Source organism: Pseudomonas sp. MF5691 (assembly GCF_016405645.1).
Classification (GTDB): domain Bacteria; phylum Pseudomonadota; class Gammaproteobacteria; order Pseudomonadales; family Pseudomonadaceae; genus Aquipseudomonas; species Aquipseudomonas shahriarae.
Genome location: NZ_JAEKDC010000001.1, coordinates 56251 through 112837 on the forward strand (window position 1 = coordinate 56251; position 56587 = coordinate 112837).

The following is a 56587-nucleotide window of genomic DNA, read 5'->3' on the forward strand; positions in this document are numbered from 1 at the left end:
TTGCACGCACGTTGCCTACCCTCGATGTGCTCGCCCTGGGCCGCGACCAAGCCATGTCGCTGGGGGTGGATTACCCGCGTGTGGTGCGCCTGCAACTGGCATTGGTCGCGGCGTTGGTGGCGATCTCCACTGGGCTGCTGGGGCCCACGGCGTTCATGGGGGTGCTCGTGGCCAACACCACCTATGCGTTGGCGCGCACGTTCCGCCATCGGGTTACGTTGCCCATGGGCAGCACGATTGCCATCGCGATTTTTATCACGGCGCAACTGCTGGTCGAACACGTCTTCAACTACAAGACCACCGTCAGCATTCTTGTGAACCTGCTGTGCGGCACGTATTTCCTGGCGCTGATGCTGCGCACCCGAGGCACCCGATGATCACTGTGCACAACCTCCACAAAACCTACGGCACCCAGACCGTGCTGGCTGGCGTCAACGCGAACTTTGCCGCTGGGCGCCTGACCTCGCTGATTGGCCCCAATGGCGCCGGCAAGACCACGCTGTTGATGATGATCGCGAGGCTGATGGCACCGAACGGCGGCGACATTCGCCTGGATGGCCGCCAGGTCAGCGATATCCCGCTGCGCGACTACGCCAAGCGCGTGGCCACCTTGCGCCAGGCGCCGGATTTCAACCTGCGCCTGACCGTCGAGGAACTGGTGGCCTTCGGGCGCTTCCCTTACAGCCGTGGCGCGCTGACCGGCGAAGATCACCGCGTGATCGATGACGCGCTGAGCTTTCTCGCGCTGCAACCCCTGCGCCGCGCCTACCTCGACGAGCTCAGCGGCGGCCAGCGGCAAATGGCGTTCCTGGCCATGACCATCGCCCAGCAAACCGACTGCCTGCTGCTAGACGAGCCGTTGAACAACCTCGATATCAAACACGCCGTGCACATCATGCGTGCGCTGCGCCGGCTGTGTGACGAGCAGGGCCGTACGGTGATCCTGGTGGTGCACGACATCAACTTCGCCGCCCATTACTCCGACCACATCCTCGCGATGAAAGGCGGTGCCGTGCATTGCGCCGGCAGCGTGCCCGAGGTGGTCAACGAAACCCGCCTGGGCGAACTGTACGAACTCGACTTCGAGATCACCCACGGCGCCCGTGGCTGCCTGTGTAACTACTTCAACCCCGCATGAGAACTCCCATGAACCGGACACATACAGCCTGGGCCTACGCCCTGTTACTGGCCGCGCTTGGCGCAGGGCCGGCTTCGGCCGCCGCCCCGATCAGCGTGCCCCACGCGTTGGGCTGCACACTGATCCAGCCGCCCGTACAGCGCGTGGTGGCCCTGGACATGAACGAAGTGGATTTTCTCGACCAACTGGGCGTACCGGTGGCCGGTATGCCCAAGGACTTCGTGCCGCAGTTCCTGCAACGCTACAAGAACGACGCGGCGGTGGTGGACACCGGCGCCATCGTCCAGCCGAACCTGGAGCGGGTGCACGCGGCCAAGCCGGACCTGATCCTGATCACCTCGCTGCAGGCCCCGCACTACGGCGAACTCAGCGAGATCGCGCCCACCGTGCATTTCGACGTGGATTACCGCGACAGCCAGAAGCGCCATATCGAAGTAATCAAGCAGCACCTGCTGACCCTCGGGCAGATCTTCGCCAAGCCGGCCCTGGCACAACAACAGGTTGCCGCCCTCGACGCCAAGGTTGCAGAAGCGAAACGCATCACCGCCGACCGCCCCGAACGCGCCCTGGTGGTGCTGCATAACAACGGCGCGTTCAGCTCGTTTGGCGTGCAATCGCGCTACGGCTTTGTGTTCACCGAGCTGGGCGTGAAACCGGCCAGCCCGACCGCCGAGGCCGGCTTGCATGGCCAGCCGATTTCCAGTGAATTCATCCAGCAGGCCAACCCGGACATTCTCTACGTAGTTGATCGCACGGCCGTCATGGAGCATCGCCCGTTGCTGAATGCGCAAACCCTGGGCAACCCGTTGTTGCGCCAGACCAATGCCTGGAAAACCGGGCGCGTGGTGTTTGTCGATGCCGATGCCTGGTACGTCATGGCGGCCAGCCCTAGCTCGATCAAGCAAGTGATCGCCGATGTGATCCAGGGCTATCAACCCTGATTCCAGGCGTTAACCCCGCTTCAAGCTGCCAATACTAAAAAACATCCCACCTTACGGAGCCTTCCATGACTCACCGTACACGTACCCCTGTGCCCGCTCGTCCGGGCTTTACCTCCATGGCCTTGCTCGGCCTGGCAATCAGCAGCGCCCCCGCGTTCGCCGAAGAACTCGCGCAAGCCGAAGAAAACCGCGTGTCTACCTTGCCGGCGATTCGCGTCGAGGGTGAAATGCCGGCCGCCGACCTGCCGCTGAGCTACGCCGGTGACCAGGTGGCGTATGGCAGCCGGCTCGGCCTGCTGGGCAACAAGGACTTTATGGAAACGCCGTTCAGCACCATCAGCTACACGGAAAAGTTCATTGCCGACCGCCAGGCCCAGACCGTCACCGATGTGATCGCCGCGACCGACCCAGCGGTGTTCAGCAATGGCCTGAAGGGCACCTACAGCGAGAACTATTCGATCCGTGGTTTTGCCACCAGCATCAGCGACGTGACCATCGACGGCCTGTTTGGCGTGGCGCCGTACTACCGCATTTCGCCGGAGATGTACGAGCGCATCGAAGTGTTGAAAGGCCCGTCGGCGCTGCTCAACGGCATGCCGCCAGGCGGTTCGGTGGGAGGCATGGTCAACCTGGTGCCCAAGCGTGCCGGTGCTGAGCCGCTGACGCGCTTTACCACCACCTACATGTCCGAGGCGCAGTTTGGCGGCCACCTCGACGTAGGCCGTCGCTTTGGCGATGAGCAGCAATTTGGCGTGCGCTTCAACGGTGTGTACCGCGATGGCGACACAGCGACCGAGCAGCAACAGCAGAAAGCGCAGTTGAATTCGTTGGGCCTGGATTGGCGCGGTGAGCGGGCGCGGCTGTCGGCCGACCTCTACAACAGCGAAGACCGCGTGCGCGGGCAAAACCGTGGGATCAGCCTGGCGGCGAATGTGGCCGTGCCCAAGCCGCCGAAGTCGGACACTTTACTCAACCCGGACTGGGCGTTTGTCGATACCAAGGATCAGGGCGCGATTGTGCGCGGCGAATTCGACCTGACTGAGCAACTGTTGGCCTATGCGGCGTTCGGCGCCAGCGAGACCCACTACCGCTACAGCGGCGCGATGTCGGCCCAGGTGATCAACAATGCGGGGGATTTGAAGACCAGCATGGGCCAACTGAAGATGGACATCGAGAAAACCTCGGGCGAGGCGGGGCTCAAGGGCAAATGGCAGACCGGGCCGATCGGGCACCAGTGGGTGGTCAATGCCACGCGGTATGCCGACAAGCAAAAGGACTATGGCCGGCGTTGGGTGCCCGGTGCGGATTGGCTGACCAATATCTATCACCCGACCTGGGGGCCGGAGGCGCCGCGCAGCTTTGCGCCGGTGGCACACACCGAATCCACGCTGACCAGCTACGGCGTGGCGGACACCTTGTCGGTCCTTGACGACAAGGTGCAACTGACCCTTGGCGTGCGCCGCCAGAACGTGGTCACGGACACCTTCAATACCACCACCGGCGCGCGTAACAAGCCCGGCTATGACGAAAGCGCAACAACACCCGCCGCAGCCGTGGTGGTCAAGCTCACGGAACAGGTTTCGGTGTATGCCAACTACATCGAGGGCCTGAGCAAAGGCGCGATGGCGCCGATGACGGCAGCTAACTACGGCGACGTTTTTGCCCCGTACAAATCCAAGCAGAAGGAAATCGGCCTCAAGCTCGACCTGGGCACGTTCACCCACACCCTCAGCCTGTATCAGATCGAGCGCCCGGGCAGCTCGACCGATCCGGTGACCAACGTGTTCTCCTTTGGTGGCGAACAGCGCAACCGAGGCATCGAGTGGGGCTTCTTCGGCTCGCCCATCGACGACGTCCGCCTGATGGGCGGCGTTGCCCATGTTGATCCGAAGATCACCAAATCGCCAGGCGGCGATGACGAAGGCAAGACGGCCACCGGGTTGCCCAAGCTGCAAGGCAAGCTCGGCGCGGAATGGGACACGCCACTGGTGCCGGGCCTGACCCTGACCGCCAACGCGACGGCGGTTTCCCAGCAATACATCAGTGATGACAACTCGCAGTCGATCCCCGGCTACACCATTTTCGACCTGGGCTCGCGGTATGCAATGCAGGTCGCCGGGCGACCGGTGACCCTGCGTGGCACGGTGACCAACGTCACTGACAAGGCGTACTGGGGCATGCCGCTGACGTCCAGCCTGGGCCTGGGCGCGCCGCGCACGTACGAGTTGTCGGCGACCGTGGATTTTTGATGCTTTAGCAAGAGTAAAACTTCAACCTGTGGCGAGGGAGCAAACTCCCTCGCCACACAGCTATTCAGAATGCGACTCTTTTTCCCCCCATTTGTCCCCCCCGCTTCATCGTCGGATGAGGTCAAATGGCGTTGAACGCCATTGGACAGGGACGAACCTGAAACGCCCGTTATAGCTAAGTTATCGGCAGGACTCTCGGATGGAATAGGTTTATTTCGGACAATTAAAAAGCCGGCTTGTGGCCGGCTTCTCGGGGACTGGTTAAGTCTATTTTTGGTAAACCTCACCAGCCTTCAATCGTTCACTCAAGCGCTCGCCCAAGTGATAGAGGGGGGCATCAGCGGGAACTCCTCCGCATCGCCGGGCAGGGTGTGCTGGCTTCACGCCAACCCCTGCCAAATGTGCCGCGCATGATACTCACATTCCCCGCAGTTTCCCAGCGTCTAGTCTGATTTAGAGCCGTCGTAGCCTATCAAGTGTTCGTCCAGCGGGACCGGTGGGCGGCGGTTGTTGAGGGTGGACCACCAGAATACCCAGCCCAGGATGTGTACGTTTTGCTCGAAGCGCTGGTCGTAGGTCAGGAATTCGTCGGGGTGTTCGCTGTTGTTGTGGCTGCGCATGCGCAGGCCGCCGCCGGGGCGGTTGTAGAGGTATTTGATGCGTAGCATGCCGTGGTGTTCGAGGGCGTAGATTTCGCCGTCGATGATTTGGGTGCGGCCGCGGTCGATGGCGAGGATGGCGCCATCCTGGATGATGTCGATCATGCTGTTGCCGACCATGTAGGCCCCCAGGGCGCGGTCGGCGGTGACGTTGAGTTGTTCCAGGGTGCGCAGGGAGAGGCGCAGGCTTTCCTGGGAGTTGAATGAGGCGTGGAGGGGGATCTCCACGTCGATCTTTTCCGGGCCGCTATTGGGGCCGCAGAGGTAATGGCCGCAGTCTTCACGGGCGGTAGCGCTGTTTCCGTGGTTGGGGCCTTCCAGCTGGAGGTTGGTCGGCGGGTGTTTAGGGCCTTCGCCGGTACGTAGCCAGCGGCTGGTGACACACAGCAGTTCTGCTATTTCGTCGAGCCGGGCCAAGGGCACGCCGCGCTTGAACCAGTTGTTCACATGCTGGGGCGTGACGTCGCGATTCTTGGCGAAGTCGGATGCGGAAAGATGAACTTCCCGAAGTAACATTCTTAAGCGATCACCTGATGTATTCATAAACGCAGAGTTTACTGTCCGGAAAACAAGATCAAATAAACCATACGTTGAGTTGGTGTATGTAGGTGTTTCCTTATTGCAAGTAAAATCTTGTCCGGATTCTATCTAGTTAAACGTTAGTTGTTGTTTTGTTTATTTAATTGAACTTGTTGTTTATTTTTTCCCACAAAAAAAGCCCCGAGTGATCGGGGCTTTTTTAGATTGCCGTGGCAATGAGTAGCGGTATCAGCCTTTGTAGGCAGCTACCGACTTCATGATCTCGGCACGGGCGGCGTCTGCGTTGCCCCAACCGTCGATCTTCACCCATTTGCCTTTTTCGAGGTCTTTGTAGTTCTCGAAGAAGTGCTTGATCTGCTCCAGCAACAGCGGCGGCAGGTCGGTGTACTCCTTCACATCGACGTACAGCTGGGACAGCTTGTCGTGTGGCACTGCGATGACTTTGGCATCGCCGCCGCCGTCGTCGGTCATGTTCAGGATGCCAACCGGGCGGGCGCGGATGACCGAGCCTGGGGTGACCGGGTAAGGGGTCACGACCAGCACGTCGAGGGGGTCGCCGTCGTCAGCCAGGGTGTTGGGGATAAAACCGTAGTTGGCCGGGTAGAACATCGGGGTGGCCATGAAACGGTCAACGAACAGGCAGTCGCTGTCTTTGTCGATTTCGTACTTGATCGGCGCATGGTTGGCCGGAATCTCGATGGCGACGTAGATGTCGTTCGGCAGGTCTTTGCCAGCCGGAATCTTGCTGTAGCTCATTGGGCGTTGCCCCCGTAGTTGGCCAAGTAAATTGGCCGGATTGGCCTAAAAGTGGCGGCGATTATAGGCATATTCCTGCGCCGATGCCACGCGCCAGACGTCGTACGGTACTTAGCCTTCAGTCTGATAGCGCGGGTCGCTGGCTTGCAGATGTTTCAGGCGTGCCAGTGGATCCTGGCGGTAAAACTGGCTCAGTTGCCCGTAGACCTGTGGATAACTGTCCACCAGCAAATCCGGGGCGCTGAAAAAATATTCGCTGGTGACCGCAAAAAACTCTGCCGGGTTTTCCGCGGCATACGGGTCGATGGCGGTTTCGGCGTCGGGGTTGTGGTCGAGCTGGCGGTTGAGGTCATCAAACGCGCTCTGCATCACGCTGGCCCACTCCTGGACGCGCATGTCGCTGTGCAGCGGCGGCAGGCCGTTGGCGTCGCCATTGAGCATGTCGAGCTTATGCGCCAGTTCGTGGATCACCAGGTTGTAGCCTTCCCAATTGCCGCTGGCCAGTACGCCCGGCCAGGCGAGGATCACCGGGCCTTGCTGCCAGGCTTCGCCGCTGTGCTCGCCATCCCATTCATGTTCCACGCCGCTGGCGTCGCGATGGCGCTGGGGGCTGCGAAAGTCATCGGGGTAGAGAATGATTTCATGGAAGCCCTGGTACCACTCCAACTCGCCCAGGTTCATCAGCGGCAGTTGGGCCTGGGCGGCGAGCAGCAGGCGTTGTTCCTGGTGCAGATCGACGCCGGGCAGGGCAGTCAGGTGTTTTTCGGCGAGGAACAGCGCGCTGGCCTCACGTAACCATTGGTCCTGTTCGGCGCTGATGCCGTCGAGGAAGGTCAGGTGATGGCGCACCCGTTGCCACGTTTCATCGGCAACCGGGTGCTTGGCCAGGAGGCGCCGGCGACGCCAGGCGCTGAGGGACCACATGGCCGATCAGTGCGGCTTGGCTTCGGAGGAGGTGCGGCCAAAGCGGCTGCGGGCCACGCCAATGATCATTGGCACCAGCGACAGCAGGATGATGAACACCACCAGCAGCGACAGGTTTTTCTTGATGAACGGTACGTTACCGAAGAAGTAGCCGAGGGTGACCAGGCCACCGACCCAGAGGATGGTGCCCAGCACGCTGAAGCCGAAAAAGCGCGGATACGGCATTTTGGCGACACCGGCGACGAACGGCGCGAAGGTGCGCAGGATCGGCAGGAAGCGCGCCAGGGTCACGGTTTTGCCGCCGTGCTTGTCGTAGAAGTCGTGGGTCTTTTGCAGGTAGTCGCGGCGGAAGATTTTCGAATTGGGGTTGCTGAACAAGCGTTCCCCGGCGGTGCGGCCGATCACATAGTTGGTGCTGTCACCGAGGATCGCCGCCAGCATCAGCAGGCCGCCCAGCAGGACCGGGTCCATCCCGCCACCGGCAGCGACGGCGCCGGCAATAAACAGCAGGGAATCGCCGGGCAGGAACGGCATGACCACCAGGCCGGTTTCGCAAAAAATCACCAGGAACAGGATGGCGTAGATCCACGGACCGTAATTGGTTACCAGCAAGTCGAGGTACACGTCGAGATGCAGGATAAGGTCGAGCGGGTTGAAATCCATGGATGGCACCTGTGTGAATGGCCCGACTCAGCGGGCCCGTGCGGAGGCTTCGGGCAATAAGGCTACATGTGTATGCCGTTTTTCTTACAGCCCTAAAACGTCGGCATTATACGGACTGAGTGATGAAAAGCGTGCTGGTTTTGTAGCGGGGGATGTCTCGGCTATTCTGGCTAGCACTGATCCAAATGTGGGAGCGGGCTTGCTCGCGATAACGGTGGGTCAGTTAAAAATACATCGACTGACCCACCACTATCGCGAGCAAGCCCGCACACATTTTTTGGGTGTTTGGGCGAATGGCTTCAGTCTTCGCTGATCGGCAATGTGTAGTTCTTGAACTCGGTATCTTCGCGAAAGCCCATGGACTCATAGGTCTTCTGCGCCACCGCGTTATTACTGCTGGTGGACACGCGCAAACGCACGGCATTGGTTTCCTTGGCCATTTTTTTCGCGGCGCGCATCAGGTTGTCGGCCACCAGTTGGCGGCGGGCGTCCTCGGCGACGTAGATGTCATTGAGGATCCACACCCGTTTCAACGACAGCGAAGAAAAGCTCGGATACAGCTGGCAGAAGCCCAGCAGCTTGCTGTCGTCGTCATCCGGCAGCGCCAGGTAGATCACCGACTCCTTGCGCCGCAGACGCTTCTCCAGAAACGCCCGGGAGGAGTCCGGAAAGGGCAGCGCGCCATAGAACTCGCGGTATTTGACGAATAATGGGGTCAACAGGTCCAGGTGTTCCAGAGTCGCTTGAGTAATCCGCATGCTAGGCCTCAACTTCTATAGGAATACAACGGCAAACGGTCCATTACTCGGGCGCCCGCTGCTTGATGCTGCCTAAAGCGGTGAAAAATCGCAATCGTGCCGGCATCAGTCCTTGGTTGGGCTGAGCAGGAAATTGCCTTTCATCAGGTCCGGATCATCCGATTCCAGGGTCTGAACCTGCGCCTCATCCTTGAGATTGACCCCCGACAACTGCCGCCGACAGGCCTCGCGCATCAGGTACAGCAGGCGGTGCGCGGCCATGCCGTAGCTCAGACCCTCCAGGCGCACATTGGAAATACAGTTGCGGTAGGCGTCGGTCAGGCCGACCTTGGGGTTATAGGTGAAGTACAGCCCCAGGCTGTCCGGCGAGCTGAGCCCTGGCCGCTCGCCGATCAGGATCACCACCATTTTTGCCCCGAGTAACTGGCCGATCTCATCGGCCACCGCCACCCGGCCTTGTTCCACCAGGATCACCGGCGACAAGGACCAGCCTTCAGCGTGGGTCTGTTCTTCCATGCGTGTCAGAAACGGCACGGTGTGTTTATGCACCGCCAGCGCCGATAAACCATCGGCCACTACCACCGCCAGGTCCACACCGCCCGGGTTGGCCTGGGCGTAGTCGCGCAGGGTCTGGGCCGACTCATCGCTCAGGCGCCGTCCCAGGTCCGGGCGTTGCAGGTAGCTGTGGCGGTCGGGCGCGGCGCTGTGCAGCAACAGGCTATCGCGGCCGCGCTCGGCCATCTGGCTGCTCAGGCCGGTATGGTCAAACGGTAGGTGTACCGCGTCGCGGGCCTGGGCATGGGCGAACTGGAAGTCCAGTTGCGCGCCGGTGGGAATACTGGTGCCGGTGCGGCCCAGGGCGATTCGCGCCGGGGTCAGGCGCCGCAGCTCCAGCCAGGGGTTATCGCTTTCAGGTGTGTCGATTTGCACTGGAGGTTCCTTCATCCCAATTGCGCCAAGGCGTGGCGGAAGGCTGGTGGCAGGTTGTTACCAAACCGCACCTTGCCATCGGCTTGCGTGAAGATGCCCATTTTCGCCAGCCACTGCTCAAACTCCGGCGCGGGCTTTAAACCCAGGGTTTGCCTGGCGTAGAGCGCGTCGTGGAAGGATGTGGTCTGGTAGTTGAGCATGATGTCGTCGGAACCCGGGATGCCCATGATGAAATTGATTCCGGCTACGCCCAGCAAGGTCAGCAGGGTGTCCATATCGTCCTGGTCGGCTTCGGCATGGTTGGTGTAGCAGATGTCGCAACCCATGGGCACGCCGAGCAGCTTGCCGCAGAAATGGTCTTCGAGGCCGGCGCGGATGATTTGCTTGCCGTTGTATAGGTACTCGGGGCCGATAAAACCGACCACCGTGTTGACCAAAAATGGCTTGAAGTGCCGCGCCACAGCATAGGCACGGGTTTCGCAGGTTTGTTGATCAATCCCGAAATGCGCGTTGGCCGACAGGGCGCTGCCCTGGCCCGTCTCGAAATACATCAGGTTTTGCCCCAGAGTCCCGCGATTCAGGCTCAGGCCTGCGTCGTAGCCTTCCTGCAGCACATTCAGGTTGATCCCGAAGCTGGCGTTGGCCGCCTCGGTGCCGGCGATCGACTGGAACACCAGGTCCAGCGGTACGCCGCGGTTGATCGCTTCGATGGAGGTGGTGACGTGGGTCAGCACACAGGCCTGGGTCGGGATCTCGTAGCGCTGGATGATCGCGTCGAGCATTTCCAGCATGGCGCAAATCGAGGCGATGCTGTCGGTGGCCGGGTTGATGCCGATCATGGCGTCGCCGTTGCCGTACAGCAGCCCATCGAGGATGCTCGCGGCGATGCCCGCCGGTTCATCCGTCGGATGGTTAGGTTGCAGGCGCGTGGACAAGCGCCCGCGCAGGCCCATGGTGCCGCGAAACTGGGTGACGACGCGGATCTTCTGCGCCACCAGCACCAGGTCCTGCACACGCATGATCTTCGACACGGCGGCGGCCATTTCCGGGGTCAACCCCGGCGCCAGTGCACGCAGGCTGTGTTCGTCGGCCGCGTCACTGAGTAGCCAGTCCCGCAGCCCGCCGACGGTCAGGTGGCTGACCACGGCAAAGGCCTGCTGGTCGTGGGTGTCGATGATCAGCCGGGTGACTTCGTCGCTTTCGTAGGGGATCAGCGCCTCTTCCAGGAAGTGCTTCAACGGGATATTGGCCAGGGCCATTTGCGCCGCCACACGTTCGCCGTCGTTCTGTGCGGCGACGCCGGCGAGAAAATCCCCGGAGCGGGCGGGACTGGCCTTGGCCATCACGTCCTTGAGGCTGTCGAAACGGTAGGTCAATGCACCGACCGAGTGGGAAAAACTTGCCATACAGACTCTCCATGACGACGCGGGCGGTGGCCCGCGCCGTGGTTTACGGCGTTAGTGCAAGGCGGCCTCTGCGGCCTGGATCGCCGCGAACTCTTCTTCCGGCGTGCCTGCTACCAAGTGATGCCGACTGTAGAAAGCGAAGTAAGCAATTAATACTCCATAGATGATCGCCGCGCCAATCACCACGCGCGGATCCACCAGGAAGCCCGCCACCACGGCGATGCAGGCCAGTATCAGGGCCAGGCCCGAGGTGAAGATGCCGCCCGGCGTGCGGTATGGGCGCTCCATTTTGGGGCGACGGATGCGCAGGGTGATGTGCGCGGCCATCATCAGCACGTAGGAAATGGTCGCGCCAAACACCGCCACCAGGATCAGCAGGTCGCCCTGGCCGGTCAGCGACAGGCCAAAACCGATGATCCCGGGAATGACCAGGGCCAGCACCGGTGCCTTGCTTTTATTGGTTTGCGACAGTTTGCGCGGCAGGTAGCCAGCGCGGGACAGGGCGAAAATCTGCCGGGAGTAGGCATAGATGATCGAGAAGAAGCTCGCGATCAGTCCGGCCAGGCCCACCAGGTTGACGAAGCTGCCCATCCAGGTCGAGCCACCGTAGGCCAGGGCCAGGGATTCCACCAACGGGTTGCCGGACTTGATCAGCGCCAGGGTGCCGGCGCCGCCGGGGGCAATCACCAGGATCAGCAGGGCAAAGCTGGTGAGCACCACAATCGCGCCGATCAGGCCGCGGGGCAGGTCGCGCTTGGGGTTCTTGGTTTCTTCGGCAGCCAGGGGCACGCCTTCGACGGCGAGGAAGAACCAGATCGCATAAGGAATCGCGGCCCACACGCCGACATAGCCGAACGGCAGGAAACTGCTGGCGCCCTTGGCTTCGGTCACGGGAATGTCCAGCAGATTGGCGACGTTGAAGTGCGGCACCATCGCCACCAGGAACACGCCCAGGGCAATTGCGGCGACGGCGGTAATCACAAACATCAACTTCAGCGCTTCACCGACGCCAAAGATATGGATGCCGATAAAGATGATGTAGAACGCCAGGTAGATCATCCAGCCGCCAATGCCGAACAGTGATTCGCAATAGGCGCCGATAAACACCGCGATGGCGGCGGGGGCGATGGCGTATTCGATCAGGATCGCCGTGCCGGTGAGAAATCCTCCCCAGGGGCCGAAGGCGCTGCGGGCAAAACCATAGCCGCCACCGGCGGTAGGGATCATGGAGGACAGTTCGGCCAGGGAGAAACACATGCACAAGTACATGGTGGCCATCAGGAGTGTGGCGAGGAACATCCCGCCCCAGCCGCCTTGGGCCAGGCCGAAGTTCCAGCCGGCGTAGTCGCCGGAAATGACATAGGCAACGCCGAGGCCGACTAATAGCACCCAGCCGGCGGCGCCTTTTTTCAGTTCTCGTTGTTGGAAGTATTCGGAGCCGACTTTTTCGAAGTCGACGGAGGATCCTGTCGGTTCGCTAGGCATGGGAAAGTACCTTGTTTTTATTGTTTTAACTCGGCGGATGTCTGCCGAATGCACGTCGCAACTATTGATGAAGATCCAAGTGTGGGAGCGAGCAAGCCCGCTCCCACATTTAATTGCATTTCAAGTGTGGGAGCGGGGGAGGGTTAGAAGAAACCCAGTGGGTTGATGTCGTAGCTCACCAGCAGGTTCTTGGTCTGCTGATAGTGATCCAGCATCATCTTGTGCGTCTCACGGCCCACACCGGACTTCTTGTAACCACCAAACGCGGCATGCGCCGGGTACAGGTGGTAGCAGTTGGTCCACACACGCCCGGCCTTGATCGCCCGGCCCATGCGGTAGGCGCGGTTGATGTCGCGGGTCCACAAGCCGGCACCCAGGCCAAACTCGGTGTCGTTGGCGATCGCCAGGGCTTCGGCTTCGTCCTTGAAGGTGGTGATGCTCACCACCGGGCCAAAGATTTCTTCCTGGAACACACGCATCTTGTTGGTGCCCTTGAGCAGGGTCGGCTGGATGTAATAGCCGGTTGCCAGGTCGCCGGTCAGCTTCTCCACTTTGCCGCCAGTCAGCAGCTCGGCGCCTTCGCCCTTGGCGATTTCCAGGTACGACAGGATCTTGTCGAACTGTTGCTCGGACGCCTGGGCGCCCACCATGGTGTCGGTGTCCAGCGGGTCGCCACGCTTGATCGACTCGACCTTCTTCATCACCACCTTCATGAAGTCGTCGTAGATCGACTCTTCCACCAGCGCGCGGGAGGGGCAGGTGCACACTTCGCCCTGGTTGAAGAACGCCAGCACCAGGCCTTCGGCGGCCTTTTCGATAAATTGCGGTTCGGCTTTCATGATGTCGGCGAAGAAGATGTTCGGCGACTTGCCGCCCAGCTCAACGGTGGACGGAATAATGTTTTCGGCCGCGCAATGCATGATGTGCGAACCCACCGGCGTGGAGCCAGTAAAGGCGATCTTGGCGATGCGCTTGCTGGTCGCCAGGGCTTCGCCCGCTTCCTTGCCGAAGCCGTGCACCACGTTCAGCACGCCCGGTGGCAGCAGGTCGCCGATCACTTCCATCAGCACGTTGATGCCCAGCGGGGTCTGCTCGGCAGGCTTGAGTACCACGCAGTTGCCGGCGGCCAGGGCGGGCGCGAGTTTCCAGGCGGCCATCAGCAGCGGGAAGTTCCACGGGATGATCTGCCCGACCACACCCAGGGGCTCGTGGAAGTGATAGGCGGCGGTGTGTTCGTTGATCTCGGCGCTGCTGCCTTCCTGGGCGCGGATGCAGCCGGCGAAGTAGCGGAAGTGGTCAGCGGCCAGGGGGATATCGGCGTTGAGGGTTTCGCGTACGGCCTTGCCGTTGTCCCAGGTTTCGGTAATGGCCAGCAGTTCGAGGTTCTGTTCGATGCGGTCGGCGATTTTCAGCAGCACCAGCGAGCGGTCCTGGGCCGAGGTCTTGCCCCAGGCATCAGCGGCGGCGTGGGCGGCGTCCAGTGCCTTGTCGATATCTTTGGCAGTGGAACGTGGGAATTCGGCGATGGGCTTGCCGTTTACCGGCGAAGTATTGGTGAAGTAGTTGCCATCTATCGGGGCCACAAACTCGCCACCGATGTAGTTACCGTACTTGGCCTTGAACGAAACGATAGCGCCTTCAGTACCGGGGTGTGCATAACGCATGGTGGGTATCTCCTGACTTCTTATGTTTATTGGAGTGCAGCGTGGCTGCGCTTGATAAAGCGTAGAGCAAAGGTCGGGCCAGTGCCCTGCAGGCCAGGTAAATCAAGGCTTTAGGGTTTGTTGCAAGGCGTTGCTGTGACAGCTTTGGGACAGTCGGGGTGACAGTTTGTGCCACCGGCGATACAACCTGTGACCCATGGGTCGCCCCGGGATTGCAATGCGCCAAGGCGTGGAGGATGCTGGGCGTCCCGGTCCGCGGTGTGTCCCACGCAACAGGAGAACAATAAGAAGATGCAAAACGATCATTTCAGCCGCCATGCCCGGCAAGTCCTGACGGTCACCCGTGGGCAAGACCCGCTGCACGGTCCCGGCAGCGATCCCTCGATTGCCCGTTCCTGGCTGCGCTGCCTGGAGGACTATCACCTCGACCCGGCACTGACCATTGCCCCCACGGTGCTGGAGCACGATCGCCTGCTGGAAAGCCGCGAGCGCCTGCAGCAGGTGCTGCACATCGCCGGCACCGAAATGAACAATTTGCATCAACAGCTTTCCGGCGCCGGGCACGCGGTGCTGTTGACCGATGCGCGTGGGGTGATCCTCAACTGCGTCACCGCGCCTAGCGAGCGCAAGGTGTTCGAGCATGCCGGCCTATGGCTCGGCGCTGACTGGAGCGAGGCCTGCGAAGGCACCAACGGCATCGGCACCTGCCTGGTGGAGCGCCAGGCCCTGACCATTCATCGCGACGAACACTTTCGCGGGCGCCACACCGGCCTGACCTGTTCCGCCAGCCCGGTATTCGACCCCCATGGCGACCTGCTGGCAGTGTTGGACGTGTCCTCGGCCCGTGAGGCGGTATCGCGTCAGAGCCAGTTCCATACCATGGCGCTGGTCAATCTGTCGGCGAAGATGATCGAGAGCTGCTACTTCCTGCGCCACTTTGAAAACCACTGGTTGCTGCGTTTCCACCTGCAGGCCGAATCCGTGGGCCTGTTCAGCGAAGGGCTGCTGGCGTTCGACGGTGAAGGGCGGATCTGTGCGCTCAACCAAAGCGCGCAGAACCTGCTGGGGCTGCCACGCGGGCGTTTGCTGGGCCTGCCGGTGGAGATGTTTTTCGACTGCCGCCTGGATGACTTGCTCGGCCGCGCCAGTGCCAACGCCAGCGCCAGTTGGCCCCTGCGCACCCGCGATGGGCGCAGCCTGTTCGCGGTGTTGCGCGGCGAGGCCCGGCGGGCGCCCGGCCCACGGGTTCCGGCGCCGCCCAAGGTCGAGCGGCCGCGCGTGCCGGGCATCTGCCTGGGCGATGAGGCGCTGCAGAATGACTTTCGCAAGGCCCTGCGGGTCTTTGAGCGCGACGTGCCGCTGCTGATCAATGGCGAAACCGGCTCCGGCAAGGAGGCATTCGCCAAAGCCGTGCACCATGCCAGCCAGCGTGCCGACAAACCCTTCGTCGCCCTGAACTGCGCGGCCATCCCTGAGAGCCTGATCGAGAGCGAATTGTTCGGTTATCGCGGTGGCAGTTTCACCGGCTCCCGCAAGGAAGGCATGCGCGGCAAGCTGCAACAGGCCGATGGCGGTACCTTGTTCCTCGATGAAATCGGCGATATGCCGCTGGCGTTGCAGACCCGGTTGCTAAGAGTGTTGGAAGACCGGCTGGTGGTGCCCATTGGGGGTGAGCCGCAAGCGGTGGACGTGCGGGTGATCAGCGCGACGCACCGCAACTTGCAGGAACGTGTGCGTGACGCCAGTTTCCGCGAGGACTTGTATTACCGGCTCAATGGCCTGGAAATCGCCTTGCCGCCGTTGCGCGAGCGCACTGACAAGTCGCAGTTGCTGGACTTTCTTCTGGCGCAGGAAGCGCAGGGGCAGACAATCGTACTTGATGACGATGCGCGTCAGGCACTGTTGGACTTCTCGTGGCCGGGTAACGTGCGACAGATGCGCACGGTGTTGCGTACTTTGGCTGCACTCTGCGAGGGCGCACGGGTCGGGTTGAGCGATCTGCCTGCGATAATTGGCCGGGTGCCTGTCCAGGCGCGAACCGTCGTCAAGCAGCCGTTGGAAGATGCCGAGCGGCTGGCATTGCTGAACATGCTGGAGCAGCAGCGCTGGCATATGACCCTTGCTGCAGAGCAGTTGGGCATTAGCCGCAATACGCTGTACCGCAAGCTGCGCAAGCATGGAATTGCGTTGCGTTCTGCGGGCTGAGCGAGGGTAAAGACCGCTCCTGTGCTTTGACGCCTGTGCTGATCAATTCGCCCTCATGATCTCTGTTCAATGGGCATGGGTGTAATAGGGGTTAATATATTTGTTGTGAAGTTGTGTGTGTTTGCTAGCGTGCTGGTTGCGACTTGGCGGGGTGATTATTTAATGCATTTATTGTTTTTAGGTGTTGGCATGATTCGTCGGTGTGAAAAGTGTTGCGGTTGAGGTGTGACGCTATTGGTTGTAATGGTTCATTTAATTTGTGTGTTGTGTGGAACTGAAGTCTGCCTATCTCATACTCAAGTGGAAAGGATGGTTCATCGTTTATGATGCTTTGACACTAGGGATGAATAAAATTGATAGTAATCACGTCGTTGACGTGTTTTTTACTATATAGGTGGCAATATGAATATTTCAGGTTTTCCTGTTTCGGTTCCGTTGCACGTGAATGATCCCGTGGATGGCTTGCCCCGGCAACAGGCATCAGCCGTTACGAAAAGTGCGTCCTACTTTGATGAAACGGCGCAAACTCCGGACACCCAGGCGTCCAGTGAGGCGAACAGTACGGGTGAAAATTCGGGTGAAGGCGCCGTGCGAGTCAGGCGCGGGTTTGGATCCCCTCGCCTTCCTCGACCGTTTTCCAGCGCAGGATCAAAGGCCCTTAAAGTCCCCTCTAACGGGATCGCCGGTAAATTTGTACAGACAGCGTCAGTAAAGCCCAATGTGGCTCCCCGTCCGACTGCAGGGGCCTCGAACAGCAAGGGGATAGCTAACTTCAGGGACATTGTGTTCAAAACGCAGCACCCTGGCGCCTCACTGCCCGTTGGGCCCAAGCCCGTGGTTGCGCAACCCAAGACATTTGGCGATGTTGCCACCAATCTGATTGCGGCTGATCGCCTGGTCAAGGCCGGTGTGTTTAAAACCGATACACCTTTGAAAACTGTAGCTCGCGATGCTTTTGTGAATGCGTCCGTAAATGGCCTGGTTAGTACTCCGTTGAGTATTGGTACTTATGCCGGATCGGTTTGGAGCGGTGAAACCATCAAGGGTAGCTTTAGCGCCACTACCCCATTATTGCCCCCGGCCCACCAGCCGGCTCCGAGTCAGCAATCCAATGGCGTTACGCCAGCGGCAGGCGGTACAGGAGAGCAAGACGCCACAATGATTAAGTTGCGGTTGGATAATGCCGAGACAAAGTTGCTGTACGCGGTTAACACTATTCAACTGCTGGCTGAGGGAGGGGATGGTGAGGCTCTTACGAAAGATCCGAACTGGCCAACCGAGACAAATGCGCGTATCAAAAAACTTGAGGAGTTGTACGGCGCAGCAGAGAAAAATATGGAGCTGACGGCTGCGGAAAACGGTTTTATTTTCAAGCCGTATAAAGAAGAATCAGTGGTCGAGCCTAAAACTGTTACCAGTCGCCTGGATGTACTTGATAAAAGGAACGAAACAATCAATAACTTCATTGCAAGGATGGTTGCCATTCGGGAAGTGGAAACAAAAGGCAAGAAAGAGATAGTTTGATAGTGGTCTGTCTGCTTTTGGTTCGGTGGTTTGAGTTCGGTTGTATTTTTTACTAAGTAGCAGCTGTCAGGCCCGGTATTTTGCGGGAGTTCCTAAATGCCGGGCTTGATTCCAGTGTACTGAATTGCAAAAAGAGTAGAAAAGTCCCTCGACTGTTTATCAGTGAGCGCCACGCTCAGTGGCGGAAAAGATCGCACGCTAATCGCTAAAAGAGTGCGAATTTTCCCACCCTACGCTAACCTGCCTCGATGTTTTACGAGGTCGACTATGCACATTCATATTCTCGGTATTTGCGGCACCTTCATGGGCTCAATGGCGGTCCTGGCCAAAGAGCTGGGGCATCACGTCACCGGCTCCGATGCCAACGTCTATCCGCCCATGAGCACGCAGTTGCAGGCCCAGGGCATTGAGCTGACCCAAGGTTACGACCCGGCGCAATTCGATCCGGTCCCGGACCTGGTGGTGATCGGCAATGCCATGTCCCGTGGCAACCCTGCCGTGGAGTACGTGCTGAACAAAGGCCTGCCCTATGTGTCCGGCCCGCAATGGCTGGCCGATCACGTGCTGCAGGGCCTTTGGGTGCTGGCGGTAGCCGGTACCCATGGCAAGACCACCACCAGCAGCATGCTGGCCTGGGTGTTGGAACATGCAGGCATGAGCCCCGGCTTCCTGATCGGCGGCGTGCCACAGAATTTCTCGGTGTCGGCGCGTTTGGGCGATACACCGTTTTTTGTGATCGAGGCCGATGAATACGACAGCGCCTTCTTCGACAAGCGCTCCAAGTTCGTTCACTACCGCCCGCGCACGGCGATTTTGAACAACCTGGAGTTCGATCATGCGGACATCTTCCCTGATCTGCCGGCCATCGAGCGGCAATTCCACCATCTGGTACGCACCATTCCCAGCGAAGGCCTGGTGATTCACCCCACCACCGAGCCGGCTTTGCAGCGCGTGATCGAGATGGGCTGCTGGACGCCGGTACAAACCACTGGCGCCGGCGGGCAGTGGCAGGTCAAGTTGTTGAGCGAGGATGGCAGCCAATTCGAAGTGCTGTTTGAGGGCGAGGCCCAAGGCATCGTCGATTGGGACATGACCGGCCAGCATAACGTCGCCAACGCCCTGGTGACCCTGGCTGCAGCCCGGCATGTCGGCGTGGTACCGGCCATGGGCATTGCCGCGCTGAGCGCGTTCAAGAGCGTCAAGCGGCGTATGGAAAAGGTCGCCGAAGTGAACGGGATTACCATCTACGACGACTTCGCCCACCACCCCACGGCGATCGCCACCACCCTCGACGGCCTGCGCAAGCGCGTTGGCGATGCGCCGGTGATTGCGATTATCGAGCCGCGGTCCAACTCCATGAAGCTGGGCGCGCACCGTGATGGCCTGCCGGAAAGCGTCAACGATGCCGACCAGGTGGTGTGGTACGCGCCAGCCAACCTGGGTTGGGACCTGGCAGCCGTGGCCAGGCTTTGCACGGTGCCGTCGATTGTCAGCGACTCGCTGGAAGGCATCATCGAACGGGTCAAAAGCCAGGCCAAGCCCGGTACCCACGTGGTGATCATGAGCAATGGCGGCTTTGGCGGCCTGCACGGCAAACTCGCCGAGGCGCTGCAATGAGCGGGCCGGAGCGCATCACGCTGGCGATGACCGGCGCCTCCGGCGCGCCCTATGGCTTGCGTTTGCTCGATTGCCTGGTGCGCGAAGACCGCGAGGTGCATTTCCTGATTTCCAAGGCCGCGCAATTGGTGATGGCCACCGAGACTGATGTTTCGCTGCCGCCCAAGGTGCAGATGATGCAGGCCTTCCTGACCGAATACACCGGTGCGGCGGCGGGGCAGATCAAGGTCTATGGCAAGGAAGACTGGATGTCGCCCGTGGCCTCCGGCTCCGGTGCGCCGGCGGCAATGGTGGTGGTGCCGTGTTCCACCGGCACCCTGTCGGCGATCGCCACCGGTGCCTGCAACAATCTGATCGAGCGCGCGGCGGACGTGACCTTGAAGGAGCGCCGCCAGTTGATCCTGGTGCCGCGCGAGGCGCCGTATTCGAGCATTCACCTGGAGCACATGCTCAAACTGTCGAATATGGGCGTGACCATCCTGCCGGCGTCGCCGGGCTTTTATCACCAGCCGCAGACCATTGATGACCTGGTGGATTTCGTGGTGGCACGGATTCTCAACTTGCTGAACATCCCCCAGGACATGTTGCCGCGCTGGGGTGAGCATCATTTGAGCAGCGATGAATAAAGTCCTGCTGATCGTGCTGGGCCTGCAACTGGCAGGCTGCGCCACCGTACGCACCCTGGATGCGGCGAAACCCGGTGCGCCAGTGGTGTATGCGGGCACGCGCCTGGATCTGTATGCGCTGCAGGGTGGTTGCTGTGCCATGGACCGTTTTGGCGCCGAAGCGCCGAGCTACCCGGGCCTCGACCTGCCGGCCAGCGCGCTGCTCGACACGCTGCTGTTGCCGCTGTCGGCGTTGACGGTATTGGGGGTTGGGTTTAATGCGACGGGTGGGTTGTAGCCTGTAGCGATGGTTGTGGTCTGGGCGGGCCCCATCGCAGGCAAGCCAGCTCCCCCATTTGATCGGTGAATGCATTCATGTGGGAGCCGGGCTTGCCCGCGATGAGGCCCGCCCGGTCACCGCAGATTCACTTGCCGAGCTTACGCAACTCATCCGACTCGACAATCCGCACCCCGTCCTGCTCCTCCAGGGCCAGGCGCCACATGGCCCGGGCCAGCTCACACACTTCGATGCCACGATACTTGCCGGGAATCAGTCGCGACAACGGCCCTGCGAGTTTCTCCGCCAGGCGTGTCTCCAGGCGCTCGCCCAGTAGCAGCGAGGGCCGCACGATGGTCAGTTGCGGCCAACCCTGAGCCTGCAAGGCCTGCTCCATCTCACCCTTGACCCGGTTATAGAACACCGAGGATTTGGGGTCGGCGCCTATCGCGCTGATCACGATCAGGTGTCGTGCGCCCATCTCCCGGGCGCGCTTGCCGAACGCCACCACCAGGTCCAGGTCTACGGCGCGGAACGCCTGCTCGGAACCTGCCTGCTTAAGCGTGGTGCCCAGGCAGCAGAAGGCCAGGTCGACCCGGCCGCTCAGTTGTGGCAGCAATGTGCTGGGGTCGCCGACCGGGTTTTCCAGGTGCGGATGTTCGGCCAGTGGCCGGCGGCTGGGCGCCAATACGCGGGTGACGGTAGGCTCGTTGAGCAGGCGGTCCAGCAGATGTTCCCCGGTCAAGCCCGAGGCTCCGGCAAGCAATATATGCTGAGGCGTCAAGTACATAGTGTTTCCCCCCTTGATACAGTTTCAGCTTAGTTGCTCTTTGCTTCCTTGCTATTGATAGAGACGCTTTCCAGCGCCTTTCGTGCCTGCTGTTTACGTAATTGTTGCCAACGGGCGATCACACTCTTGGGGGCCCAGATCTGTGGTTCGGAGGCTTCGAAGTTGTCCGCCATTTCCCGTTCGGTCACATGCCGTTGGGCCAGCTTGAAGGCGTGCAGCAAATCGTCGGTCTGGGTCAGGGCCTGGGCGAACAGGGCGTCGCCAAAGTAGGTGAAGTCGGCTTCTTCCGAGCAGCCAAACGACACGCGGTCGGCGCGGGAGGCGGTCATGATCAGGGTGTGTTCATCCTTGAGCGCCGGGATGAAACCGCCGGAGTAGCAGGCGGAAATCACGATGACTTTGTCGCGGTTTTTCAGCGGCGCCATCACCGCCGCCAGCTCGTCGCTCGGCAGGTCGGCCAGCTCCATGCGCGGTTGGTCGAGCACCAGTTGATGTTCGTGGGTGCCGTGGCTGGTCAGGTAGATAAACACCAGGTCTTCGGGGCCGGCGCGCTCGGCCAGGGTCTGCACGGCGCGGCGCAGGCTTTCGCGGGTCGCCATCGGGCGGTAGGCGATATGGTCGCGGTGGTTGACCAGGCGGATCTGCCCGCGGGCGCCGAAGCGGCTGCTCAGTAGGTTGCTGACGTAGTCGGCCTCGCGCAGGAATACGCTTTGCTTGCCGTCACCGGCCACCACCAGGCTGTACAGCTCGACAGCCGGGGTGGATGCCGGCACGGCGGCGAGGGCGTCGTCGAGCAAGCGGCCCTGGGCCAGCACCCCGACTTCCAGGGTGTCGGGCAACAGCTTGCCGTCGGCATCGCGTACGCGCAGGCCGTTGGCCCAGGTCCCTGCTTGCACCGTGCCATCGGTGAGTACCAGGGTGCCTTGGCCGTGATAGCTGTCGTTGTCGAAGCCGCCGATGTAGAAGCTGCCATCGCTGAGGTTCAGGCGCCCCTCACCGGTAAAGCGCCAGTCACTGAAGTACCCGATGTAATGGCTGCCGTCCACGCCGGTCAGCTCACCCTTGCCGCTCAGGGCGCCTTCGCGGAACTCACCGGTCCACACGTCGCCGTCGGCGTTTTCGTAACGACCCTTGCCGTTGAGTTGGTTCTGCTTGAAGTGGCCGACGTACATGTCGCCTTCGGCGCTGTTGAAGGTACCGTTGCCTTCCAGTTGGCCATTGACGAAACGGCCGCTGAACTGGTTGCCGCTGTCGTCGTTGCGCTGGCCTTCGCCGTTGGGCTTGCCGTGGGCAAATTGGCCCTGGTACTGGCTGCCGTCGGGCAGTTCCAGGCGGCCGAGGCCGGAGTATTGGTCGTCTTTGAATTCGCCGCGATAGGTCATTTGCCCCTCTTTGAGGGTGCCTTCGCCGTTGCGCCGGCCTTGCTTGAAGCCGCCGACGTAGGTGTTGGCCGCCGTGGTCAGGGTGCCCTGGCCATCGAACAGGCCCTGCTGGAACTGGCCTTTATAGACCTCGCCATTGCTGCCATGCCATTCGCCCTGGCCGTGCCATTGGCCTTTGTCGAATTGCCCGGCGTACCAACTGCCGTTGGGATAATCCACCCGGCCCTGGCCTTGCAGCAGCCCATCGACCACATCCCCGCGATAACGCCCGCCGTCCGGCAGCCGGGCGTCGGGCGGCAACAGGGATTCGCCGTCGCCGCAAGCGGTGAGCAACAAGGCGAGAGCAAGGGGGACGAGTGGGCGCATAGCGGGATCCGGGTAATTGAGCGCCGAGTATGCCGCAGCGGGGGAAGCTATACCTAGTGGTCTGTGTGCGAATAAGGACTTGTCGGCGATGGCGCGGCTGCTGGCGCTATCGCCGGCAGGCCGGCTCCTACAGGTGTGTCAGACGAAGCACAGTGACAGCGACTCGGCGATGTAGGCCGGTTTTTCCTGGCCGTCGATTTCCAGGGTGCAGGTGGCCTTGAGCAGCCACTGGCCAGGCTTTTTCTCGGTGGCGTCGGTGAGGGTCACCGCCAGGCGTACCTTGGAGTTGACTTTCACCGGCTGGATAAAGCGCACGCTGTCCAGGCCGTAGTTGACCGCCATCTTCAAACCCTCGGGCATGATCAGGATGTCTTCGATCAATTTGGGGATCAGCGACAGCGACAGAAAGCCATGGGCTATGGTGCTGCCAAACGGAGTCTGGGCGGCTTTTACCGGGTCGACGTGGATGAACTGAAAATCGCCGGTCGCTTCCGCGAACAGGTTGATACGCTCCTGGTCGATGGTGAGCCATGCGGAACGTCCCAGTTCCTTGCCGACATATTCATTGAGTTGCGCTACAGGTACAAAGGGCATTGCGACTCTCCTTGGTTCATCTATCTCTCCCTGGCGGCACGGGCACGCTGGCGCCGGCAGGGGGTTGTTGTTTTAGGTGGTTTGCAGAGAACCAATGTAGATCATCATGGGCAAATGGCCCGGTCAACCCACCATGCTTTTGGCGAATGCCTGTTCATAGGAGCGGCGTGCTTATAATGCCCACGGGCTTTTGGGGGAGAAAAACCCATGTTGTTACGCGGTTTGACATGGCTGGTGTTGTTTCAATTGCTGGGCACGGCAATCAATCACTTGTTCCTGCCGGTTTTGCCGGGGCCGATTGTCGGCCTGCTGTTGCTGCTGGCGTATCTGGTGTGGCGCGGCGAGGTCGGTGAGCCACTGAGCCTGGCGGCCGGCAGCCTGTTGCGTTACCTGCCGTTGCTGCTGGTGCCGCCGGCAGTGGGGGTGATGGTGTATGCCAAGGACATTGCCGCCGACTTCTGGGCCATCGTCGGGGCGCTGGTGTTGTCGCTGGTGATTGCCATGGCCTTTGTCGGCGTGCTCATGCAAAAGCTGGTCAAGCGCCAGGCACAGCGGGAGGAGGGGCAATGACCTTCGATTGGCAGGGCGCGTGGGCCGCGGTGATCCACCATCCCTTGTTTGGCATCGGCATTACCCTGGGTGCCTATCAACTGGTGTTGGCGGGGTTCGAGAAAACCCGCTGGATCTTCCTGCAACCGGTGCTGGTCTCGATGTTGCTGGTGATTGGCGTGCTCCTGGGGTGCGGCCTGACCTATGTCGAATACCGCAAAAGTACCGAGATCATGAGCATCCTGCTGGGCCCGGCCACCGTGGCACTGGCGGTGCCGCTGTACCTGAACCTGCGACGGATTCGCCAGTTGTTCTGGCCGATTTTTACTACGCTGGTGGTGGGGGGCGTGTTTGCCACTGGCCTGTGCATTGGGCTGGGTTGGTGGTTTGGCGCCGAACACATGGTGCTGATGACCATGGCGCCCAAGTCGGTGACCTCGCCCATCGCCATGCTGGTGGCCGAGCAGATCGGCGGCGTCGCGGCACTGGCGGCGGTGTTCGTGCTGATCACCGGGGTCATCGGGGCGATGATCGGGCCGGCCTTTCTGTCGTACCTGGGCGTGCACACCCCGGAGGCGCGGGGCATGGCCCTGGGCATGACCGCCCACGCGGTCGGCACCTCGGTGGCCTTGCAGGAAAGCGAGGAGTGTGGCGCCTTTGCGGCATTGGCGATGAGTTTGATGGGCGTGGCTACGGCAGTATTCCTGCCATTGGCCGTGTCTTTGGCGATTTAAGTCGGGTTTAAGGAACGCTTTATGAGTCTGGCGCTGTTCCCTCTCAATACTGTGCTGTTTCCAGGTTGCACACTCGACCTGCAGCTGTTCGAGGCGCGCTACCTGGACATGATCAGTCGCTGTATGAAAAAGGGCGAAGGCTTTGGCGTGGTGTGCATCCTCGATGGCCAGGAAGTCGGTCTCGCGCCGGACGGCTATGCATTGATGGGGTGCGAAGCGCTGATTCGGGATTTCAAGCAGCAGGACAATGGCCTGCTGGGGATCCGTGTCGAGGGTGGGCGCAGGTTTCGGGTGCGGGAGGCGCAGGTCCAGCGCGATCAACTACTGGTCGCCGATGTCGAGTGGCTGCAAGAGCAGCCCGAGCGCCCGTTGGATGAGGAAGACGCCGACCTGTTGGCCCTGCTGCAGGCATTGGCCGAGCATCCGATGGTCGCCTCACTGGATATGGGCGCCGACGTGCACGGGCAGCAGGAACTGGGCAACCGCCTGGCCTACCTGTTGCCGTTTACCGACGCCGACAAGATCGAGCTGCTGCAGCTCGACGATCCGGTGCTGCGCCTGGATGCGATTCAGGTGCTGCTGGATGAATTGCAGGGCGAGCTGTTCGCTTGAGTGCCGTTATCTCGGAATAATCCATGACCGCTTCGGATTTTTCATCGTTGCCGCGTGCCCATCGCCTGAAATAGTGGAGGCTCCGCCACCACTATCAGGGAATGAACATGATTCGATTATCGCCATCGGAGCAACTGGTCTGGGACGCATTTTTTGTCAGTGTGACCGCGCAAGTGATTCAGCAGGCCCGCGATCGCGGCCCCGAATACATTGCCGAGCGGGCTGCCGAAATTGCCGATGAAATGTTGCTGGAGCGCCGGGAGCGCTGCGCCGAACGGCGTCACGCTCCCGTGGACTGGGTCGGCCCGGCCTAGCTCAATAAGCGTAGCGCAGCAGGGCATGGGAGGTGCCGGTCAGGGCAAAGAACCCCAGGACCGCCACGCACCCCGGCACGATCAACCACCATACCTTCGGCGCCATGGGCGGCAGCAGGCTGTGGCGCTGGCTCAAGGTCAGGCTGAAGGCGCAGACCGTCATGGCCAGCAAGGTGCCGGCGAGGATATCGCTCGGCCAGTGGGCCCCCAGATATACCCGCGACAACGCAATGGCAGCGGCCGGAATGGCGCCCAATAGCAGCCATGCCAGGCGCATGCGGGTCGGTTGGCCGCGACCGGCCAGCACCGCCAGCGCGAGGAAGAACGCAAACGAGCCAGAGGCGTGGCCGCTGGGCATGCTGAAGCTGGTCAGCGGGTCGACGAGGATTTCTGGCCGGCCGCGGGCAAAGAACAGCTTGCTCCCGGTGTTGATCAGCGCGGCCCCGAGCAGGGTGGCACCGACGAAAATCGCCTGGCGCCATTGTCGCGCCAGCAGCAGCAGGCCGGTCAGCACCGCGCTGGCGACGAACATCTTCTTGAACTCGCCCAACTGGGTGGTCATCACCATGATCCGGTCCATCGCCGGGCCTCGGTGTTCCTGGACCAGGGCCATCAAACCCTGGTCAAAATGGTTCAGGTACGGATAACCGATAAACATCGCGATCAACAACGCCAGGCTGGCGCAGCCCATCCACAACGTGGCCCGGCGATGGCCGCGCAGGGTGCTGTTGAGGGCGATGCCGAACAAGACGGCCAGGCACGCGGCAACCACCCCGGCCTCGGGCCAGAACCCTTCGGGCAGCGGCAACCGAAACGCCGCGCCGGCGGCCCAGCCCGGCAACAGATAGGCGATAGACCAGCCGGTGGCGGCCAGCACGCTAACGGCGGCAAAGCGCGGGAACGGCATATCACACATCCCGGCGACCATGGGCAGCATGGGGCGCAATGGGCCGATGAAGCGTCCTACCAGCAGGCTGACGATGCCGTACTTCTGGAAGTAGGCCTCGGCCCCGTCCATCCACTCGGGATGATGGCGCAAGCCGGGCAGGCGCCGGATGTTCTGGTGGAAATGCCGGCCCAGGTAGTAGGAAATTCCGTCGCCCAAAAGCCCGCCGAGCAAGCCCAGCAGCAGGGTTTCACTCAGGGACAGCGCGCCGCTGCCGGCCAGTGCGGCAATCGCAAACAGCAGCACCGTGCCTGGCACGATAATCCCGGCGATGGCCAGGCATTCCACAAAGGCGACGATAAACACCGCCGCGGCCAGCCATTGCGGGTTAAGGGTCAGCCAGCCAGTAATGCCATCGAGCCATGGGCCCATACAATCCTCTCCATCAGTGGTGATGTCCCTCTATAGGGGCGAGCTTGTGTGGGAGCGGGCTTGCTCGCGATGCAGGCGACTCGGTATGACTGACAGACCGAGGTGATGCTATCGCGAGCAAGCCCGCTCCCACATAAGCCCATTCCTGCAGGGCATATTTCAAATCAAAACGTAATCGCGGCCTTCGACCTGGCCGCGTCGCAACGGGTTCCGTGTGCAATAGGGCGCATAGCCGCCATCGACAAAGCGATACATCAGGTGTTCATCGCGCCCGCCGGGAATGCCCAGGCGGGTGGTCTGGATAATCTGCGTGGGGGCCAGGCCCACATCCTCGACGTACAGCCGCTCCTGGTCGAAGCGCTTGGCGTCCCACATTGGCACCTTTAAACCCAGGGCCTTGCACAGCAGGGTTTGCCCGGCGCAAAGCTTCTGGGCCGGGCGCGGACGGCCGCTGGCGTCGGGGTTGTTGAGGAGCATTTGCGCCAGGCTGGCAGGCCCTGATACCTCATCCACCCAGGGGTAGGCCGACTTGATCAGCACGGCATTGCCTGGCCCCTGGGCACTGAAGTTCAGGGAGTCACCGCCACGGGCGTAGTACATATAGATGTGGCCGCCATCCAGAAACAAAGCCTTACGCTTTTCTGTGTAGCCGAGGGACGCATGGCTGCCTTTTTCGGCCAAATAATAGGCTTCGGTTTCAATAATTCGCGCCGACAGCCACAACTCGCCGACCCGATGGCGGATGACTTTGCCCAGCAAATCTTTCGCGAGCGTTTGCGCGTCGCGGTCGAAAAAGCCATCCGGCAGGGGGTTGGCGGGGAGCTTTGGGGGAGAACTGGACATGACGATGGACGGTTGCGCAGGCCAAATGTGACAGGATGATATCAACTTCAGCCTTAATCACCGCTGAACGTCGAGTTTTTACAGTTCATTTCGACCATCCGCCCCTCACCGCTGTCCGTAGGACGGCGCGACAGCTATAATCTGCCGCTTTCCTCTTTGCCAAGACCCCACCAGACCATGACTGAGTCCGTTCTTGACTACATGACCCGCCTGGGTCGCGCTGCCCGTCAGGCCTCGCGGTTGATCGCCCGTGCGAGCACCGCGCAGAAGAACCGTGCCCTGCTGGCGGCCGCCGATGCTCTGGATGCCTCGCGCTCCGAGTTGACCGCTGCCAACGAGCTGGACCTGGCCAACGGCCGGGCCAATGGTCTGGAGCCGGCATTGCTGGATCGCCTGGCGCTGACGCCGGCCCGTATCGACGACATGATCGAAGGCTTGCGCCAGGTGGCCAAGCTGCCGGACCCCATCGGTGAGATCCGCGACATGCGCTACCTGCCGTCAGGTATCCAGGTCGGCAAGATGCGCGTGCCCCTGGGCGTGATCGGCATCATCTATGAGTCGCGGCCCAACGTGACCATCGACGCCGCGAGCCTGTGCCTGAAGTCCGGCAACGCCACCATCCTGCGCGGCGGCTCCGAAGCGATCCATTCCAACCGCGCCATCGCCGCCTGCATCCAGCAAGGCCTGGCCGTGGCCGAGTTGCCGGCTGAAGTGGTGCAAGTGGTGGAAACCACCGACCGCGCCGCCGTCGGGGCGCTGATCACCATGCCGGAGTTTGTCGACGTAATTGTTCCACGCGGCGGCAAGGGCCTGATCGAACGTGTCAGCCGCGATGCCAAGGTGCCAGTTATCAAGCACCTGGATGGCGTCTGCCATGTGTTTATCGACGTGGCGGCCGATCTCGACAAGGCGATCCGCATTGCCGATAACGCCAAGACCCACCGCTACGCGCCGTGCAACACCATGGAAACCCTGTTGGTCCACGCCGGCATTGCCGAGCGCGTGTTGCCGCCGCTGGCTGCAATCTACCGTGACAAAGGCGTGGAGTTGCGGGGTTGCGAGCGTACCCGGGCATTGCTGGGCAGCGACGTGATCGAAGCCACCGAGCAGGACTGGTACACCGAATACACGGCGCCGATCCTGTCGATTCGTATCGTCGATGACCTGGACCAGGCCATCGAGCACATCAATACCTACGGCTCCAAGCATACCGATGCCATTGTTTCCGAGCATTTCAGCGATGCCCGGCGTTTCCTCACCGAAGTAGACTCTGCTTCGGTGATGATCAACGCCTCGACGCGTTTTGCCGACGGCTTCGAGTACGGCCTGGGGGCGGAGATCGGGATTTCCACGGACAAGCTGCATGCCCGTGGCCCGGTGGGCCTGGAAGGCCTGACCAGCGAGAAGTACGTGGTCTTTGGCGATGGTCATGTGCGCACTTGATGGGTAAACGCATCGGGCTGCTCGGCGGTACCTTCGACCCCGTGCACATCGGCCATTTGCGCAGTGCCCTGGAAGTGGCGGATACCCTCGGGCTGCAAGAGCTGCGGCTGATCCCCAATGCCAGGCCGCCGCACCGGGACACACCGCAGGTCAGCGCGCAGGAGCGCCTGGCGATGGTGCAGTGTGCGGTGGCTGGGATTGCCCCGTTGGTGGTGGACGACCGCGAGCTCAAACGCGATAAACCGTCCTACACTATCGACACCCTGGAACAGACGCGGGCCGAGTTGGCCGCCGATGACCAGTTGTTTCTGCTTTTGGGCTGGGACGCATTTTGCGGACTGCCCACTTGGCATCGCTGGGAAGAGTTGCTCCAGCATTGCCACATCCTGGTTTTGCAACGCCCGGATGCCGACAGCGAACCGCCGGATGCCTTGCGCAACCTGCTGGCAGCGCGGTCGGTAAGTGACCCACAGGCCCTGACCGGGCCGAGCGGGAATATTGCATTCGTCTGGCAGACCCCGCTTGCGGTGTCCGCCACCCAGATCCGTCAACTGCTGGCCAGCGGTAAGTCGGTACGTTTCCTGGTGCCTGACGCGGTCCTGGCCTACATCGATGCGCACGGGCTTTACCGTGCGTCGAACTGAAAAGGCGCGCTTGAAGGCACGAATAGTCGTGTATTGAAGCGCCCGAACTAATGAGCAAAACGAGTTTTATATGACGAACAAAGACGTAAGCAAAGTTAAGCGCAAAGGCACGTTCAAGAGCGCACCGTTGCCAGTGGAAGCCCTGCTGGTCCCGGCCCCTGAAGGCGAAGCGCTGGTTGCGCTGGCCGTAGCCGCCCTGGAAGACGTGAAGGCCCAGGACATCCAGGTCCTGGACGTGCGCGACAAGCAAAGCATCACCGACTTCATGATCATCGCCACCGGTACCTCCAACCGCCAGATCGGCGCAATGCTGGACAAGGTTCGCGAAGCCGTCAAAGCCCAGGGCGTCAAGCCACTGGGTGAAGAAGGCAAGGGCGATAGCGACTGGGTGCTGGCTGACCTGGACACCGTGATCGTACACATGATGACCAGCAACGCTCGCCAGTTCTACGACCTGGAGCGTCTGTGGAAAGGCGCCGAGCAGAGCCGTGCTGCCGATGGCAAGCACCACAGCCCTGAAGTCGGTCACGCGCACTTCGACAAGCTCAACAAAGACCAGGAATAAGGAACGGCTGTGCGCCTGCGTCTGATCGCTGTCGGTTCACGCATGCCCAAGTGGGTGGAAGAAGGCTGGCATGAATATGCCAAGCGTCTGCCATCCGAACTTGCGCTGGAACTGGTGGAAATACCCCTCAACACCCGGGGCAAGAACGCCGATGTGGCGCGCTTTATCCGTCAGGAAGGCGAGGCGATGCTGGCCAAGGTCGGTGCCAACGAGCGCATCGTCACCCTTGAGGTGCACGGCAAACCCTGGAGCACCGAGCAGTTGGCGGTGGAACTGGATCGCTGGCGCCTGGATTCGCGCACGGTCAACTTCATGGTCGGCGGCCCCGAGGGGTTGGCGCCGGAAGTCTGCGCGCGGGCCGATCAGCGCTGGTCGCTGTCGCCCCTGACGTTGCCCCATCCGCTGGTGCGGATTCTGATTGGTGAACAGCTGTATCGCGCCTGGACAGTCCTGTCCGGGCACCCTTACCACAAATAGTCTGCGCCCTGCCTGATGACCCAGCCGATCCGCATCAAGGACCACGAGAAAGACGCACGTCTTGTACGCGCGCGTGTGATCTTTGGCGCGATCGCGGTGGTGGCGTTGATGTGCGTGTTGATCGCCCGTCTGTATTACCTGCAGGTGATCCAGTACGAGTATCACTCCACGTTGTCGGAAAACAACCGGGTGCATGTGCAGCCGATCCCGCCGACCCGTGGCCTGATTTTCGACCGCAATGGCGTGGTGATTGCCGATAACCGGCCCAGTTTCAGCCTGAGCATGACCCGCGAACGGTCCGGTGACTGGCAGCAGATCCTCGATGTGATTGTCGAGGTGCTGCAACTGACGCCGGAAGACCGGGCGATCTTCGAGAAGCGCATGAAGCAGGGGCGGCGCCCGTTTGAACCGGTGCCGATCCTGTTTGAGCTGACTGAAGAGCAGATCGCCAGGATCGCCGTGAACCAGTTCCGCCTGCCGGGGGTGGAGGTGGTGGCGCAACTGGTGCGGCATTACCCGCAGGGGGCGCACTTTGCCCACTCGGTCGGTTATATGGGGCGGATCAACGAAAAAGAGCTGAAAACCCTCGATCCGGTCAATTACAGCGGCACCCACCATATCGGCAAGACCGGTATCGAGCGCTTCTACGAGCCGGAGCTGCACGGCCAGGTGGGTTACGAGGAGGTCGAGACCAACGCCCGTGGCCGCGTGCTGCGGGTGCTCAAGCGCACCGACCCGATTCCCGGCAAGGACATTGTTCTGAGCCTGGATATCAAGCTGCAGGAGGCCGCGGAAATGGCCCTCGGCGGGCGTCGTGGTGCGGTGGTCGCGCTGGACCCGAACACCGGCGAGGTCCTGGCCATGGTCAGCCAGCCGAGTTTCGACCCCAACCTGTTTGTCACCGGGATCAGCTTCAAGGCCTATGCCGAGTTGCGTGATTCCATCGACCGGCCGTTGTTCAACCGGGTGCTGCGCGGTCTGTATCCACCGGGTTCGACCATCAAGCCAGCGGTGGCGATTGCCGGCCTGGATGCCGGTGTCGTGACTGCTTCCAGCCGGGTCTACGATCCGGGTTACTACATGTTGCCCAACTACGATCACAAATACCGTAACTGGAACCGTACCGGCGACGGCTATGTGGATCTGGATATGGCGATCATGCGTTCCAACGACACCTACTTCTATGACCTGGCCCACAAGCTGGGGATTGATCGTTTATCGACCTACATGGGCAAGTTCGGCCTCGGTCAGAAAGTGTCCCTGGATATGTTTGAAGAGTCCCCTGGCCTGATGCCGTCCCGCGAGTGGAAGCGCGCCACCCGGCGCCAGGCCTGGTTCCCCGGTGAGACGCTGATCCTGGGGATCGGCCAGGGCTATATGCAGGCCACGCCCTTGCAACTGGCCCAGGCCACGGCGCTGGTGGCCAGCAAAGGCAAGTGGATTCGTCCGCACCTGGCCAAGACCATCGAGGGTGAACAGCCGGTGGATGAAAACCCGATCCCCGACATCGTCCTGCGCGACCCGTCCGACTGGACCAAGGTCAACCACGGCATGCAACAAGTGATGCACGGCGCGCGAGGCACGGCGCGCAAGGCGGCCATTGGCGCGCAGTATCGGATTGCCGGCAAGAGCGGGACTGCCCAGGTGGTCGCAATCAAGCAGGGCGAGAAATACGACCGCTCCAAAGTCCAGGAACGCCATCGCGACCACGCCTTGTTCGTCGGTTTCGCCCCGGCCGACAACCCGAAAATCACCGTGGCGGTGATGGTCGAGAACGGCGAGTCCGGTTCCGGCGTGGCCGCCCCGGTGGTGCGCCAGATCATGGATGCCTGGTTGCTGGACCAGGACGGCAAGCTCAAGCCTGAGTTTGCCAACCCTTCAAGCGCGGAGGCTACGGCCCGTGAAGAGTAATTTCGACCGCATTCTCTCCAGTGAGGATGTGATGCGCCGCCGCGCCACCTTGTTGCAACGCATGCACATTGATGGCCCGTTGCTGATCCTGCTGCTGACCCTGGCAGCCGGTAGCCTGTTCGTGCTGTATTCGGCCAGTGGCAAGAACTGGGACCTGTTGATCAAGCAGGCGTCCTCGTTTGGCCTGGGCCTGTTGTCGATGGTGGTTATCGCCCAGTTGGAGCCGCGCTTCATGGCGCGCTGGGTGCCGCTGGGGTATGTCGTCGGGGTGCTGCTGCTGGTGGTGGTGGACGTCATGGGGCACAACGCCATGGGCGCCACCCGTTGGATCAATATCCCGGGGGTGATTCGCTTCCAGCCGTCGGAATTCATGAAAATCCTCATGCCGGCCACCATCGCCTGGTACCTGGCCAAGCGCACCTTGCCGCCGCAGCTCAAGCATGTGGGGATCAGCCTGATCCTGATCGGCATTCCGTTCATTCTGATCGTGCGCCAGCCGGACCTCGGCACCGGCCTGCTGATTCTTGCCGGCGGTGCATTCGTGTTGTTCATGGGCGGCCTGCGCTGGCGCTGGATTGTCAGTGTGCTGGTGGCGGCCGTGCCGGTGGCTGTCGCCATGTGGTTCTTCTTCATGCACGACTATCAGAAGCAGCGGGTCCTGACCTTCCTCGACCCTGAGAGCGATCCGCTGGGCACCGGCTGGAACATCATCCAGTCCAAGGCGGCCATCGGTTCCGGTGGCGTGTTTGGCAAGGGCTGGTTGCTGGGCACCCAGTCGCACCTGGACTTCCTGCCGGAAAGCCACACCGACTTTATTATCGCGGTGATGGGTGAGGAGTTCGGCCTGGTGGGCATCTGCGCACTGTTGCTGATCTACTTGCTGTTGATCGGGCGTGGCTTGGTGATTACCGCGCAAGCGCAGACGTTGTTCGGTAAATTGCTTGCCGGCGCGCTGACAATGACTTTTTTTGTTTACGTTTTCGTCAACATCGGTATGGTCAGTGGCCTGCTGCCGGTGGTTGGGGTGCCGTTGCCGTTCATTAGCTACGGCGGAACTTCGTTGGTGACATTACTGTCAGCGTTTGGGGTCTTGATGTCGATCCATACCCATCGCAAGTGGATCGCACAGGTTTGAATAAGGTGAAGATGTCAATGCAAGCAATGCGTGGCTGGGCTGCTCGGTATGCGTCCTGTCTGGGCTTGGTGGGCGCCTTTGGCGCTGCACAGCCAGCCCTGGCCGGCGATTACGACGGCTCGCCCCAGGTCGCCGAGTTTGTCGGCGAGATGACGCGTGACTATGGTTTCGCCGGCGAACAACTGATGGGCGTGTTCCGCGAGGCTCAGCGCAAGCAGTCGATCCTCGACGCGATCTCTCGCCCCGCCGAGCGCGTCAAACAGTGGAAGGACTATCGCCCGATGTTTCTCACCGACGCCCGGGTGGCGCGGGGTGTGGACTTCTGGCGCCAGCACGAGGCCGTACTGGCCCGTGCCGAGCAGGAATATGGCGTGCCGGCCCAGGTGATCGTGTCGATTATCGGCGTTGAAACCTTTTACGGGCGCAATACCGGCAGTTTCCGGGTGATCGACGCCTTGTCGACCCTGGGCTTCGATTACCCGCCCCGTGCCGAATTCTTCCGCAAGGAACTGCGCGAGTTCCTGCTGCTGGCCCGTGAAGAGCAGATCGACCCATTGACCCTCAAAGGCTCGTACGCCGGGGCCATGGGCCTGCCACAGTTCATGCCGAGCAGCTTTCGCGCCTACGCCGTGGATTTCGACGGTGATGGCCATATCAATATCTGGAGCAACCCCGATGATGCCATCGGCAGTGTTGCCAGCTACTTCAAACGTCACGGCTGGGTGGCTGGCGAGCCGGTGGTGATTCGCGCCGATGTCACGGGCGATCGCGCCGATGAAGGCCTGACCCAGGGCATCGAGCCGGTGAAAACCGTCGGGGAGTTGCGGGCGCTGGGCTGGTCAAGTCATGATGCGCTGCGCGATGATATACCGGTTACCGCCTTTCGCCTGGAGGGCGCAGACGGCCCGGAATACTGGATGGGCCTGAAGAATTTTTACGCAATCACGCGTTATAACCGCAGTGTGATGTACGCCATGGCCGTACATCAGCTGTCAGACATGCTGGTTCAAGCACGGGGCGTCAAGTAATGCGGGTATCGCCGATCAATAAACCGCTCAAGCTGGTGGCGCTTGCCGCATTGTCCTTGCTGGTTGTCAGTTGCTCCACCAGCCGTGCGCCGGCGCAGAAGGCCGGTGGCCCGGTAGTCCGCGCGCAGCCGGGGCTGGATATCAACCGGGCTCACAAGGACGGCGCGCCGTGGTGGGACGTTGACGTCTCGCGCATCCCGGATGCCACGCCGACCCTGCATACCGGCAACTATAAGGCCAACCCCTACACGGTACTGGGCAAGACCTACTTTCCGCTGCAGGAATCCAAGAACTATGTGCAGTCGGGTACCGCGTCCTGGTACGGCACCAAGTTCCACGGGCAGAACACCGCCAACGGCGAGGTGTATGACCTGTACGGCATGAGCGCGGCCCACAAGACCTTGCCGCTGCCGGCCTATGTACGGGTGACCAACCTGGACAACAACCGCGTGGTAATCCTGCGGGTCAACGACCGTGGGCCGTTCTACTCCGACCGCATCATCGACTTGTCCTACGCAGCCGCGAAAAAACTCGGCTATGCCGAATCCGGCACGGCGCGGGTCAAGGTTGAAGGCATCGACCCGGCCCAGTACTGGGCCCAGCGCGGCAAGCCAGCGCCATTGATGCTCAACGAACCACAGAGCGCACAACCGCAGATCACCGCTTCGGCAGGCAAGGTCGAGCAGTGGACGCCGCCGCCCCAGCAGCACGCCGCGCCAGTCGTGGCCGTGCCACAGGCGGCGCCGGGCAATGCAGCGGGCGGGCAGTACCTGCAAGTCGGCGCTTTCGCCAACCCGGATGCGGCAGAACTGTTAAGGTCCAAGCTCAGCGGGATGGTCAGCGCGCCAGTCTTTATCAGCTCCATTGTGCGTAACCAGCAGACCCTGCACCGGGTACGCCTGGGCCCCATCGGCTCGGCGGGTGAGATTGCCCAGGTACAGAACAGCGTGCGATTGGCCAACCTGGGCCAGCCCAGCGTGGTCGGCGCCGAATAAGCAGTAGCGGATCGAGGGTGCTGGCGCGCTTGCGCGCCGGGGCCCTGGTTGCAGGCTCTTCGAATAATAAAAACCCGAAGGCAAGGGTTGAGCTGGCAACTGAATACGCGACAGCCTGGTGACGGGCTGTCTGAATGTTTTGCCCGCGAGGGCAAGTTTCCATAAGCAATTTCGAGAGACGGATGAACATCACCACCTTAGCCAAACGCCTGTGCCTGCTTGTCCCGCTGATCATTGCGCCCGCTGCCTGGGCCGTCGAAATGATGCCAGCACCACCGCAACTGGCTGCCAAGTCCTACGTGCTCATGGATGCCGCCAGCGGCAACGTGCTGGTCGAAAACAACGGTGACCAGCGCCTGCCGCCGGCCAGCCTGACCAAGCTGATGACCGCCTATATCGCGACCCTGGAAATCCGTCGCGGCCAGATCGGTGAAAACGATCCGGTGACCGTCAGCGAAAACGCCTGGCGCACCGGCGGTTCGCGGATGTTCATCAAGGTCGGCTCCCAGGTCTCCGTCAGCGACCTGCTGCACGGCATCATCATCCAGTCCGGTAACGACGCCAGCGTCGCCCTGGCCGAACACATTGCCGGCAGCGAAGATGCATTTGCCGACATGATGAACAAAACCGTGACTGACCTGGGCATGACCAACAGTCACTTCATGAACCCGACCGGCCTGCCAAACCCAGACCACTACTCGTCGGCCCATGACATGGCGATCCTGGCGCGCGCGATCATTCGTGTCGACCCGGTGCACTACGCCATCTACTCCCAGAAAGAGTTCTTCTGGAACAACATCAAGCAGCCTAACCGCAACCTGTTGCTGTGGCGCGACAAGACCGTCGACGGCCTGAAAACCGGGCATACCGACGAAGCCGGCTACTGCATGGTGTCCTCGGCTGTGCGTGACGGCCAACGTCTGATCGCCGTGGTGTTCGGCACCAACAGCGAACAGGCCCGTGCGGCGGAAACCCAGAAGCTGCTGACCTATGGCTTCCGTTTCTTCGAAACCCAGACCTTCTACCAGAAGGGTGCCGAACTGGCCCAGGCTCCTGTGTGGAAAGGCACCGAGCGTCAAGTCAAGGCCGGCCTGGCTGACGACCTGACCCTGACCATGCCTAAAGGCCAGCTGAAGAAACTGGCTGCCAGCATGACCATGAACCCACAACTGACCGCGCCAATCGCCAAGGGCGATGTGATCGGTAAAGTCGAAGTGAAGCTGGACGACAAAGTCGTACACAGCGCCGATCTGATCGCGCTCGACGCCGTTGAGGAAGGTGGTATCTTCCGCCGCGTGTGGGATAGCATCCGTCTATTCTTCTACGGCTTGTTCAACTGATTGTGTGCACCCGCAAAGCCCCGCGTTGATCCGACGCGGGGCTTTGCCCGTCGCCACGGCTTACCGCTTACGAGGCCGTTTCGCCATGACCGATAAAGAAGTAAAGGCGCCAAAGATCGAATTCCCGGTGACGGACTATCCCGTCAAGGTGATCAGCGATACCGGTGTGGGCAACAAAGACAAGATCCTCGAGATCATGCGTAAACACGCAACGATCAACGACAACCGTGTGGATGAGCGCTTGAGCACCAACGGTAAGTACACCACGATCCAGTTGCACATCGTTGCGACCGGTCAAGACCAGCTTTACGACATCAACAGCGAACTGCGAGCCACCGGTTTCGTACATATGGTGTTGTGATGTCGCAGGTCCTGGGCTTTCGCGAGCTCGGCCAGATGGCGTACGAGCCGGTCTGGCACGCCATGCAGCGCTTTACCAATGAGCGCGGCAGCTCGGCTCCCGACGAAATCTGGCTGGTGGAACACCCGCCGGTATTCACCCAGGGCCAGGCTGGCAAGGCTGAGCATCTACTACTTCCGGGTGATATTCCGGTGGTGCAGGTCGACCGAGGTGGTCAAGTGACTTACCATGGGCCCGGACAACTGGTGGCTTATTTGCTGCTGGATGTGCGCAAGCTGGGTTACGGCGTGCGTGAGCTGGTCAGTCGCATGGAAAACTGCCTGATCGAGCTGCTGGCCAGTTATGGTGTGACTGCCGTGGCCAAGCCCGATGCTCCAGGTGTGTATGTCGACGGCGCGAAAATCGCCTCCCTGGGCCTGCGCATCCGCCATGGCTGTTCCTTTCATGGCCTGGCCCTGAACGTGGACATGGACCTGGCGCCGTTTCGCCGGATCAATCCCTGTGGTTACGCCGGTTTGGCCATGACCCAGTTGAGTGATCACGCAACACCCCTAGAATTTGCCGAGGTAAGTGCCCGGCTGCGCGCGCAGCTCGTCAAACACCTCGACTATGCTGAGCAGACGACCCTGACGGGCGGAATCGACTGATATGACTACTGATGTTGTGCAAACCATGATCCCGACGCTGGACATTACCGAGCGTCCGGCCCCGGCTCCGCGTGCCAAGGTGGAAGCCGGCGTCAAGCTGCGCGGCGCCGAGAAGGTTGCACGCATCCCGGTGAAGATCATTCCGACCACCGAACTGCCGAAAAAGCCCGACTGGATCCGCGTACGCATCCCGGTCTCGCCGGAAGTCGACCGTATCAAGGCGCTGCTGCGTAAGCACAAGCTGCACAGTGTGTGCGAAGAAGCCTCCTGCCCGAACCTGGGTGAGTGCTTCTCCGGCGGCACCGCAACCTTCATGATCATGGGGGACATCTGCACCCGTCGTTGCCCGTTCTGCGACGTTGGCCATGGCCGGCCGAAACCTCTGGACGTCAACGAGCCGGAAAGCCTGGCCATCGCCATCGCCGACCTGAAACTCAAGTACGTGGTGATCACCTCGGTAGACCGCGATGACCTGCGCGACGGCGGTGCCCAGCACTTTGCAGACTGCATCCGCGAAATCCGCAAACTGTCGCCGAACGTGATGCTCGAGACCCTGGTCCCGGACTACCGTGGCCGTATGGACGTCGCCCTGGAAATCACTGCCGCCGAGCCGCCAGATGTGTTCAACCACAACCTGGAAACCGTGCCGCGCCTGTACAAGGCTGCGCGTCCGGGTTCGGACTACCAGTGGTCGCTGACCCTGCTGCAGAAATTCAAGCAGATGATGCCGCACATCCCGACCAAGTCCGGGCTGATGCTGGGCCTGGGCGAAACCGACGAAGAAGTCATCGAAGTCATGAAGCGCATGCGCGAACACGACATCGACATGCTGACTCTCGGCCAGTACCTGCAACCGTCGCGCAGCCACTTGCCGGTGCAGCGTTTCGTGCACCCGGACACCTTTGCCTGGTTTGCCGAAGAAGGCTACAAGATGGGCTTCAAGAACGTCGCGTCGGGCCCGCTGGTACGTTCGTCGTACCACGCCGACGAACAGGCCAAGCTGGTCAAGGCTAGCCTGGTTTCCTAAACCTTGGCGCCGATCCATTTGTGTGGATGGGCGTGTAGGGTGGCTGGCTTGTGTGGGAGCGGGCTTGCCCGCGATAGCATCGCCTCGGTGCAACTGATCACCGAGGCGTGTGCATCGCGGGCAAGCCCGCTCCCACAGTTCGTTGTGCTGTACAGAATAGGGAGAACCAAGGATGACTAACCCGCTTGCCACCGCCGTACCCGCCCTGCGCGCCGAAGGTGTGATCGGCCTCATTGCCCCCGCTGGCCCCGCCGCGCTGGATGTTGAAAAGGCCGGGCAATGGATGCGCGCCCGTGGTTACGAGCTGCGGATTTTCTCGGGGGTGTATGAGCGCGATGGCTATCTGGCCGGCAGCGATAAAGTACGCCTGCGTGACCTGCACGCGGCCTTCGCCGATCCTGAGATCGACGCCATCTTCTGCCTGCGCGGGGGCTACGGCACCCCACGCTTGCTCGATAGCGTGGATTTCGAGCTGCTGGCAGCCAATCCCAAGCCCTTCGTCGGCTACAGCGATATCACCGCACTGCACCTGGCGATCAGCCGCTACGCAGGCTTCGTGACCTTCCACGGCCCGATGCTCAATGCCGACCTGCTCGGTGACAAGCAACAACCCACTGAGTCATCACTGTTCAGCCTGCTGCGCGGCCAGCTGGGCGCTGGCAGTGTGCTGGCGCACCCAGTGGCGTACCCGCTGACCACCATTGAGCCTGGCATCGCCTGTGGGCGCTTGCTGGGGGGCAATCTGTCGATGATCGCGGCGGTGATGGGCACCCCCTTCGAGCTTGATGCCGAGGGCATCATCCTGTTTATCGAGGACGTCAACGAGCCAATCTATCGCATCGACCGCCTGCTGACGCACTTGCGCCTGGCGGGCAAGCTGGCGCAGGTGCGCGGTGTGCTGGTGGGGGATGTGGCGGGAGTGGATAACGTCGCGCTGGAGCGGCTGCTGAAACAGACCTTCCAACCGTTCTGCGTTCCGGTCCTGTCCGGCTGGCGCAGCGGCCATTGCGACCCCAATCTGACCTTGCCGATGGGCGCCTTGGTGCGCCTGGATGCGGGGGAACAGCGGCTGGTGCTGGAGCAGGATGTGGTGTCTAGGCTCTGAGTGTTTTGCCGCCTGTCGGCACGCTATCGCGAGCAAGCTGGCTCCCACAGGGAATTGCATTCCAAATGTGGGAGCGGCAGTCGCCCTACGCCGATCTAGCGGCTACGCAACGACTCCAACAACTTCACCGTCGGATATCCATCCGCCGGCCAGCCCAACGACTGCTGCGCCGCACGAATCGCCTTGCGCGTATTGGCGCCGATAATCCCGTCCGGGTTGCCGGCCTCATAGCCATTGGCGCTCAACACCGTCTGCAACTCGATGCGCTGGGAGCGGGTCAGTGGCAGTTCATCCGTTGGCCAATCGCCGCGAATCACCCCACCGCCGCCAAAACGCTCGGACAACAGGCCGACCGCCAGGGCGTAGGACGACGAGTTGTTGTACTTGAGGATTGCGCGGAAGTTATCCAGCACCAGGAACGCCGGGCCACGATGGCCGGCCGGCAGCAGCAGGGCGGCCGACAGCGTTTCTACGTTGGGCGGCACGCTGGCACCGGCCGGCACCTGCAGGCCCAGCTTCAACCATTCGCCGACCGGCTTGCGCACCACGCCATCAGCCAGGGCGTAATTGAAGTTTGTCGGCAATTGCTGCACCTCAAAGCCCCACGGCTGGCCTTTCTGCCAGCCCGAGCTTTGCAGGTAGTGCGCAGTGGAGGCGAGGGCGTCGGCCGAGCTGTTCCAGATGTCGCGGCGACCGTCGCCGTCGAAGTCCACGGCGTGGGTGTTGTAGGTGGTCGGTATGAACTGGGTCTGGCCCATGGCGCCGGCCCACGAGCCGCGCATCTGTTCGGCTGGAATGTCACCGTGCTGGATGATTTGCAGCGCGGCCAGCAACTGCGCCTGGGCGAATGCCGGGCGGCGGCCTTCATAGGCCAGGGTCGCCAGGGAGCGGATCACCGAGTTATTGCCCTGGAACGAACCGAAGTTACTTTCCATGCCCCATACCGAGACCAGCACCTGGCGATCAACGCCGTAGCGCTGTTCGATGCTTTGCAGGATATCGGCGTGCTTGATCAGCAAGGCCTGGCCATTGCGTACGCGCAGCGCCGACAAGGCACCGTTGAGGTATTCCCACACCGGGCGGGAAAATTCCGGCTGGCTGCGGTCGGCGCGGATGACCGCCATGTCGGGGGTGACGTTGGCGAAGGCGGTGTCGAATACCGTCGGGGTGATACCGGCCTTCAGGGCCTCGACGCGAAAACCTGCCTGCCATTCGGCGAAGGTCTGGGTCGGTTGGATATCGAGATTGGTCACGGCCAGGGGCGCAACTACGGCGGGGGCGGCAACCGGTGCGGTCTGGAGCGTGGGCAGGGGCTGAGCGTCGGCGGCGGTGGGTTTTTCGGCGCAGGCGACTAACAGGATCAGGCTGGAGGCAGCAATCAATTGGCGAAGGTGCCAACGACGGGAAAGACTAGAGGGCATGCACAGGTCCAGGAAATACGAATCAGGTGCAGACCTTATCATGCCAGAGGGGCGCTTGCCTTCAGGCAGCCAGAAAGTAAGAAGCCTCCCAGCTATTAGACTGGAAGGCTTCGCGGCGGTAGCTGCCTTTGCCTTTGCCGGCGCGTTCCTGGCGACTGCGGAACAACGGCTGGGCGATGATGGATTTGGCCTTGTTGGGGCCATGCTTGGATGGCTTTTTGCTCATGATCGGGACTCTCCGATGGGGTGGGTGATGCGGTGCAAATCATCTGCCGAAGTCTGCCGGCTGTCCAGCCCGGCGCGATGTAGGAAATATCAAAAACCTGAATACGGCGACGATCAAAACTGTAGGAGCTGGCTTGCCTGCGATGGCATCACCACCGCGTGACTGACACACCGAGGCGCCTGCATCGCAGGCAAGCCAGCTCCTACATTGGTTTGGTGGTGGTTGGGCGAGCGTGCTATTCGGCGGGCAGTGCCAGGCGCTGGCCGGACATCAGCAGCGACAAACGGCTCAAGCTCATCCACGGCGACCCTGCGGCCTGGCCCTTGATCTGCGCGTCGATGCGTTGGGCTTCGAGCAACAATTGCGCCCAGCGTTGCGCCGAGTGCCGTTGCAGGGCCTTGCTCATCAGGGGCTTGCGCTTGTCCCACACCGGCGGGCGGGCCTGGCTGAAGGCCTTGTCCAGAGGGGTGCCCTGGCTGTACTGCAGGGCGATATTGGCCAGCAAGCGCAGTTCCCGGGCCAGCGCCCAGAGAATCACCGGCGGCTCGACCCCTTCACCGCGCAGCCCTTCGAGCATGCGCAAGGCGTGGGCCGCATCACCGTTGAGGATTGCGTCCACCAGCCCGAATACGTCAAAGCGTGCGCTGTCGGCCACCGCGCCCTGCACGGTCTCGACGGTGATCTGGCCACCTTCGGCCATCAGCTTGAGCTTTTCGATTTCCTGGGCCGCCGCCAGTAGGTTGCCTTCAACCCGGGCCGCGATCAGTTCGACTGCGTCCTGGCTGGCAGACAATCCGGCTTGCGACAGGCGTTGGCGAATCCATTGCGGCAACTGACTGCTGTCCACCGGCCAGATCTGGATGAACTGGGTCTGTGCCCCTTCCACCAGCGCCTTGCCCCATTTGGTTTTCTGCGCGCTGCCATCGAGCTTGGGCAGGCTGATCAGCAACAGCGTGTCCTCGGCGGGGCGGGCGCAGTATTCCATCAGGGCTGCCGCGCCTTTGTCGCCGGGCTTGCCCGAGGGCAGGCGCAGTTCCAGCAGGCGTTTTTCGGCAAACAGCGACATGCTGGCCCCGGCCTGGAGCAGGGTGCCCCAGTCGAAGCTGGCGTCGGCACTGAACACCTGGCGTTCATCAAAGCCTTGCTGGCGCGCAGCCTGGCGAATGGTGTCGGCGGCTTCCTGGCACAACAGCGGATCATCGCCACTGACGATGTACACAGGCGCGAGGTTGCCTTGCAGGTGTTTGGCGAGTTGGGCGGGGGCGAGTTTCATAGGCTGGATGGACGGGGCGCATGACGCGCCCCGTCTGGTTTACTCGGCAGGGACTTCAACAGGCGATTGCTTGGGAATGCTGTTTTCATAGTCCTGCGCGGCTTTCAGCGCCTCGGCATCCGCCTTGGCCTTGGCGTCGGCAGTCTGCTGCAGGGCATCGAGCTGGGCCGGGCTGATCATCTGCAGGCGCAGGACCATACGCTGGACCAGGTCACGGCGCATTTCATTGCGAACCTGATTGACCTCAGTGTCGGAACCGACCAGGTTGTTGCCGTCGTGCGTCACGACTTTCTGCACTTGCAGTTTGTCGCTGATCAGCGGCAACTGGTCGTGGCCCTGGATCTGGAACATGAGCACGCTGCTCAACTCGATGTCCGAAGAGCGGCCGGCACTGGCGTAGCTGAGGTTACGCTGGGTCTCTTTCTCGTCGATCAGCACCAGCTTGTAAGCCGCGCCGTTATAGACTTTGACGCCGCTGTTTTCCAGAGTTTGGCGCAGCTGGGTCACGGTTTCACCATAGGAGTTGCGCGCGCTGACATCCAATTCCTTGATCGCCAGTTCCGTGGTGCCGGTGCCGCGCAGCTGGAAGCCGCATGCGCTCAGCAGTACGGCAAGGCCCATAACCAGCAAGTTGCGTTTGATCATTTTATTGCTCCCCTTGAAACCATGTGGGCCTTATCGAGGCCCTGGAGGTTTTGTTCGGCGCCAGGGCTCTTGCCCTGGCGCCCGATCCGATTAGCTAGCGACGATATTGACCAGTTTACCGGGCACTACGATCACTTTGCGGATCGTCAGGCCTTCGGTGAAGCGCAGCACGTTCTCATTGCAGCGCGCGGCGGCTTCTACTTCTTCGCGGCTGGCGCTGGCAGGCATGTCGATCTGGCCGCGCAGTTTACCGTTGACCTGAATCACCAGTTGCAGCGTGTCCTGGACCAGGGCGCTGTCATCCGCGACCGGCCATGCAGCATCGATCACCGCGCCGCTGTGGCCCAACTGGCTCCACAGGTCGTGGCTGATGTGCGGGGTGATCGGCGCCAGCAGCAGGACGACTGCTTCCAGACCTTCCTGCACCAGTGCACGGTCCTGTTCGGTAGCCTGCGGGGCTTTTTCCAGCACGTTCATCAGCGTCATCACCTGGGCGATGGCGGTGTTGAATTTATGGTGCTGGCCCACGTCCTGGCTGGCTTGCTTGATGGCCAGGTGGGTGCTGCGGCGAATGAGTTTCTGCTCGTCGCTCAACGACGCCACGTCCAGTTTGCCCGGCAAGCCCTGGCTGATATGGCCATGGGCCAGGCGCCAGACGCGCTTGAGGAAGCGGTGCGAACCTTCGACGCCAGAGTCCGACCATTCGGCGCTCATATCGGGCGGCGAGGCGAACATCATGAACAGGCGGCAGGTGTCGGCGCCGAACTGGTCGATCATCGACTGCGGGTCGACGCCGTTGTTCTTCGACTTGGCCATCTTCTCGGTACCGCCGATTTCCACCGGCAGGCCGTCGGATTTCAACTTGGCACTGATCACCTTGGCTTTGCTGTCACGCTCCAACTCGACGTCCGCCGGGTTGAACCAGGTGTAGGCGCCATTGGCTTCGCGGCGATAGTAAGTCTCGGCGATCACCATGCCCTGGGTCAGCAGGTTCTTGAACGGCTCGTCAGAGCTCACCAGGCCTTCGTCACGCATCAGCTTGTGGAAGAAGCGCGCGTACAGCAGGTGCAGGATCGCGTGTTCAATACCACCGATGTACTGATCCACCGGCAACCAGTGGTCGGCTGCGGATTTTTCCACCAGGCCGCCTTCATAGTGCGGCGAGGCGTAGCGGGCGTAGTACCACGAGGACTCGACGAAGGTGTCCATGGTGTCGGTTTCACGCTTGGCAGGCTGGCCGCATTTCGGGCAGCTGCACTCGTAGAACTCGGGCATGCGCGCTAGTGGCGAACCGGCGCCGTCCGGCACCACGTCTTCGGGCAGGACGACTGGCAGTTGGTCTTCCGGTACCGGCACGTCACCGCAGGTTTCGCAGTGGATGATCGGGATCGGGCAGCCCCAGTAGCGCTGGCGGCTGATGCCCCAGTCGCGCAGGCGGAACTGGGTACGCGAGGCGCCGAGGTTTTTCTTGATCAGGGCGACTTCAATGGCGTCGAAAGCGCCTACGAAGTCCAGGCCGTCGAACTCGCCGGAGTTGATCAGGGTACCGTGTTCGCCGTAGGCGTCTTGCCATGGGGCCGGGTTGGTATCACCGGAACTGGTACGCACCACAGACTTGATCGGCAGGTTGTACTTGGTGGCGAATTCGAAATCGCGCTCGTCGTGAGCGGGCACTGCCATTACTGCACCATCGCCGTAGTGCATCAGCACATAGTTGGCGACCCAAACCGGCAGTTTTTCACCGGTCAGAGGGTGCTCGACGAACAGCCCGGTCGGCAGGCCTTTTTTCTCCTGGGTGGCGACGTCGGCTTCAGCCACGCTGCCGCCTTTGCATTCGGCGATAAAGGCCTGCAGCTCAGGGTTGTTCTGTGCGGCTTGGGTGGCCAGCGGGTGTTCGGCGGCCACGGCGACGTAGGTCGCGCCCATCAGGGTGTCCGGACGGGTGGTGAAAACTTTCAGAGCGCCCGTTTCACCGATGGAATCGACGTTGTACGGGAACTGCACTTCCATGCCCTTGGACTTGCCGATCCAGTTGCGCTGCATGGTCTTGACCTGTTCAGGCCAGCCCGGCAGGTCGTCTAGGCTCGACAAGAGTTCATCGGCGTAGGCGGTGATCTTGAAGTAGTACATCGGGATTTCGCGCTTTTCGATCAGCGCGCCGGAACGCCAGCCACGGCCGTCGATCACTTGCTCGTTGGCGAGGACGGTCTGGTCGATCGGGTCCCAGTTCACGGTGCCGCTTTTTTTGTAGATCACGCCTTTTTCGAACAGGCGGGTGAACAGCCATTGTTCCCAGCGGTAGTAGTCCGGCTTGCAGGTGGTCACTTCGCGGGACCAGTCCACGGCCAGGCCCAGGCTGCGCAGCTGGGTCTTCATGTAGGCGATGTTCTCGTAGGTCCACTTGGCGGGCGCTACGTTGTTTTTCATCGCGGCGTTTTCCGCAGGCATGCCGAAGGCGTCCCAACCCATAGGTTGCAGGACGTTTTTGCCGAGCATGCGCTGGTAGCGGGAAATCACGTCGCCGATGGTGTAGTTACGCACATGCCCCATGTGTAGTTTGCCGCTGGGGTAAGGGAACATGGATAGGCAGTAGTAAGTCTCCTTGCCTGGCTGTTCACTGACTTCAAAGGACTTTTGCTCGTCCCAGAAAGTTTGGGCGGCATTTTCTATTTCACGGGGCTGATATTGTTCGTGCATGGCTACTTTTGAACTGAATAGGGGTGGCCTAATCCTCTTCGGTGCATTGTCCGGGTTGAGCGACACCAAAAAGCGGCGCGTCCGTGCCCAAACCCTGCGGGAAGTGGAGTTACAGGAAGCGCCGTAGCATACATGACCCCACTCTATCGAGGGAAACCCTGATTGCGCTGCGCAGGCCGTTGGTCGCGGCGCGCGGTTGGTTGCGTCAGCGCAGCTACGCTGTTTATTGGGGAGTGAGACTTATCTTTAATGAGGTGAGGGGATGGTTGATTTGCAGCGAATGAGAACGAAACCGGAAGTGTATGAAGGACTGATCGACCGCTTGGGTCGAGCACTGGACGCAGCAAGAACCGCAGGCCGATTGCGTGACGAACGGCCTGATGAGCTGGAACTGCGAGGCTTGAGCCCTGCAGAGTTTGAAGTGATCAAGGCCTACCTGGACTTGAACGCGCGCCCGATCCCGCAATGGGTGGCTCCTGTGCCAGCCAGGGAAGCGGTGCGATCGTCCAAGGTGGTATGGCTCAAGGACTTGTCCGCCGGCCGCAGCCCGGAAAAGCTGCGGTCTGTGCGATTCAAGTAACCTGATCAGCGTTATCCACCGCTGGTAAAGATTGTCGCTAAACCCCGTTACACCTTAGGCTTCGGGCATCTTTGGAGATGCTCGATGCCTATTCGTTATTTCATCAAACAATTATTGCTGCCGCCCGGCATTCTCTTGCTGCTGCTGGCCCTTGCCTGGTGGTTTCGCCGCACCCGTCCACGTTTGGCCGGCGTGTGCTTTGCCCTCGGGTTTGGCGGGATGTGGCTGATCAGCTTGCCGGTGATGGTGGAGTGGGGCGCACGCGCCTTGGAAACCGAGCCGCCATTGGCCGTGGAAGACTGGGCCAGCCTGGCAGAACGGGCCGATGCCATTGTGGTGCTGGGCTCGGGCCGCGAGCGCGGTGATCCGGCGTGGGGCGCCGATCAGCCGACCGGTATCGGCCTGGAGCGCCAGCGCTACGCGGCGCGATTGGCCAAGGCGTCCGGGCTGCCGGTACTGACCAGCGGCGGCCTGCACTACGGCACGCCGCCCAGCGAGGCGCAGTTGATGGCGGTGTCGATGCAACAAGACTTTGGCGTGGCCGTACGCTGGAAGGAAGAGCGCAGCCGCACCACCTGGGAAAATGCGCAGATGAGTGCCGAGATCCTGTTGCCCCAGGGCGTCAAGCGCGTGGTAGTCGTGACCCAGGCCTGGCATATGCCGCGTTCGGTGTGGAGCTTCGAGAAGGCCGGCTTTACCGTGGTGCCGGCGCCGGTCGGCTTCCTGGGGGTGGACAATGCCCGGCCACTGGGCGGCTGGATGCCGGAATTCAAGTCGATCTGGCAGAGCGGGCAGTTGATCAATGAGGCGGTGGGGCAGGTAGGTTACCGCCTGTTCTATCGTTAACGCCGCAAATCAACATGTGGGGCTTGCGTGGGAGCGGGCTTGCCCGCGATGGCGGTGGGTCAGTCACTAAAAATGCTGACTGATACACCTCCATCGCGGGCAAGCCCGCTCCCACAAAAAGCCCGCTGCCACATTGGGGCTTGGGTGTCTGTCAGACGGTCTTGGCCATGCGCCCGGCCAGCAGTGCCCAGCCAAACAGCCCCAGGCACAGGATGATCAGCGGCCACGAACGCCATTGCAGGTACGGCGTCAGGTTGTGCATCGGTACGACCTCGCCATAGAGAATGCCGCGCTCGAACTGTGGGATCTGCTCGGTAATCTGCCCGAATGGGTTGATCAGGCCGGTCACGCCGTTGTTGGTGGCACGGATCATCCAGCGGCCGGCTTCCAGGGCGCGCATCTGGGCCATTTGCAGGTGCTGCAAGGGGCCGATGGAGGTGCCGAACCAGGTGTCATTGCTGATGGTCAGCAGTAAGTCGCTGCGGGCGGCGAGGCCGGCGGCGAACTCCGGATAGACCACTTCGTAGCAGATATACGGCGCGATCTGATAACCCTTGGCTTGCAGCATGGCCTGGTCCTCAGGCCCGCGGGCGAAGTCCGACATCGGCAGGTCGAAGAACGCGATCAGCCCGCGCAATACATCCTGCAGCGGTACGTACTCGCCAAAGGGCACCAGCTTCTGCTTCAAATAGGTGCCATCGCCTTGACCGACCACGGTGATGCCATTGAAGTAGCGCTTCTCATGGCGTACTTCCTGGCGGATCGGCACGCCGGTGATCATCGCCGCGTTCCGGTCGGCAGCGAATTTGCCCATCATCCCCAGGTAGCCCTCGACGGACTCCTTGAGCACCGGCACGGCGGTTTCCGGCCAGATCAGCAGGTCCACGCGCTTGGAGGCAAAACTCATGTCGCGGTACAGCGCCAGTTGCGCGTTGAGCTGGGCCGGGTCCCACTTCATGCTCTGCTCGACATTGCCCTGGATCGCCGCGACGGTCAGCGGTTCACCGGCGGGGCTGGTCCAGGCGTAGTGCTTGAGCCCCAGGCCAATGGCCCAGGGCGCAACCAGCAGCACCAGGCCTGCGCCGATAAACGCGTTGCGCCTGGCTGCCAGCAAACGCGGCAGGTTGACGAGCAGTGCCGCGCTCAAGGCCAGGGCAAACGAAATCAGCCACACCCCGCCCAGCGGCGCGAGCCCGGCCAGCGGGCCGTCGAGTTGACTGTAACCGGAGTACAACCAAGGGAAACCGGTGAGGAACCAGCCGCGAAACGCTTCCTGGCCCACCCATAGCGCGGCAAACGCCAGGGCATCGGCCAGCGGCGCTTCGTTACGGCGCAGCCAGCGCGCCCAGAGCCAGGCGGGCAGGGCAAAGAACAGCGCAATCGCGGCGGTGAACGCGAGCATCAACAGCCCGGCCAGCAACACCGACGCGCCGCCAAAGTGATGGATGCTGTAGTAGATCCAACTGGTGCCCGCGCCAAACAGGCCAAAGCCGAAACACCAGCCACGCCCGAAGGCCTGGCGGGGTGTCAGTTGGCGCATCCCGGCATAGAACACCCCGACCGCCACCAGCGCCAGCGGCCATATATCGAACGGCGCCAGCGCCAGGGTGGTGATAGCACCGGCCACCACGGCCAGCAGGTTACCGGACCAGCCGGGTGCGGTGAGACGGCGCATATCAGTCCTTAGCGGGCAATAGGTGTCAGGCGGATCAGGTGGATGCGACGGCTATCGGCATTCAGGATGCGGAAGCGATAGGCGCCGATCTCGGTGGTTTCGTTACGCTTGGGCAAGTGACCAAACGCACTCATCACCAGGCCACCGACAGTGTCGAACTCATCGTCGGAGAATTCGCTGTCGAAGAACTCGTTGAAGTTCTCGATCGGCGTCAGCGCCTTGACCAGGAAGTCACCGCTGGGCAGCGGCTTGATGTAGCTGTCTTCTTCAACGTCGTGTTCGTCTTCGATATCGCCGACGATCTGTTCCAGCACGTCTTCGATGGTCACCAGGCCGGCGACACCGCCGTATTCGTCAATGACGATGGCCATGTGATTGTGGTTGGCGCGGAACTCGCGCAGCAGCACATTCAGGCGCTTGGATTCAGGCACGAAGGTCGCAGGACGCAGCAGGTCCTTGATGTTGAAGCTGTCGCCGTTCTCCTTGAGGATCAGCGGCAGCAGGTCCTTGGCCAGCAGGACACCCATGACGTCGTCATGGCTTTCGCCGATCACCGGGTAGCGCGAGTGCGCCGAGTCGATCACGGCCGGGAGGAATTCCCGTGGGGTCTGGGTCGCCTTGATGCTGATCATCTGCGAGCGCGGGACCATGATGTCCCGAACCTGCAGGTCAGCCACCTGGATGGCGCCTTCGACGATGGCCAGCGCTTCGCTGTCCAGCAACTTGTTCTGATGGGCCTCGCGCAGCAGCTCCAGCAGCTCCTGGCGGTTTTTCGGCTCGTGGGCAAAAGCCTGGGTCAGTTTACCCAGCCATGACTTTTGCCCGTTGCTCGATCGGTCTTCGCTCATAGCGATTACTCTAAATCCTTGATTGTTTCAGTTGAGTGTCGATTAGTGTTCGTCGTCTGCATAGGGGTCAGGATGACCCAACTCTGCAAGCAACGTTCGTTCCAGTGCTTCCATTTCTTCGGCTTCTTCATCATCTATATGGTCGTAACCCAACAGATGCAAGCAGCCGTGCATGACCAAGTGGGCCCAGTGGGCCTCCAGGGCCTTGCCTTGTTCCTTTGCCTCGCGCTCCACCACCGCGACGCAGATCACCAGGTCACCCAGCAGCGGGATATCCAGCAGTTCATCCGGCACATCGGCGGGGAACGACAGCACATTGGTCGCGTAGTCTTTCTGGCGCCAGGTGTGATTCAGCTCGCGGCCTTCAGGTTCGTCCACCAGACGGATGGTCAGTTCCGAGTCGGCGCTGCGCTGGCGCAGGGCCAGTGTGCACCATTGGCGGAACTGTTCTTCGCTGGGGGCTGGCGCTTCAGTGGCCAGTTGCAGATCAAGCTCAAGCATCGCGGCGGTTGTCCTTCGACAGCCCGTCGTCGCGGTGTTCGAAGCGCTCGTAGGCCTCGACAATGCGCTGCACCAGCGGGTGACGCACCACATCCTTGGGCATGAAGTGGGTAAAGCTGATCCCCGGCACGTCCTTGAGCACCTCGATCACCTGGCCCAGGCCCGACTTGGTGCCCTTGGGCAGGTCGACCTGGGTGATATCGCCAGTGATCACGGCGGTGGAGCCGAAACCGATACGGGTCAGGAACATCTTCATCTGCTCGACCGTGGTGTTCTGGCTTTCGTCGAGGATGATGAAGCTGTTGTTCAACGTGCGACCGCGCATATAGGCCAGCGGGGCGATCTCGATCACCTGGCGCTCGATCAGCTTGGCCACGTATTCGAAGCCGAGCATTTCATACAGTGCGTCGTACAGTGGGCGCAGGTACGGGTCGATCTTCTGGGCCAGGTCGCCGGGCAGAAAGCCCAGTTTCTCGCCAGCTTCCACCGCCGGGCGCACCAACAGGATGCGTCGCACCTGTTCGCGCTCCAGGGCGTCTACCGCACAGGCCACGGCCAGGTAGGTCTTGCCGGTACCGGCCGGGCCGATGCCGAAGTTGATGTCGTTGCCGAGGATTTCTTTGACATAGCGCTGCTGATTCAAGCCGCGCGGGCGAATCATGCCTTTTTTGGTACGCAGCGCCACGCTGGCTTCGGCCACCGGGTTGTTGGCCAGGTCTTCCACGGCGGATTCCTGCAGGTACAGGTGCACGGTTTCCGGCGACAGCTCGCTACCCTTGGTTTCGCGGTAGAGGCGACGCAGCAGGTTTTCTGCAGACGTGGTGTGCTGGGGTTCGCCAATCAGCTCGAATTGATTGCCGCGGTTGCGGATCTCGATGCTCAGGCGTTGTTCGATCAGGCGCAGGTGCTCGTCGAACTGTCCGCACAGATTGGCGAAACGACGAGCCTCAAACGGCTCGAGGAGGAAACGATGGGGTTCTGCTATGGGTGCGTTCAAGGTTGCTTTTAGCCGCCCTTTGGCTGTTTAGGTGAAATAGAGGATAACGCCAGCCGCCGGTGTGCGAAAGCACTTAAGTTATCGGAATGCTGCGCGGTTCCCATGTGGGGGCGGGCTTGCTCGCGAAGGCGGTGTGTCAGTCAATGCATCTGTCACTGATCCACTGCCTTCGCGAGCAAGCCCGCTCCCACATTTTGATCTCCACCAGTCAGGAGTATTGATGGGTTACTGGATCAGTGAGCCGCGCAGCGAGTGCGGTTGCGCCGCGTCGATGTGCACGTCGGCGAACTGGCCGATCAGCGTCGGGTTGTCGCAACGGAAATTGACGATCCGATTGTTCTCGGTACGTCCCTGCAACTCGCCCGGGTCTTTCTTCGAGTAATCGGTGACCAGGATGCGCTGGGTCGAGCCGACCATTTGTCGGCTGATCTCGAAACCTTGCTGGTTGAGGAGATGCTGCAAGGCGTTGAGGCGCTCCTTTTTCAGCTCCTCCGGGGTTTCGTCGACCAGGTCGGCAGCCGGTGTGCCGGGGCGCTGGCTGTAGACGAAGGAGTAGGAGAAGTCGAAACCGACGTCTTCAATCAGCTTCATGGTCTGCTGGAAGTCCTTCTCGGTCTCGCCAGGGAAACCAACGATAAAGTCCGAACTGATGCAGATGCCCGGCACGGCGGCGCGCAGTTTGCGCAGCTTGGACTTGTACTCCAGGGCCGTGTGGTTGCGCTTCATCGCCGAGAGGATGCGGTCCGAGCCCGATTGCACCGGCAAATGCAGGTGCTTGACCAGCTCCGGCACTTCGGCGTGGGCCTGGATCAGGCTGTCGGAGAACTCCAGCGGGTGCGAGGTGGTGTAGCGAATCCGCTCGATACCGTCTACCGCCGCGACCACGCGAATCAGCTCGGCCAGGTCCGCCAGGCGCCCATCGTGGGTCTGGCCGCGATAGCCGTTGACGTTCTGCCCCAGCAGGGTCACTTCACGCACGCCGTTTTCGGCCAGGTGGATGATTTCCGCCAGCACATCGTCGAACGGTCGGCTGACTTCTTCGCCCCGGGTATAAGGCACCACGCAGAAGGTGCAGTACTTGCTGCAACCTTCCATCACTGACACATAGGCGCTCGGGCCGTCGATGCGTGGCTCGGGCAGGTGGTCGAACTTTTCGATTTCCGGAAACGAGACGTCCACCTGCGGCAACTTGGTGATACGCGCAGCGTCGATCATTTCCGGCAGGCGGTGCAGGGTCTGCGGGCCGAAGACCACGTCGACATAGGGTGCGCGGTCGCGAATGGCCGCGCCTTCCTGGCTGGCCACGCAACCACCGACGGCGATCACCATGTCCGGGTTGGCCAGTTTCAGTTCACGCCAGCGGCCCAGCTGCGAGTAGACCCGGTCCTGGGCCCGTTCGCGGATCGAGCAGGTATTGAGCAGGATCACGTCGGCATCTTCGGCGCGAGCCGTGACTTCCAGGGCCTGATGTTCACCCAGCAGATCGACCATGCGCGAGCTGTCGTACTCGTTCATCTGGCAACCGTGGGTTTCGATGTAAAGCTTCTTGGCCATGGGAATCGTCAACTGGTGGTAAAGAACCGCGCATTATAGGGGGCATGCCCATTGGTTCCTAGCACTGTGCATCGGGTGCCATGCTATAGTTCGCGCCCTCATTTATATCCGCCGATGTGCTGCCCGCCCCCCATGACCAAACGTGAAGCTCCAATCTACAAGGTGATTTTCCTTAACCAGGGCCAGGTGTTCGAAATGTACGCCAAACAGATCTATCAAAGTGATCTGTGGGGCTTCCTGGAAGTGGAAGAGTTCGTCTTTGGCGAGCGCACGCAGCTGGTCGTCGATCCGGGCGAGGAAAAGCTCAAGGCCCAGTTCGAAGGCGTGGTGCGCAGTTTTGTGCCGATGCATTCGATTGTGCGCATCGACGAAGTCGAGCGCCTGGGCACGCCCAAGATCAGCGAGGCGCGGGGTGTGAGCAATGTCATGCCGTTTCCGATGCCGATGCCGGAAAAGTAGAACGCTGGGCTCCAGACCCTGATTTGTAGGATTGTTCTGATAGTTATCTGTCACGTATTGACTGAGTGATAGAAAAATATCAGTTTGTGCTCATGCGCAGAGGACGCCATGAACACACCTATAAAAACACGCCTCCAACAGCAGCTGTCATCCAGATCGCCTTCCTATCGCGCGCTGGCGGCTTATATTTTGTCGAACTTGAGGGATCTGCCCTTCGAGAACTCGGCGATGGTGGCGCAGAAGCTTGCCATCAGTGAGTCCACCGTTGGCCGCTTCTGTCGCGCCGTGGGCTACAAGCATTTCAAAGACCTCAAGAACGAACTCAAGGATGACTTGGGCGATAGCCCCTGGTTGATCGGCGACCGGCTGCGCGCTTTCCAGCAGGAGGGTTCTGATAGCCAGCGTTCGTTGGCCCGCAGCCTGGAGTTGGAAATCGCGGCCCTGGTGCGGGTTTATGAATACACCCGTACCGTTCCCTGGCAGGCAGTGACCAGCAGGCTTGCGCAAACACCGCAGATTTTTGTCGCCGGTTTCGGGACTGAGCGCGGTACCGCCTGTTCCATGGCTCATATGCTGCAGTATCTGCGCCGTGGCGTGCATCTGCTGGATGGCGCCTCCGGTCATTTCGGCGAGGTATTGCTCGCTTCCCCGGCCGGTTCGATGCTGATTGTCTATGAAGCGCGACGTTATTCGCGCCAATCACTGCTGTTATGTCGCGAGGCTCGCAGCCGCAATATTCCCGTCACGCTGATTACCGATAACTTTTGCGAGTGGGCCGAGCAAAATGCCGACGAGGTATTCCGGGTGTCCACGGAGCTTGAGCTGCTATGGGACTCGACGTCGACCATGTTGTCCCTGACCCATTTGTTGATTAACGATATGTCGAAAAAGCTCGGTCCAGAGATGGAAGAGTATTTGCGTTCAATCGCACAGTTGCATCAAACATTTGTAGGTTATGTACAAAGTTGAACCTGCGTTGCAATTCGACTGTTAACGCACGACTGATTTTTATATAGCTCTTTGAGCCTTTATCAACGGACTTATTCGTTCGGGAGTAGCCCTGTGCGCGATCCTCGGTATGACATTCTTTTTGAATCAGTTCAAATAGGACCGGTTCGCACCCGTAACCGCTTTTATCAAGTGCCTCATTGCAACGGTATGGGGCATGTGCACCCCTCCGCCATGGCGAGTATGCGTGGCATCAAGGCCCAGGGAGGATGGGGCGTAGTTTGTACGGAGGAGTGCGAGATCAGCCCATACAGCGAGTTTTCTCCTTATATAGAAGCACGGTTGTGGGACGAGCGAGATATACCGGCGCTGGCGCGCATGTGTGAGGCGGTCCACCAGCACGGTTCACTGGCAGGCGTTGAACTGGCGTTCAATGGCTACTCCGCGCCGAATCGCTACAGCCGCGAAGTGCCGTGGGCCCCCTCTGACACTCCAGTGCGAGGGTATGACCCGGTCCAGGCGCGGGCCATGAGTCTTGCGGATATCAGGCAACTGCGCCAGATGCATCGGGCGGCCGCCTTACGGGCGCGCTCGGCGGGTTTCGATATCGTCTATGTGTACGCCGGCCACGATCTGGGCTTGCCGTTTCATTTTCTGACACCGCGCAACAACCGTCGTACCGATGAGTACGGAGGGGTGTTGGAGAATCGCGTGCGCTTGTTGCGCGAGTTGATTGAAGACACTCGGGACGCGGTGGGCGACCGGTGTGCGGTCGCTGTGCGGTTGGCGGTGGATGAGCAGATCGCCGCTGGCCTGTCCCACGAAGGGGAGGGGGCCGAAATCTTCACCATGCTGGCTGACTTGCCAGACCTGTGGGATATCAATGTGGCCGACTGGTCGAACGACAGCATGACCTCGCGTTTTGCCAGCGAAGGTTATCAAGAGACCTTTTTATCCGGGCTGAAGGCGTTGACCAGCAAACCGCTGGTGGGTGTGGGGCGTTTTACCTCGCCGGATACCATGGTTTCCCTGGTCAGACGTGGCGTGCTGGACCTGATCGGTGCTGCCCGCCCGTCGATTGCCGACCCGTTCCTGCCCAAGAAGATTGAAGAAGGGCGGATGGATGAGATCCGCGAATGCATTGGCTGCAATGTCTGCGTCAGTGGCGACCACACCAGTACGCCCTTGCGATGCACACAGAACCCGACCATGGGCGAAGAATGGCGGCGGGGCTGGCACCCCGAGTCGGTGAGCCCTGCACGCAGCTCAAGCCGCGCCCTGGTGGTCGGTGCAGGGCCCGCCGGGCTTGAATGTGCGCGTGTGCTGGGCGCGCGCGGCATGGAGGTCGCCTTGGTGGAGAGCTCGCGGACCCTGGGCGGGCGTGTGGCGCTTGAGT

General features: G+C 61.2%; 55 protein-coding genes (2 of these 55 running past the window's edge). 31 read left to right on the forward strand and 24 right to left on the reverse strand.

Annotation, left to right across the window (positions count from 1 at the left end):
* The 4 genes from JFT44_RS00270 to JFT44_RS00285 form a co-directional block, all read left to right on the forward strand.
* Positions 1–377: the 3' end of an iron chelate uptake ABC transporter family permease subunit gene (locus JFT44_RS00270; RefSeq protein ID WP_169989752.1), read on the forward strand. It extends 556 nt beyond the left edge of the window; 377 of the gene's 933 nt are visible here — the last part of the coding sequence; its start codon lies beyond the left edge, outside the window; it ends in the stop codon at positions 375–377.
* Positions 374–1138: an ABC transporter ATP-binding protein gene (locus tag JFT44_RS00275; protein ID WP_198817869.1), complete on the forward strand. Its 765-nt coding sequence runs from the start codon at positions 374–376 to the stop codon at positions 1136–1138. Before JFT44_RS00270 ends, JFT44_RS00275 begins: the two co-directional genes overlap by 4 nt.
* A gap of 8 nt (positions 1139–1146) precedes the next feature.
* Complete coding sequence (locus JFT44_RS00280) at positions 1147–2079, forward strand: siderophore ABC transporter substrate-binding protein (RefSeq protein ID WP_198830269.1); 933 nt, start codon at positions 1147–1149, stop codon at positions 2077–2079.
* Positions 2080–2144: 65 nt separating this feature from the next.
* The gene (locus JFT44_RS00285; RefSeq protein WP_370693709.1) at positions 2145–4328 is read left to right on the forward strand and encodes a TonB-dependent receptor; all 2184 of its coding nucleotides are present in this window, start codon (positions 2145–2147) and stop codon (positions 4326–4328) included.
* 443 nt (positions 4329–4771) lie between these two features.
* Here JFT44_RS00285 and JFT44_RS00290 read toward each other — a convergent pair whose 3' ends face one another.
* From JFT44_RS00290 to JFT44_RS00330, 9 genes are all read right to left on the reverse strand, one after another.
* Positions 4772–5530 carry an XRE family transcriptional regulator gene (locus tag JFT44_RS00290; protein WP_057438988.1) on the reverse strand — a complete coding sequence of 253 codons (759 nt, stop codon included), beginning with the start codon at positions 5528–5530 and terminating at the stop codon, positions 4772–4774.
* A gap of 225 nt (positions 5531–5755) precedes the next feature.
* On the reverse strand, positions 5756–6283 hold the full coding sequence (ppa, locus tag JFT44_RS00295) for an inorganic diphosphatase (RefSeq protein ID WP_003176323.1): 528 nt from the start codon (positions 6281–6283) through the stop codon (positions 5756–5758).
* Positions 6284–6394: 111 nt separating this feature from the next.
* Positions 6395–7207, reverse strand: coding sequence for a zinc-dependent peptidase (locus JFT44_RS00300; protein WP_198830270.1), 813 nt, complete (start codon positions 7205–7207; stop codon positions 6395–6397).
* Between the two features lie 6 nt (positions 7208–7213).
* On the reverse strand, positions 7214–7870 hold the full coding sequence (locus JFT44_RS00305) for a DedA family protein (protein ID WP_038443607.1): 657 nt from the start codon (positions 7868–7870) through the stop codon (positions 7214–7216).
* Positions 7871–8169: 299 nt separating this feature from the next.
* A complete protein-coding gene (locus JFT44_RS00310; protein ID WP_057438990.1) occupies positions 8170–8628 on the reverse strand; it encodes an N-acetyltransferase in 459 nt (152 codons plus the stop codon).
* Positions 8629–8733: 105 nt separating this feature from the next.
* On the reverse strand, positions 8734–9573 hold the full coding sequence (gene eutC / locus JFT44_RS00315; RefSeq protein WP_057438991.1) for an ethanolamine ammonia-lyase subunit EutC: 840 nt from the start codon (positions 9571–9573) through the stop codon (positions 8734–8736).
* Positions 9570–10964: an ethanolamine ammonia-lyase subunit EutB gene (locus JFT44_RS00320; protein ID WP_057960716.1), complete on the reverse strand. Its 1395-nt coding sequence runs from the start codon at positions 10962–10964 to the stop codon at positions 9570–9572. Before JFT44_RS00320 ends, eutC begins: the two co-directional genes overlap by 4 nt.
* Positions 10965–11015: 51 nt before the next feature.
* A complete protein-coding gene (gene eat / locus JFT44_RS00325) occupies positions 11016–12449 on the reverse strand; it encodes an ethanolamine permease (RefSeq protein WP_057438992.1) in 1434 nt (477 codons plus the stop codon).
* 143 nt (positions 12450–12592) lie between these two features.
* Entirely contained in the window at positions 12593–14113 is a 1521-nt protein-coding gene (locus JFT44_RS00330) for an aldehyde dehydrogenase family protein (RefSeq protein ID WP_057438993.1), read from the reverse strand.
* 291 nt (positions 14114–14404) lie between these two features.
* Between JFT44_RS00330 and JFT44_RS00335 the strand changes: the two genes are divergently transcribed.
* The 5 genes from JFT44_RS00335 to JFT44_RS00355 all read left to right on the forward strand — a co-directional run bounded on the left by JFT44_RS00335 (position 14405) and on the right by JFT44_RS00355 (position 20362).
* Complete coding sequence (locus JFT44_RS00335; RefSeq protein WP_186625018.1) at positions 14405–16318, forward strand: sigma-54-dependent Fis family transcriptional regulator; 1914 nt, start codon at positions 14405–14407, stop codon at positions 16316–16318.
* Between the two features lie 402 nt (positions 16319–16720).
* Positions 16721–17842 (forward strand): hypothetical protein, encoded by a 1122-nt coding sequence (locus JFT44_RS00340; protein WP_198830271.1) that lies wholly within the window; start codon positions 16721–16723, stop codon positions 17840–17842.
* A 267-nt stretch (positions 17843–18109) separates the two neighbouring features.
* On the forward strand, positions 18110–19459 hold the full coding sequence (gene mpl, locus JFT44_RS00345) for a UDP-N-acetylmuramate:L-alanyl-gamma-D-glutamyl-meso-diaminopimelate ligase (protein WP_198830272.1): 1350 nt from the start codon (positions 18110–18112) through the stop codon (positions 19457–19459).
* Entirely contained in the window at positions 19456–20085 is a 630-nt protein-coding gene (gene ubiX, locus JFT44_RS00350; protein ID WP_038443595.1) for a flavin prenyltransferase UbiX, read from the forward strand. Before mpl ends, ubiX begins: the two co-directional genes overlap by 4 nt.
* Positions 20078–20362, forward strand: a complete 285-nt coding sequence (locus JFT44_RS00355) for a YceK/YidQ family lipoprotein (RefSeq protein WP_120734200.1) — start codon at positions 20078–20080, stop codon at positions 20360–20362. The genes ubiX and JFT44_RS00355 overlap by 8 nt, the downstream gene beginning before the upstream one ends.
* 127 nt (positions 20363–20489) lie before the next feature.
* On the opposite strand, the gene JFT44_RS00360 is transcribed toward JFT44_RS00355, so the two are convergent.
* From JFT44_RS00360 to JFT44_RS00370, 3 genes are all read right to left on the reverse strand, one after another.
* The gene (locus JFT44_RS00360; RefSeq protein WP_115129084.1) at positions 20490–21131 is read right to left on the reverse strand and encodes an oxidoreductase; all 642 of its coding nucleotides are present in this window, start codon (positions 21129–21131) and stop codon (positions 20490–20492) included.
* 29 nt (positions 21132–21160) lie between these two features.
* Positions 21161–22879 carry a C13 family peptidase gene (locus JFT44_RS00365; RefSeq protein ID WP_057960710.1) on the reverse strand — a complete coding sequence of 573 codons (1719 nt, stop codon included), beginning with the start codon at positions 22877–22879 and terminating at the stop codon, positions 21161–21163.
* Positions 22880–23017: 138 nt separating this feature from the next.
* A complete protein-coding gene (locus JFT44_RS00370) occupies positions 23018–23473 on the reverse strand; it encodes a MaoC family dehydratase (protein WP_029292272.1) in 456 nt (151 codons plus the stop codon).
* 207 nt (positions 23474–23680) lie between these two features.
* On the opposite strand from JFT44_RS00370, the gene JFT44_RS00375 reads away from it, so the two are divergent.
* The 4 genes from JFT44_RS00375 (at position 23681) to JFT44_RS00390 (ending at position 25682) form a co-directional block, all read left to right on the forward strand.
* Complete coding sequence (locus JFT44_RS00375; protein ID WP_057438999.1) at positions 23681–24043, forward strand: CidA/LrgA family protein; 363 nt, start codon at positions 23681–23683, stop codon at positions 24041–24043.
* A complete protein-coding gene (locus JFT44_RS00380) occupies positions 24040–24756 on the forward strand; it encodes an LrgB family protein (RefSeq protein WP_057960709.1) in 717 nt (238 codons plus the stop codon). The genes JFT44_RS00375 and JFT44_RS00380 overlap by 4 nt, the downstream gene beginning before the upstream one ends.
* Positions 24757–24777: 21 nt before the next feature.
* A complete protein-coding gene (locus tag JFT44_RS00385; protein WP_057439001.1) occupies positions 24778–25368 on the forward strand; it encodes an LON peptidase substrate-binding domain-containing protein in 591 nt (196 codons plus the stop codon).
* 107 nt (positions 25369–25475) lie between these two features.
* Complete coding sequence (locus tag JFT44_RS00390) at positions 25476–25682, forward strand: hypothetical protein (RefSeq protein WP_057439037.1); 207 nt, start codon at positions 25476–25478, stop codon at positions 25680–25682.
* A gap of 1 nt (position 25683) precedes the next feature.
* Here the strand turns inward: JFT44_RS00390 and JFT44_RS00395 are convergent, their stop codons facing one another.
* Positions 25684–27000 carry a bifunctional DedA family/phosphatase PAP2 family protein gene (locus JFT44_RS00395; RefSeq protein WP_057960708.1) on the reverse strand — a complete coding sequence of 439 codons (1317 nt, stop codon included), beginning with the start codon at positions 26998–27000 and terminating at the stop codon, positions 25684–25686.
* A gap of 159 nt (positions 27001–27159) precedes the next feature.
* Positions 27160–27843 (reverse strand): DNA-3-methyladenine glycosylase, encoded by a 684-nt coding sequence (locus JFT44_RS00400; RefSeq protein ID WP_128592771.1) that lies wholly within the window; start codon positions 27841–27843, stop codon positions 27160–27162.
* Positions 27844–28020: 177 nt separating this feature from the next.
* Here JFT44_RS00400 and JFT44_RS00405 point away from each other — a divergent pair, with 177 nt between their 5' ends.
* The 13 genes from JFT44_RS00405 (at position 28021) to JFT44_RS00465 (ending at position 40521) form a co-directional block, all read left to right on the forward strand.
* Positions 28021–29286 (forward strand): glutamate-5-semialdehyde dehydrogenase, encoded by a 1266-nt coding sequence (locus JFT44_RS00405; protein WP_057960706.1) that lies wholly within the window; start codon positions 28021–28023, stop codon positions 29284–29286.
* Complete coding sequence (gene nadD, locus JFT44_RS00410) at positions 29286–29930, forward strand: nicotinate-nucleotide adenylyltransferase (protein ID WP_057439003.1); 645 nt, start codon at positions 29286–29288, stop codon at positions 29928–29930. Before JFT44_RS00405 ends, nadD begins: the two co-directional genes overlap by 1 nt.
* Before the next feature lie 70 nt (positions 29931–30000).
* On the forward strand, positions 30001–30495 hold the full coding sequence (gene rsfS, locus JFT44_RS00415; RefSeq protein WP_032861691.1) for a ribosome silencing factor: 495 nt from the start codon (positions 30001–30003) through the stop codon (positions 30493–30495).
* A gap of 9 nt (positions 30496–30504) precedes the next feature.
* Positions 30505–30972 carry a 23S rRNA (pseudouridine(1915)-N(3))-methyltransferase RlmH gene (gene rlmH, locus JFT44_RS00420; RefSeq protein ID WP_029292262.1) on the forward strand — a complete coding sequence of 156 codons (468 nt, stop codon included), beginning with the start codon at positions 30505–30507 and terminating at the stop codon, positions 30970–30972.
* A 15-nt stretch (positions 30973–30987) separates the two neighbouring features.
* Complete coding sequence (gene mrdA, locus JFT44_RS00425) at positions 30988–32883, forward strand: penicillin-binding protein 2 (protein ID WP_057960705.1); 1896 nt, start codon at positions 30988–30990, stop codon at positions 32881–32883.
* A 31-nt stretch (positions 32884–32914) separates the two neighbouring features.
* Positions 32915–34018 (forward strand): rod shape-determining protein RodA, encoded by a 1104-nt coding sequence (gene rodA, locus JFT44_RS00430; RefSeq protein ID WP_057960704.1) that lies wholly within the window; start codon positions 32915–32917, stop codon positions 34016–34018.
* A 17-nt stretch (positions 34019–34035) separates the two neighbouring features.
* Positions 34036–35046, forward strand: a complete 1011-nt coding sequence (mltB, locus tag JFT44_RS00435) for a lytic murein transglycosylase B (protein ID WP_057960703.1) — start codon at positions 34036–34038, stop codon at positions 35044–35046.
* Positions 35046–36041 carry a septal ring lytic transglycosylase RlpA family protein gene (locus tag JFT44_RS00440; RefSeq protein ID WP_057960702.1) on the forward strand — a complete coding sequence of 332 codons (996 nt, stop codon included), beginning with the start codon at positions 35046–35048 and terminating at the stop codon, positions 36039–36041. Before mltB ends, JFT44_RS00440 begins: the two co-directional genes overlap by 1 nt.
* Positions 36042–36223: 182 nt before the next feature.
* Complete coding sequence (locus tag JFT44_RS00445; RefSeq protein ID WP_057960701.1) at positions 36224–37381, forward strand: D-alanyl-D-alanine carboxypeptidase family protein; 1158 nt, start codon at positions 36224–36226, stop codon at positions 37379–37381.
* 85 nt (positions 37382–37466) lie between these two features.
* Positions 37467–37742: a DUF493 domain-containing protein gene (locus tag JFT44_RS00450; RefSeq protein WP_029292256.1), complete on the forward strand. Its 276-nt coding sequence runs from the start codon at positions 37467–37469 to the stop codon at positions 37740–37742.
* Entirely contained in the window at positions 37742–38389 is a 648-nt protein-coding gene (lipB, locus tag JFT44_RS00455; protein ID WP_057960700.1) for a lipoyl(octanoyl) transferase LipB, read from the forward strand. The genes JFT44_RS00450 and lipB overlap by 1 nt, the downstream gene beginning before the upstream one ends.
* A 25-nt stretch (positions 38390–38414) precedes the next feature.
* Positions 38415–39416 (forward strand): lipoyl synthase, encoded by a 1002-nt coding sequence (lipA, locus tag JFT44_RS00460; RefSeq protein ID WP_057444888.1) that lies wholly within the window; start codon positions 38415–38417, stop codon positions 39414–39416.
* A 172-nt stretch (positions 39417–39588) separates the two neighbouring features.
* A complete protein-coding gene (locus JFT44_RS00465) occupies positions 39589–40521 on the forward strand; it encodes an LD-carboxypeptidase (protein ID WP_198830273.1) in 933 nt (310 codons plus the stop codon).
* A 95-nt stretch (positions 40522–40616) separates the two neighbouring features.
* Here the strand turns inward: JFT44_RS00465 and JFT44_RS00470 are convergent, their stop codons facing one another.
* The 5 genes from JFT44_RS00470 to leuS all read right to left on the reverse strand — a co-directional run bounded on the left by JFT44_RS00470 (position 40617) and on the right by leuS (position 46783).
* A complete protein-coding gene (locus tag JFT44_RS00470; RefSeq protein ID WP_198830274.1) occupies positions 40617–41942 on the reverse strand; it encodes a lytic murein transglycosylase in 1326 nt (441 codons plus the stop codon).
* Positions 41943–42003: 61 nt separating this feature from the next.
* Entirely contained in the window at positions 42004–42168 is a 165-nt protein-coding gene (gene arfA / locus JFT44_RS00475; protein WP_003176285.1) for an alternative ribosome rescue factor ArfA, read from the reverse strand.
* 235 nt (positions 42169–42403) lie between these two features.
* Positions 42404–43441: a DNA polymerase III subunit delta gene (gene holA / locus JFT44_RS00480; protein WP_057960696.1), complete on the reverse strand. Its 1038-nt coding sequence runs from the start codon at positions 43439–43441 to the stop codon at positions 42404–42406.
* A 39-nt stretch (positions 43442–43480) separates the two neighbouring features.
* Entirely contained in the window at positions 43481–44086 is a 606-nt protein-coding gene (gene lptE / locus JFT44_RS00485; protein ID WP_057439009.1) for an LPS assembly lipoprotein LptE, read from the reverse strand.
* Positions 44087–44176: 90 nt separating this feature from the next.
* The gene (gene leuS / locus JFT44_RS00490) at positions 44177–46783 is read right to left on the reverse strand and encodes a leucine--tRNA ligase (RefSeq protein WP_169959809.1); all 2607 of its coding nucleotides are present in this window, start codon (positions 46781–46783) and stop codon (positions 44177–44179) included.
* A gap of 262 nt (positions 46784–47045) precedes the next feature.
* Between leuS and JFT44_RS00495 the strand changes: the two genes are divergently transcribed.
* Both JFT44_RS00495 and JFT44_RS00500 read left to right on the forward strand, forming a co-directional pair.
* A complete protein-coding gene (locus tag JFT44_RS00495) occupies positions 47046–47363 on the forward strand; it encodes a hypothetical protein (protein ID WP_057960693.1) in 318 nt (105 codons plus the stop codon).
* Between the two features lie 84 nt (positions 47364–47447).
* Complete coding sequence (locus JFT44_RS00500; RefSeq protein ID WP_057439012.1) at positions 47448–48209, forward strand: YdcF family protein; 762 nt, start codon at positions 47448–47450, stop codon at positions 48207–48209.
* 151 nt (positions 48210–48360) lie between these two features.
* On the opposite strand, the gene lnt is transcribed toward JFT44_RS00500, so the two are convergent.
* The 5 genes from lnt to miaB form a co-directional block, all read right to left on the reverse strand.
* Positions 48361–49884, reverse strand: coding sequence for an apolipoprotein N-acyltransferase (gene lnt, locus JFT44_RS00505; protein ID WP_198830275.1), 1524 nt, complete (start codon positions 49882–49884; stop codon positions 48361–48363).
* 8 nt (positions 49885–49892) lie between these two features.
* Entirely contained in the window at positions 49893–50732 is an 840-nt protein-coding gene (locus tag JFT44_RS00510) for an HlyC/CorC family transporter (RefSeq protein WP_005791724.1), read from the reverse strand.
* 42 nt (positions 50733–50774) lie between these two features.
* A complete protein-coding gene (ybeY, locus tag JFT44_RS00515) occupies positions 50775–51233 on the reverse strand; it encodes an rRNA maturation RNase YbeY (protein WP_057960691.1) in 459 nt (152 codons plus the stop codon).
* Positions 51226–52230, reverse strand: coding sequence for a PhoH family protein (locus JFT44_RS00520; RefSeq protein ID WP_029292238.1), 1005 nt, complete (start codon positions 52228–52230; stop codon positions 51226–51228). The genes ybeY and JFT44_RS00520 overlap by 8 nt, the downstream gene beginning before the upstream one ends.
* A 225-nt stretch (positions 52231–52455) precedes the next feature.
* On the reverse strand, positions 52456–53784 hold the full coding sequence (gene miaB, locus JFT44_RS00525) for a tRNA (N6-isopentenyl adenosine(37)-C2)-methylthiotransferase MiaB (protein WP_198830276.1): 1329 nt from the start codon (positions 53782–53784) through the stop codon (positions 52456–52458).
* Positions 53785–53916: 132 nt separating this feature from the next.
* On the opposite strand from miaB, the gene JFT44_RS00530 reads away from it, so the two are divergent.
* The 3 genes from JFT44_RS00530 to JFT44_RS00540 form a co-directional block, all read left to right on the forward strand.
* A complete protein-coding gene (locus JFT44_RS00530; RefSeq protein ID WP_003236992.1) occupies positions 53917–54243 on the forward strand; it encodes a DUF1820 family protein in 327 nt (108 codons plus the stop codon).
* 108 nt (positions 54244–54351) lie between these two features.
* Positions 54352–55212 (forward strand): MurR/RpiR family transcriptional regulator, encoded by an 861-nt coding sequence (locus JFT44_RS00535; RefSeq protein WP_120734194.1) that lies wholly within the window; start codon positions 54352–54354, stop codon positions 55210–55212.
* Positions 55213–55305: 93 nt separating this feature from the next.
* Positions 55306–56587, forward strand: partial view of an FAD-dependent oxidoreductase gene (locus JFT44_RS00540; RefSeq protein WP_198830277.1) — the 5' portion only. Its footprint extends 776 nt past the window's final position; 1282 of the gene's 2058 nt are visible here — the first part of the coding sequence; the start codon lies at positions 55306–55308; its stop codon lies beyond the right edge, outside the window.

Bases quoted from the DNA above. Each gene is read 5' to 3' on its own strand.
- JFT44_RS00275 (WP_198817869.1), top strand. From the start codon at position 374: ATGATCACTGTGCACAACCTCCACAAAACCTACGGCACCCAGACCGTG.
- JFT44_RS00280 (WP_198830269.1), top strand. From the start codon at position 1,147: ATGAACCGGACACATACAGCCTGGGCCTACGCCCTGTTACTGGCCGCG.
- JFT44_RS00285 (WP_370693709.1), top strand. From the start codon at position 2,145: ATGACTCACCGTACACGTACCCCTGTGCCCGCTCGTCCGGGCTTTACC.
- JFT44_RS00290 (WP_057438988.1), bottom strand. From the start codon at position 5,530: ATGAATACATCAGGTGATCGCTTAAGAATGTTACTTCGGGAAGTTCAT.
- ppa (WP_003176323.1), bottom strand. From the start codon at position 6,283: ATGAGCTACAGCAAGATTCCGGCTGGCAAAGACCTGCCGAACGACATC.
- JFT44_RS00300 (WP_198830270.1), bottom strand. From the start codon at position 7,207: ATGTGGTCCCTCAGCGCCTGGCGTCGCCGGCGCCTCCTGGCCAAGCAC.
- JFT44_RS00305 (WP_038443607.1), bottom strand. From the start codon at position 7,870: ATGGATTTCAACCCGCTCGACCTTATCCTGCATCTCGACGTGTACCTC.
- JFT44_RS00310 (WP_057438990.1), bottom strand. From the start codon at position 8,628: ATGCGGATTACTCAAGCGACTCTGGAACACCTGGACCTGTTGACCCCA.
- eutC (WP_057438991.1), bottom strand. From the start codon at position 9,573: ATGAAGGAACCTCCAGTGCAAATCGACACACCTGAAAGCGATAACCCC.
- JFT44_RS00320 (WP_057960716.1), bottom strand. From the start codon at position 10,964: ATGGCAAGTTTTTCCCACTCGGTCGGTGCATTGACCTACCGTTTCGAC.
- eat (WP_057438992.1), bottom strand. From the start codon at position 12,449: ATGCCTAGCGAACCGACAGGATCCTCCGTCGACTTCGAAAAAGTCGGC.
- JFT44_RS00330 (WP_057438993.1), bottom strand. From the start codon at position 14,113: ATGCGTTATGCACACCCCGGTACTGAAGGCGCTATCGTTTCGTTCAAG.
- JFT44_RS00335 (WP_186625018.1), top strand. From the start codon at position 14,405: ATGCAAAACGATCATTTCAGCCGCCATGCCCGGCAAGTCCTGACGGTC.
- JFT44_RS00340 (WP_198830271.1), top strand. From the start codon at position 16,721: ATGAATATTTCAGGTTTTCCTGTTTCGGTTCCGTTGCACGTGAATGAT.
- mpl (WP_198830272.1), top strand. From the start codon at position 18,110: ATGCACATTCATATTCTCGGTATTTGCGGCACCTTCATGGGCTCAATG.
- ubiX (WP_038443595.1), top strand. From the start codon at position 19,456: ATGAGCGGGCCGGAGCGCATCACGCTGGCGATGACCGGCGCCTCCGGC.
- JFT44_RS00355 (WP_120734200.1), top strand. From the start codon at position 20,078: ATGAATAAAGTCCTGCTGATCGTGCTGGGCCTGCAACTGGCAGGCTGC.
- JFT44_RS00360 (WP_115129084.1), bottom strand. From the start codon at position 21,131: ATGTACTTGACGCCTCAGCATATATTGCTTGCCGGAGCCTCGGGCTTG.
- JFT44_RS00365 (WP_057960710.1), bottom strand. From the start codon at position 22,879: ATGCGCCCACTCGTCCCCCTTGCTCTCGCCTTGTTGCTCACCGCTTGC.
- JFT44_RS00370 (WP_029292272.1), bottom strand. From the start codon at position 23,473: ATGCCCTTTGTACCTGTAGCGCAACTCAATGAATATGTCGGCAAGGAA.
- JFT44_RS00375 (WP_057438999.1), top strand. From the start codon at position 23,681: ATGTTGTTACGCGGTTTGACATGGCTGGTGTTGTTTCAATTGCTGGGC.
- JFT44_RS00380 (WP_057960709.1), top strand. From the start codon at position 24,040: ATGACCTTCGATTGGCAGGGCGCGTGGGCCGCGGTGATCCACCATCCC.
- JFT44_RS00385 (WP_057439001.1), top strand. From the start codon at position 24,778: ATGAGTCTGGCGCTGTTCCCTCTCAATACTGTGCTGTTTCCAGGTTGC.
- JFT44_RS00390 (WP_057439037.1), top strand. From the start codon at position 25,476: ATGATTCGATTATCGCCATCGGAGCAACTGGTCTGGGACGCATTTTTT.
- JFT44_RS00395 (WP_057960708.1), bottom strand. From the start codon at position 27,000: ATGGGCCCATGGCTCGATGGCATTACTGGCTGGCTGACCCTTAACCCG.
- JFT44_RS00400 (WP_128592771.1), bottom strand. From the start codon at position 27,843: ATGTCCAGTTCTCCCCCAAAGCTCCCCGCCAACCCCCTGCCGGATGGC.
- JFT44_RS00405 (WP_057960706.1), top strand. From the start codon at position 28,021: ATGACTGAGTCCGTTCTTGACTACATGACCCGCCTGGGTCGCGCTGCC.
- nadD (WP_057439003.1), top strand. From the start codon at position 29,286: ATGGGTAAACGCATCGGGCTGCTCGGCGGTACCTTCGACCCCGTGCAC.
- rsfS (WP_032861691.1), top strand. From the start codon at position 30,001: ATGACGAACAAAGACGTAAGCAAAGTTAAGCGCAAAGGCACGTTCAAG.
- mrdA (WP_057960705.1), top strand. From the start codon at position 30,988: ATGACCCAGCCGATCCGCATCAAGGACCACGAGAAAGACGCACGTCTT.
- rodA (WP_057960704.1), top strand. From the start codon at position 32,915: ATGCGCCGCCGCGCCACCTTGTTGCAACGCATGCACATTGATGGCCCG.
- mltB (WP_057960703.1), top strand. From the start codon at position 34,036: ATGCAAGCAATGCGTGGCTGGGCTGCTCGGTATGCGTCCTGTCTGGGC.
- JFT44_RS00440 (WP_057960702.1), top strand. From the start codon at position 35,046: ATGCGGGTATCGCCGATCAATAAACCGCTCAAGCTGGTGGCGCTTGCC.
- JFT44_RS00445 (WP_057960701.1), top strand. From the start codon at position 36,224: ATGAACATCACCACCTTAGCCAAACGCCTGTGCCTGCTTGTCCCGCTG.
- JFT44_RS00450 (WP_029292256.1), top strand. From the start codon at position 37,467: ATGACCGATAAAGAAGTAAAGGCGCCAAAGATCGAATTCCCGGTGACG.
- lipB (WP_057960700.1), top strand. From the start codon at position 37,742: ATGTCGCAGGTCCTGGGCTTTCGCGAGCTCGGCCAGATGGCGTACGAG.
- lipA (WP_057444888.1), top strand. From the start codon at position 38,415: ATGATCCCGACGCTGGACATTACCGAGCGTCCGGCCCCGGCTCCGCGT.
- JFT44_RS00465 (WP_198830273.1), top strand. From the start codon at position 39,589: ATGACTAACCCGCTTGCCACCGCCGTACCCGCCCTGCGCGCCGAAGGT.
- JFT44_RS00470 (WP_198830274.1), bottom strand. From the start codon at position 41,942: ATGCCCTCTAGTCTTTCCCGTCGTTGGCACCTTCGCCAATTGATTGCT.
- arfA (WP_003176285.1), bottom strand. From the start codon at position 42,168: ATGAGCAAAAAGCCATCCAAGCATGGCCCCAACAAGGCCAAATCCATC.
- holA (WP_057960696.1), bottom strand. From the start codon at position 43,441: ATGAAACTCGCCCCCGCCCAACTCGCCAAACACCTGCAAGGCAACCTC.
- lptE (WP_057439009.1), bottom strand. From the start codon at position 44,086: ATGATCAAACGCAACTTGCTGGTTATGGGCCTTGCCGTACTGCTGAGC.
- leuS (WP_169959809.1), bottom strand. From the start codon at position 46,783: ATGCACGAACAATATCAGCCCCGTGAAATAGAAAATGCCGCCCAAACT.
- JFT44_RS00495 (WP_057960693.1), top strand. From the start codon at position 47,046: ATGGTTGATTTGCAGCGAATGAGAACGAAACCGGAAGTGTATGAAGGA.
- JFT44_RS00500 (WP_057439012.1), top strand. From the start codon at position 47,448: ATGCCTATTCGTTATTTCATCAAACAATTATTGCTGCCGCCCGGCATT.
- lnt (WP_198830275.1), bottom strand. From the start codon at position 49,884: ATGCGCCGTCTCACCGCACCCGGCTGGTCCGGTAACCTGCTGGCCGTG.
- JFT44_RS00510 (WP_005791724.1), bottom strand. From the start codon at position 50,732: ATGAGCGAAGACCGATCGAGCAACGGGCAAAAGTCATGGCTGGGTAAA.
- ybeY (WP_057960691.1), bottom strand. From the start codon at position 51,233: ATGCTTGAGCTTGATCTGCAACTGGCCACTGAAGCGCCAGCCCCCAGC.
- miaB (WP_198830276.1), bottom strand. From the start codon at position 53,784: ATGGCCAAGAAGCTTTACATCGAAACCCACGGTTGCCAGATGAACGAG.
- JFT44_RS00530 (WP_003236992.1), top strand. From the start codon at position 53,917: ATGACCAAACGTGAAGCTCCAATCTACAAGGTGATTTTCCTTAACCAG.
- JFT44_RS00535 (WP_120734194.1), top strand. From the start codon at position 54,352: ATGAACACACCTATAAAAACACGCCTCCAACAGCAGCTGTCATCCAGA.